Consider the following 57671-nt stretch of genomic DNA (forward strand, 5'->3'; position numbering starts at 1 on the left):
GCCATGCGCCGTCCTCGCGGCGGATCACGGCGTACATGCCAAAGCCATTGAGGGTGTAGCTGCCGAGCACGCGCTCGGCGGTGTAGTCGCGCGCCTGCGCCAAGGTGCGTACGCCGCGGTCGGCGATGTTGCGGATGAAGCCCGGCTCGTTGAGCAGGGCCAGCATGTCGGCCGCGTCATGATCGGGATCGATCAGGCGCAGGTGCAGGCGGTCGGTCTGGATCACGGCGGACATGCGGGTACCGGTGGAAAGCGATACACCGATTGTGCAATGCGCGCCCCGAACACGGTAGAGCCGACCGTTGGTCGGCTGCGGGAACACGGTAGGGCCGACCGTTGGTCGGCTGCTCTTCGAGCCGGGATACGGCAGCCGACGCGCTTTGGGCAGCCGACCAACGGTCGGCTCTACCCGTGCGGTGGGTCAGTCGAACAGGGCCTGGATCGCGGCCAGGCCCGCGCTGGCGCGCTCTTTCTTGCGCGCAGCGTCGGCGACGGGGTCGGCACCGTCGCGCTGCATTTCCTCGGCGGGTATCTCGTCGAAGAACCGACTCGGCTTGAGCCGCACGTGCTCGCCGAACTTGCGGGTGAGCTTGCTGTAACTCATCCACAGCTGCACCTTGGCGCGGGTGATACCCACGTACAACAGACGCCGCTCTTCCTGCAGGTTGCCTTCGTCCAGGCTGACCTGGTGTGGCAGTACGCCGTCCTCGCAGCCGATGATGAACACGTACGGGAATTCCAGGCCCTTGGAGGCGTGCATGGTCATCATCCGCACCTGGTTGCCGCCGTCGTCCTTGTCGTTGCGCGAGAGCAAGGCCAGCTGCGCGGCCAGATCCGCCGTGGAGGCACCCCGCGGGCCGCCTTCGAACCACTGCGCCAGTTCTTCCAGGTTGCCGAGGCGGCGCTGGTAGACCGACTCTTCCTTGCACGCACTGCGCAGGTCCGAGACCAGCCCGGAATCCTTCACCAGCTTGCGCACCAGATCGCCGGAGCTGAGCTTGGGCATTTCCGCGCGCAGATCGCGAAGGATATCGGTGAAGCGGCTCAGCCCGTTGGCCGCGCGCGGTGGCAGCTGCGAGAGCGCCCCGATCGCTTCGGCGGCATGCGCCATCGGCAGGTCTTTTTCCGAGGCCAGCTCGGCCAGCTTGGCCAGCGTGCCGGCACCCACTTCGCGCTTGGGTGACTGCACCGCACGCATGAACGCCGTATCGTCATCCGGGTTCACCAGCAGACGCAGCCAGGACAGCGTGTCCTTGACCTCCTGCCGTTCCAGGAACGCGGTGCCGCCGGTGATGTGGTACGGCGCACGCACCAGCTGCAGCGCTTTTTCCAGCGGCCGCGACTGGAAATTGCCGCGGAACAGGATGCAGAAATCGCTCCACGGAATCTTCTTGGAGGTGGCCAGGAAGGAGATTTCCGCCGCGACCTTTTCCGCTTCGTGCTCGCTGTTGCGGCACTCCCACACACGGATGCGCTCGCCGTCGGCCTGGTCGCTCCACAGCTTCTTGAGGTGTTCGTGCGGGTTGTTGGCGATCAGCGCGTTGGCCGCGCGCAGCACGCGGTTGGAGCAGCGGTAGTTCTGCTCCAGCTTGATGATTTCCAGCGCAGGATAATCGCGCGCCATCTGCTGCAGGTTTTCCGGGTTCGCACCGCGCCAGGCGTAGATCGACTGATCGTCATCGCCCACGCAGGTGAAGTTGCCCTTGCTGCCGGCCAGCTGCTTGAGCAGCCGGTACTGCGCATCGTTGGTGTCCTGGCATTCGTCGACCAGCAGGTAGCCGATGCGTTCGCGCCAGGCGATGGCGATCTCCGGATTCTCTTCCAGCACCTGCACCGGCAGGCGGATCAGATCATCGAAATCGACCGCGTTGAACGCAGTCAGGCGCAGCTGGTAGCGCTCGTAGACGCTGGCCGCTTCCTTCTCGCGCGTGCTGCGCGCCGCGGCCATAGCCTGCTCGGGTGAGAGGCCGGCGTTCTTGGCGCGCGAGATCAGGTTCTTCACGTCCTCGATGTCGTCCGGCTTGGCCCCGTACATCAGGTCCTTGACCTGCGCGGTCGAATCGTCGGCATCGAAGATCGAAAAGCCGCGCTTGAGCCCGACGGCCGCATGTTCAATCTGCAGGAACTTCAGCCCCAGCGCGTGGAACGTACAGATCGTCACTTCATCGGCGTCGTCACCGCGCAGGCGCTTGGCCACGCGCTCGCGCATTTCCTTGGCCGATTTGTTGGTGAAGGTGATCGCCGCGATCCGCCGCGCCGGGTAGCGCTTGCTGGCGATCAGCTGGCCGATCTTCTCCACGATCACGCGCGTCTTGCCGCTGCCCGCGCCCGCAAGCACCAGCAGAGGACCTTCGCAGTGCATCACTGCCGCGTGTTGGGGAGGATTGAGACCGTGCATGCCATCTCCAGGGGAGGGGCATTGTACCGGGCCTTGGTCAGCCCGCATCGACGTGCCACCAGCCGGATTGACGCCTTCACGGGGCTGGGGTATCCATTGTCCCGATCAACGCAGAGGACGCGACGCATGGCAATCGTCAGGAAGGCAAGCCGGGTATGCACCATGATCGCCGCCCTGGCCGCGCTGCCAGCGTGGGGGCAGTCGAGTCAGCCGGACCTGCGCGCGCAGGATGCGCAGGACACCCACACCTTTCTGGCCAGCCATCCTGACCTGCGCTACCGCAAACTCGGCAAGGAGGCGCAGGCGCGTGGCCGCCTCGAAGAGGCGCGGCGCTTTTACCGGCTCGGCGCGCGCCATGCCGACAAGTTGTCCCAGGCCGCGCTTGCCGAGATGTGGTGGAACGGCCAGGGCGGCGATCAGGATCGGGCCCTGGCCTATGCCTGGATGGACCTGGCGGCCGAGCGCGGGACCGAATTCCTCCTGGTGCTGCGTGAGCGGTACTGGGCCGCGCTGACCCCGGACGAACAGACCCGCGCAGTGCAGCAAGGCCAAGCCCTGTACGCGGAGTTCGGAGACACGGTCGCCCAGCCCCGACAGGAGCGTGAGCTGCGTCGTGGCCTGCTTGAGGTCACTGGCAGCCGCACCGGCTGGGTCGGAGGCATGCGCATGCTGGTCCGCGATGATCGTGGCAAGCGTTACGTGGAACCGGACGTGTTCTATCGGGACGAATACTGGCAGCCTGACCAGTACTGGCACTGGCAGGCACAGCAACTGGAGGCCGCCGGGCGTACCATCGGCACCGGCAGCGTCGAGGTCGGCATCCCCACCGCCGTACCCGGTTCCCAGGACTGAATGAACACGGCACCATGCCCGGGCGCCCGAGCGGATAAAATCCCGGCATGGCCAAGCTCTATTTCTATTATTCGGCGATGAACGCCGGCAAGACCACCACCCTGCTGCAGTCGGCGCACAACTACCGCGAGCGGGGCATGCGCGTGGCCATCCTGACCCCACGGCTGGATGATCGCGCCGGGCGCGGCGTAGTGGCCTCGCGGATCGGCCTGAAGGCCGACGGGATCGCGTTCCAGCAGGACACCGACCTGCAGCAGCTGATCGCCGAGGACATAGCCACGCACGGCCTGCTGGGCTGCGTCCTCGTCGATGAGGCGCAGTTCCTGACCCGCAGCCAGGTCTGGCAGCTCAGCGAGGTGGTCGACCAGATGCGCATCCCGGTGCTGTGCTACGGCCTGCGCACCGATTTCCGCGGCGAGCTGTTCGAAGGCAGCCAGTACCTGCTGGCCTGGGCCGACGAGATGCAGGAGATCAAGACGATCTGCCACAGCGGCAAGAAGGCCACGATGACCGTGCGCGTGGACGAGCACGGCCACGCGGTGCAGGACGGGCCGCAGGTGGAGATCGGCGGCAACGAGCGCTATGTGTCGGTGAGCCGCGCGGAGTTCAAGAAGATCACGCGCGGCGAGGGAAGAATCGACCCGGCACAGGCCCCACTGCCGCTTTGATCAGTACAACGTGCGCTCCGGCGCACCCTTCGGCGGCGGGCTGTACTGGTACAGCCAGGTTTCGGTCAGCGTCTTGCCGCCACTGCGCAGGTACAGGCGGATGTCGATCTGCTCGGTGGAATCGTCTGGCGGCACCAGATCGAACATGGCGCGGTAGCCCTTGATCTCGCGCAGCGGGCGGGCCGAAACGATCTCGGTGCGGCCACGGCTGACCTGGACCACGGCTTCCACCTCACCCTTGTCGATCAACGCGGCCAGTTCGCCGCCTTCGAAATCGACCGCGAAGCGCCAGGAGAAGTACTCGCGCCGCTTGCCGATCACCCCGCCCAGGCCGGTGCGGCTGGCCACGCAGTGTGCCAGCGGCGTACGCGCCGGCGGCTCGGCGCCCCAGTACAGGCGGTAGCCGAGCAGCAGCTCCTGGCCCGGCTGCGGCTTGGCCTCGGGATTCCAGAACGCCACGATGTTGTCGAAGGTTTCATCCACGGTCGGGATTTCGACCAGCTGCACCGAGCCCTTGCCCCACTGCCCCTTCGGTTCCACCCACAGGCACGGGCGCTTCTCGTAGAAGACGCCGTCGTCCTGGTAGTGATCGAAATTGCGGTCGCGCTGGAGCAGGCCGAAGCCGCGCGGGTTGTTGTCCACGAACATGTTGAAGCGCAGGTGGTACGGGTTGCACAGCGGCCGCCAGATCCATTCACCGGCCCCGGTCCACATCGACAGGCCGTCGGTATCGTGGATCTCCGGGCGCCAGTCCCAGGCCATGCGGCGGTCGTTCTCGCCCACCTGGTACATGCTGGTGCACGGGGCGATGCCGAGCCGCTCGATCGCCTTGCGCGGGTACAGCGCGCAGTCGATGTCCATCAGCAGCACATCGCCGTTGGTGATCGCAAAGCGGTAGGCGCCGGTGGTGCTCGGCGAATCCAGCAGGGCGTACACCACCAGCGTGTTGGAGTCGGCCGCCGGCTGCTCGAGGTAATAGGCGATGAAATCCGGGAACTCCTCGGGCTTGCCCGTGCCGGTATCGATCGCCAGACCGCGCGCGGACTGGCCGTACTGGCCCTCTTTGCCGACTGCGCGGAAATAGCTGGCCCCCAGGAATGCGGCGAAGTCGCGGTCGGTGTCCTTGCGGGTGTTGAGACGGAAACCGGCAAAGCCCAGGTCGGCCGGCAGATGGCTGCCCTTCAGGCCACTCTTGCCGTAGTCGAACGCGGCGCCGTCGTAGGCCAGCTCCTGCGCCTTGCCGTCGGTCACGTCGAACATCCGCACCGGCGAGTGGAAGTACAGGCCGAGGTGGAAGAACTTGGCCTGGTAGCGACCGGGCTGGTCGGCCCACAGCGCGTGATCCTGGCGGTACTGGATCGACTGGTACTGATCCCAGTCCAGCGCTTCGACCGGACCCGGCAGGGTGCGCTTATGGCTCTGGTAGGCAGCCTGGGACAGCGCGCGGGCCTGCCCCTTCAGCGAGGCGAAATCGAACGGCTGCGGCTCGCCCAGCCGGCGCAGGCCGACCTGGTTGCCCTGCGCGGCACACGCCGGCAGTGCAGGCAGGCCGAAAGCGGCCAGGGCCACGGAGGCATTGCGGAGGAAGTCGCGTCGTTGCATGCAGGCAGCGATGGCAAGGGAGGGCCGGCCATCATAGGCACGCAGACGTTAATTCGCCGAGGTGAATGCGCGGCGGCGTTCAGCCAGCGTGCTCAGGGGCGGCCGCGACCTGCGCCGGTGCGCATGCCTGCCGCATCTGGTTCACCTCCTGCAGCAGCTGCCCGCCCTGCGGCCACTGTGCCTGCAGCTCCTGCTGCAGCTGCCCCAGCGCCTCACGCGCACGCGCCGGTGCGCTCGTGCAGTCCAGCTCCGCCATCGCGGCGCGGGCGCGCCAGCGCAGGACGCGGCTGCCCTGATCGGCGGCGTCGCCCACCAGCAACGGGGCCAGCGCGCGGCGTGCTTCCACGGCCTGGCCCATGCGGCCCAGATTGCGGCCCCAGGCCAGTTGCAGCGCGCGCTGCAGCGCCGGGCTGGACGGACCCGCCCGGTCCACCCGGCGCATCAGCGCCGCCAGTTGCTCGCCGGCCTGATGCGGGTCGCCGTAGGCGCTGACCAGTTCGGCCATGCGCCGATCCGCCTGCTGCACGGACGCATCGTCGTCGCCCCGTTGCGCCGCCTGCCACTGCCGGCCCTCATGCAGGGCAGCCAGCGCCGCCTGCCAGCGCCCCGCCTGGGCCAAGGCTTCGCCCAGGTCATACAGGCCCTGCGGCAGCAGCCCCACGCAGTCGGGTTGCCGCCAGATCGCCACCGCCCGGGCGAAGTCATCGATCGCCACGGTGCTGTCACCGCGCTCCAGTGCCAACCGGCCCAGCGCGTGCCAGGTCAGCCCGGTGTCGCGGTGTTGCTCGCCCAGGGCCTGCCGGGTCAGGTGATGGACCTGCTGCAGCTGGGTCTGGGCCTGCTCAAGATCACCGCGCTGCATCGCCAGCAGGGCACGCAAGCGACGGATCGACAGGGTTTCCGGGTGATCCGGCCCATACATGCCCACCGCATCGGCACTGGCGATCTTCAGGGCCCGCTCGGCCGCGTCCAGATCGCCCTGCGCAGCCAGCGTCTCGCCCATGTGCCGGCGCAGCGCGATCAACTGGGGATACCGCACGGTGTCACCGGCCTGCAGCAGCTGCAGCGCTTGCCGGTAGCCGGCCAGTGCCGCCGGGGCGCGGCCATCGTCGCTGTCCAGTGCGGCCAGGTCGGCCAGGCTCTCGGAGGTGCCGGGGGTATCGCGCAGTACATCGCGCCGCAGCACCCGTGCCTGTTCGAAGGCGGCGCGGGCGTTGTCGCGGTACCCCAGAAGTTGTTGGCAGCGCCCGAGTTGGGTGTGGTACTCGGCCACGGCCGCCGGCAGCCGCAGGCGGTACTCGGCGGCCAGCGCCTGCATCGGAGTGAGGTGGGTCACGCACTCGCGCGAGCGGCCCAGCATGCGCAGCGCACGGCCGCGCTGGGTCACCGCTTCCAGCTGCAGGGTGGGCGGCACCTCGCCGGCCTCCTCCAGCAGCGCGCGTTGTCGGTCCAGCGTCTGCAGCGCCAGCTGGTAGTCGCCCATGCCGATCCGCAGCCGGCCGATCACGCCCTCCAGCTCGGCCAGCGACAGCGGTTGATCGCGCAGTTCCGCCTCACCGCGTTGCTGACCGGTGGCCAGCAGCTGGCGCAGATCGAAGCTGCCATGGCGCACGCCGGCGGCGCGGTCGAACAGGCCGACCGTGAAATCCTGCATGGCCTGGGCACGCGCGATCTCCCGCCGCGCCTGCTGCATCTGCCACAACGCAGTCAATGCCAATGCGAGCAGCGCCAGCACGGCCATGCTGCCCAACGCTACGCCCCAGCGATGCCGCCCCAGATATTTGCGCAGCCGGTAGCCCACATGCTGCGGGCGCGCGTGGATCGGACGGCCTTCGAGGAAGCGGCGCAGGTCCTGGGCCAGGGCTTCCACCGAGGCGTAGCGCTGCGCAGGTTCCTTCTGCAGGGCCTTGAGCAGGATGGTGTCCAGATCGCCGCGCAGGCGCCGCGACAGGCGCCGGGCTGCCCCGGCCTGTTCGCCACCGGCGGCGGCCACGCGCGCCATGACGGCCGAGGCGCGCGGTGCCTGCACCTCCAGGATCGAGCGCTCCCACTCGGCATCGCTGTGCCGGCGCAGGCGATAGGGCTTCTGCCCGGTGATCACCTCGAACAGCACCACGCCCAGCGAGTACACATCGGTCAGCGTGGACACCGGCTCGCCGCGGACCTGTTCCGGCGCGGCGTAGTGCAGGGTGAACGCCCGCGCTTCGGTGGGGGGATGCACGGGTGGTTTGCCTTCGTCATCGTCGAGCAGCTTGGCGATGCCGAAATCCAGCAGCTTCACGTCGCCCTCGGCCGTGACCAGGATGTTGGAGGGCTTGAGGTCGCGGTGCACGATCAGGTTGGCATGCGCATGGCTGACCACCGCGCAGACCTGCAACATCAGCTGCAGCCGCCGCTCCAGCGGGAGCGCCAGGCGCTGGCAGTGCTCGGTGATCGGCTCGCCTTCCACGTAGGCCAGCGCAAGGTAAGGCTGCCCCTGCAGATCCACGCCGGCATCCAGCAGATGGGCCAGGTTCGGGTGCTGCAGCCGCGCCAGAATCTCGCGTTCGCGGCTGAAGCGCTGACGCAGGCCGGGATCGGCGTAGCCGCTGCGCAGCAGCTTCAGCGCGACCTGGCGCTCATACAGGCCATCGGCGCGCTCGGCCAGCCAGACCTCGCCCATCCCGCCCTCGCCGAGGGGCCGGAGCAAGCGGTAGGGGCCGACGCGCGTCCCCACCCGGCTGTCCTCCGGCGCGGCGGTCCACAGCGGCTGGGCCAGGAACTCGTGGCTGTCGCGCTCATGCGCGAGCAGGCGCTCCACATCGTCGGCCAGGCCCGGATCCTCCACACGCAGGCGCGCGAGCCGCTGCTCACGCGCCGGTTCGGGCAGTTCCAGCAATTGATCCAGCAGGCAGGACAACTGCCGCCAGCGTGACGCCTCCATCGGTCCTCTCCCCGGACGATGCGTGGCCTTTCAGGGCTCCCCGACCGAAGCCAGCAGGAACATGCGCGCCTTCTGCCAGTCGCGGCGGATGCTGCGCTCCGAGCGTTGGCACAGATCCGCAATCTCCTGCTCGGACAGGCCGGCGAAGTAACGCAGTTCCACCACCTTGGCCAGGTGTGCATCCACCGCATGCAGCTGGGCCAGCGCCACATCCAGCGCCAGCAGATCTTCATCCAGACGCACGCCGCTGCTGCTGTTCTCCGGCAGCTCCACCCGCTTGAGATCACCGCCGCGCTTGCGCGCGAGCCGGTTGCGTGCGTAATCCACCACCACGCTGCGCATCGCCGAGGCGGCGTAGGCGAAGAAATGCGCGCGATCCTCGAAGCGGGCCGCGCCGCGGGAGCCGAGCAGCTTGAGGTAGGACTCGTGCACCAGCGAGGTGGCATCCAGGGTGCGTCCCTGCTGCCCGGCCAGCTGCCGGCGGGCCATGCTGTGCAGCTCGTGATAGAGCAGGGTCAGGACCCGGTCGAGCGCGGCGCGGTCGCCCGCCCGGGCCGAATCCAGCCATACGGTGATATCCGGTGCTTCGTCCATCGCACACCCCCGCCGGTGACGTTGGGCGGACTATACCGCCCGGTGGGCGACAGCCGCGCGACGATTCAGCGCTGGCAGTGCCCGCACCAGACGCTGGCGCGCTGGCCGATGGTGGCGTGGCGGAGCAGCCGGCCGCACTGGCGGCAGGGCTCGCCTTCACGCCCGTACACCAGCAGCTCCTGCTCGAAGTACCCCGGCGCCCCGTCCGGATTGATGAAATCGCGCAGGGTGGTGCCGCCGCGGGTGATGGCGTAGGCCAGGATCTGTTTCACCGCATCGGCCAGGCGCTGATAGCGCGCGCGGGAGATCTTGCCGGCCTCGCGCAGCGGGTTGATCCCGGCCATGAACAGGCTTTCGGCGGCATAGATGTTGCCCACCCCGACCACGATGCCCTGGTCCATCAGGAAGGTCTTCACCGAGGCGCTGCGGCCACGGCTGCGGGCGAACAGGTAGTCGCCATCGAACGCGTCATCCAGCGGCTCGGGCCCCAGCGCTGCCAGCAGCTCATGGGTCTCCCCGGCCGGCTGCCAGAGCAGGCTGCCGAACCGGCGCGGGTCGTTGAAGCGCAGCAGGCGGCCGTTGTCCAGGCTGATGTCGACGTGGTCGTGTGCGCGCACCGGGGTGTCGCCGGGCAGTACGCGCAGGCTGCCGGACATGCCCAGGTGCAGCAGTGCGCTGCCAATGGCGGTATCGAGCAGCAGGTACTTGGCGCGGCGGCGCACGCCCTGGATGGCCTGCCCGGGGAGCAGCGTACTGATCTCCGGCGGGATCGGCCAGCGCAGGTCGGGCCGGCGCAGGATCACGCCGTGGACGTTGCGGCCTTCCAGGTGCGGGGCCAGGCCGCGACGGGTGGTTTCTACTTCGGGAAGCTCGGGCATGGGGGGATTCTAAGGCGTCCCCCGATGAACCGCGGTAGAGCGGGCGCTGCCTCGCGGCGGTCCGGGCGCGACGTTCAGCGCGGCGGCGCAGCCAACTCGCGCGCACTCAGATACCCGTCGCCATTCGCATCCTGTTTGTGGAACCGCTGGATCAGCGCCTGCCGCTGCTGCTCCCGCGTGATCGACGGGCCTTTGCCACCGGGCAGCTCATCGGCGCTGAGCACGCCATCGCCGTTGCGGTCCATGCGGTCAAAGGCGTACAGCAGCCACTGCACGTATTCCTCCACGCTGACCCGGCCGTCGCCGTCGGTGTCCATGCGCTGCAGGTAGCTGCCGGTATCCGTGACCTGCGCCTGTGCCGTCGCGCCGAGCAGGCCCACGGCCAGGCCCACACACGCGAAACGCCGCACAAGGCGGCGTTTCGCGGAGACGTTCCCGGTTGGGAAGCGCATCGATCAGTGCGCCGTCAGTGCGTAGCCTTTCAGGCGCGCGGCGTAGTTCTGCAGCGCGGCGATGCCACTGGCTTCGGCTTCATGGCACCAGGCCTGCAGCAGCTTCAAGCGCTCAGCGGCGTCATTACCGCGCGCTTCCAGCAGGGCCGCCAGACGCGCGCGGTGTTCGACCAGCACGCGGATCCGCGGGCGCTGCTCGACCCACGTGCTGAGCTGGGCGCGGCAATCCGGCTTGAGCCAGCGGCCGTCGTTGACCAGGCCACGGCGCATGCGGCGCGGCAGCAGCTTGCGCAGCTTGGCGCCGGCCATCGCGGCCTCTTCGCGCAGGGCTGGCACGAATACGTTGCGCTGGTAATCGGTCATCGCCTGGAAGCGATGCGACAGCAGGGCCTTGAGGGTTTCCGCATCCGGCACGGCGATGTTCGGGCGCACGTCCATGCTCGGCGCCACGCGCAGCACCTTGGCCAGACGCACCGCCTGCAGGCCGCGGATCACCGCCCAGCCGATGTCGAACTCCCAGCGGCGCATCGAGAAGCGCGCCGAGCTCGGGAAGGCATGGTGGTTGTTGTGCAGCTCTTCACCACCCACCCAGAACGCCCACGGCGTCAGATTGGTGGAGGTGTCGGCCGATTCGAAGTTGCGGTAGCCCCACCAGTGGCCCAGGCCATTGATGACGCCGGCGGCCCAGAACGGGATCCAGGCCATCTGGATCGCCCACAGGGCCACGCCAGGCAGGCCGAACAGCACGCTGTTGATCACCAGCAGCGCGACCGGGCCGAGATTGGCGTGCGGGGTGTACAGGTGACGCTCGATCCAGTCATCCGGAGCACCGCGGCCGTACTGCTCGATGTCCGCGCGCATCGCGCGGGCCTCGCGGTACAGCTCCACGCCCCGCCAGAACACCATGCCGATGCCCTTGGTCACCGGGCTGTGCGGGTCTTCATCGGTTTCCACCTTGGCGTGGTGCTTGCGATGGATCGCCACCCACTCCTTGGTGATCATGGAGGTGGTGAGCCAGGTCCAGAAGCGGAAGAAGTGCGCGATCACCGGGTGGAAATCCACCCCCCGGTGCGCCTGGCTGCGGTGCAGATACAGCGTCACGGCAAAGATGGTCAGCTGGGTGAACACCAGCAGCACCAGACCCATGCCCCACCAGCCGAGGCCGACGACACCGCCGGTCAGGAAGTTGAGGAGCGTATCGAACATCGCAGGACTCCGGGCCGCAGTCGGCCGTCAAGGAAACAGGGATACCTTCGGACATGATGGGGCCAGACGTTGCAAACTTCATCCCTTCGATGCCATTTTTGCGCAGTCATTCAGTTCTCCCCTTACCTTCGTGAGCATGCCCCCGCATTCATGACAGTCGCAGCCTCACCGGCGGTGCCGGCCTCCCCCGTCCCCCTGATCGAGCTCGACCGCGCCTGTGTCATCCGCGGCCAGGTCCGGGTCCTGCACGATCTCAGCCTGCGCATCGAACAGGGCCAGCACACCGCGCTGCTCGGCCCCAATGGCTGCGGCAAGTCGTCCTTCATCAAGCTGATCACCCGCGAGCTGTACCCGCTGGCGCACGGTGATGGCACGGTGGCGGTGCGCGTGCTCGGCCAGAACCGCTGGCAGGTGGACCGGCTGCGCTCGCAGCTGGGCATCGTCACCGGCGACCTGAGCAGCAACCTTTCCGACATGCCCGGGCTGACCGTGGAAGAGGCGGTGCTGACCGGCTTCTTCGCCAGCTTCGTGGTGCCGGCCTTCCGCGAGGTGAGCCCGGAGATGCGCGAGCGCGCCCGTGAAACCCTGGCCATGACCGGTGCCCTGCCGCTGCTGCAGCGCGGCTATGCCGAACTCTCGGCCGGGGAAACCCGGCGCGTGCTGATCGCCCGGGCGCTGGTGAACCGCCCGCAGGCCCTGCTGCTGGATGAACCCTCCACCGGGCTGGACCTGATCGCGCGCGAGCAGCTGATCGCCACCATGCGCGAGCTCGCCCGCCAGGGCATCACCCTGGTGCTGGTCACTCATCACATCGAGGAGATCATCCCTGAGATCGAGCGGGTGGTGATGCTGCGCGGCGGCAAGATTCTCGCTGACGGCCCGCGCGCGGAGCTGCTGCGCGATGCACCGTTGTCCGAGCTGTTCGGCGGCCCGATCCGGGTGGTGGATCAGGCCGGCCGATTGAGTGCGTTCGCGGGTTAGGTCACGCAGCCTAGAACCTCACCGCCACCGCACGCGATTCGATCGGTGCCATCCGGCTCTGGTCCTGCAACTGCAGGTCGCGCACTTCGAACGGGGCGGCATAGCCACTCGGCAACGCCACGCTGGCGAACGGCAGGCGCAGCTCACCCGCCCCTGCCGTCGCGAACCACGCCGCACTGTGTGCCTGCGCGACGGGCCGCAGCGTCCCGTCCGGGCCGGTGGCATACAGCGTACCGCGCGCCTCGTAGCGGCCGGGCGCACCGATCTGCAACGGCAGGCGCACCTCGCGGCGGCTGGCATCCGCCTCGACCTGGCCCTGGAAGCGCGCCGTCGGCTGCGCCACCGCAAACGCCACCTTGGCATCGCGCTGCACGTCGTCGGCACTGACGAACGCCTGCAGCTCCCACAGCCCCTGCGCCGTGCCGATGTCCTGCGGCACCGTCACCTGGGCACGTAGACCGTCTTTGGCGGCGACCAGCGGCACCGGCCAGCTGCGGCCATCCGGCGCCACCAGCAGGGCCTCGCCCACGGCCGGCAGCGGCCGCGTACTGGCACGGGCGGGCCGTGCCGCAGCCGCGCCACCGTCGTTGACCAGACGCGCGCTCAGCGCCAGCGTGCCCCCGGCGAGCACCCGTTCGCTGCTCGCCTGCAGCTGCAGGGCGATCGGGCTGTTGGGTTCCAGCACCTGCACCACGTAGCGGCCCTGGGCCTGTGTGCTCTGCAGCCGGTAGCTGCCGACCGCCGATGTGGTGCCCGTGCGGACCATGGCCGTGCCCGTGCCGACCGACATCCCGGCCGCGCGCAGTTGCTGCTCATCGACCACCTGGGCCACCGCCAGCGCACCGGCCGGGTCACGCACCTGCCATTGGGTGGTATCCAGCGCACGCGCGCCCTGCACCGGACTGAGCTGGATCACCGCGTCGGGCGCGGTCAGCGGCAAGGCCAGGCCCTGCTGCAGCGCCGGCGCGTCCACCATCTCCCAGTAGCTGCGGCTGCTGGCCATGAAGGCCGGCGCAGCGGCCAGTGCCTGGGCGGGATCCAGCGCCCACGCAAAGCTCAGCGGTGCCTGCTCCACCGGTCCGGCCGGCAGGGGCGCACGCTCTACCGCACGCGGGACCTGGTCGCTGGCGCGGGCGGCCAGCAACGGTTGTGCCGCCTGCAGTGGCAAGGCTGCCAGGGCGGCGAGCAGGGCCACCGCGATCGTCGTCTGTCGCATCATCGGGAGGCTCCTCACAGGGTCAGGTCGTTGCGCAGGATCGTGCCCAGGCCGAAGCATTCGCGCCGGCTCTGGTTGTGGCTGAGCGGCTCGGCGCCCCGGGTGCGCTGCGTGTCGGTGAACCAGGTCGTACCGGCCGCCTTCTGGCTGCTGCACTCCAGGAAGCCGTCCGAGCAGCTGTTCAACCAGTTCTGGGTGAACTCCAGGCCCACGTTCTGCGCATAGCCACCGCAGTAGCTGTTGCTGTCCCACACCGCCGATTCCACATCCGAGCCGACCACGGCGCGGAACGGCTTGGGCAACGCAGGGCGGCCGGCGGTGCCGTACAGGTTCTGCGCGTTGTAGGTGGCCATGTGGCCCACCTGCTGCTGCCGCACGGCATCGCTCTTGTAGCCCAGCAGCCAGCCCACCGAAGTTTCGAACACGTTGCCGTTGAGCACCGCGTCGGCGAGTGGCGTGCCGGCCGAGGACGGCGCCAGCGCAGTGACCTTGCTGACCGTCTGGATGATCTTCGGATAGCGGCTGTCATACGTGGGGTTGGAGAGGATCCAGCGCACCACGTTGCCGCCGTTGGAATGGGTGATCACCACCAGTTTGGTGATGCCCTTGCTGTTGATGAAGGTGGTCAGCTGCCCGGCCAGGCAACCCGCCGCCTCGGGCGTCCACATGTACTGTTCGAAATCACAGTTGATGACCGTGTAGTTGCTGCTGTTGGGCAGCCCCTGGCGCACGGTGTCGATGATGCCCGGCTGCCAGTAGTCCGCGCGCGCATCGGTCTGTTTGCCGGTGCCATGCACGAACACCACGCCCACTACATCGGCCGCGTGCGTGGTGCCGCACGCCAGCATCAGACCCAGGGCGAGACCGCCACCCCACCTTCCCGCGTTGCTTCGCATCCGCTGTCTCCTTGCAGGTGATCCCCCTGATGACCGGCGCTGCCGCGTTGCCATGGGGTGCATATATCCATGGAGATATGACGATCGATGGCGCCTGCGATGACGCTATGTCGTGCGACCCATGAAATCCGTGAACCAGTCGCGGGTTTCCGTCATCCGGGGCACGGCCATGCCGGATCTGGCCGGATGACGAACGGCCGCTGTCGTTGCCAGAGGAAGCTGCGATCATGCGGCTCCCCCTCTTCGAGACCTGCCGATGTCGTCGTCCCTGCGCTCTGCTGCCGTTCGCCCGCTGCTGGTGACCGCCCTGCTCGCCGCCCTCGCCGGCTGTTCGTCAACGGCCGCGCCGCGCACCACGGCGGTGGAAGCCTCGGTCACCACCAAGGCGGTCGGCTACCTGCAGAGCACGGCCGTGCCGGACAGCCTGGCACTGGTACCGGCACCGCCGGCCGCCGGTTCGGCCGGCTTCGCACTGGACGAACAGGTCAGCCGTGAAGCCCGTGGCCTGCGCGGCAGCCCGCGCTTCGAACAGGCCCATCGCGACGCCGAACTCGCCTTCCCGGCCGGTGCCAACCAGTTCTCGTGTGCGATCGATGTCGAGGTGGATGCGGTGAAGACGCCGGCCCTGTACCGCCTGCTCGAACGCAGCCGGATCGATGCCAGCGCGGCCACCCGCACGGCGAAGAAGCACTACCAGCGCGCGCGGCCGTTCATGGTCAACAACGAACCGACCTGTTCGCCGGAAGACGAGCAGGACCTGCGCGGCAACGGCTCCTATCCGTCCGGCCACACCTCGATCGGCTGGGCCTGGGCCCTGATCCTCTCGGAGATCGCCCCGGACCGCGCCGATGCGATCCAGGCACGCGGCCGCAACTACGGCGAGAGCCGCCTGGTCTGCAACGTGCATTGGCAGAGCGACATCCTGGAGGGCCGTTTCATGGGCGCTGCTGCTGTGGCACGCCTGCATGACAATGCCGCCTTCAACAGCGACCTGCTGGCTGCACGCAAGGAAATCGTGGCGGCACGCAAGGCGGGGCTGCATTCGGCACGGGATTGCGCGACTGAAGAAGCGGTGTTGAAGGTGCGGCCGGCGAGCGCGTTGTAAGACACCGCGTGTCGGTGGAGTTGCGTTGCTGGTAGTGCCGGCCGCTGGCCGGCTCCTCACGGCGCCGATCGACAGACAGCAGAGCTGTAACGCGATTGGGGCAGCCGACCAACGGTCGGCTCTACCTCGCAGGACGAAAAACGGCGCGGATTTCTCCGCGCCGTTTTCGTTTCAGGGGCGTGCCCACCAATGGTGGGCACCTACCGCATGACGTGGATCAGAACTTCGCGGTGAACTCCAGACCGAACGTACGCGGCTCGTTGAGGAAGCCGGTCAGGTTGTTGAAGTCGATTGCGCCGACCACCCGGACCTGGTCGGTCAGGTTGCGGCCGTACACGGCCACGTCGTACTGGCCGTAATCCCAGTTGTAGCCCAGGCGCAGGCCACCTTCCAGCGAGGAGCGGCTGCGGAACTCCGGCGACTCGTACAGGAAGAAGTTCACTTCGCTGCGGTAGGCCCAGTCGGTGTAGACGTAGAACTCGCTGGCATCGTTGACCGGGAAGCCGGCGCGCAACGTCAGGTTGTGGATCCACTTCGGCGCCTGCGGCAGCGGGTTGCCGTTGACCAGCGCATAGGTGCCGCCATCGATGACCGTGGTCGGGTCGGTGATGGTGCAGCCGCCGCCACAGATCGCCACCGCCAGATCCTTGTCCTTGATCTCGGTGTCGTTGTAACTGCTGCCCAGGGTCAGCAGCACGTGGTCGGTCAGGTAGGCTTCGAAGTCGAGCTCGGCGCCCTGGCCGAGGGTCTTGTCGGCATTGAGCAGGGTCGCGGTGTTGTTGGTGCCACCCACGGCGATCAGCTGCTGGCCATCAACGTTGTAGCGGAACACGTTGAAGCCCAGGCGCGCGCGACGATCGAACAGGTCGGCCTTGATGCCGGCCTCGTACGAGATCACCTTCTCCGAATCGGCCTGCGAGACGCCACCGAAAGCCAGGCGGCCCTGGATCGACGGCGCGCGGAAGCCCTTGGCCACGCGGGCATACGCGTTGAGGTTGTCGGTGATCTGGTAGACGCCGCTCAGGTCCCAGCTGACGTCGTTGACGTCGGTCCTGGCGATGTACGGGCCACTGACCGGGGTGCCGAACGGCACGGCCTGCAGCACGCTGGCGCTGAAGTCCTTCTTGTCCTGCGTGTAGCGCACGCCACCGCGCAGCTTGAAGCGCTCGGTCACGTCGAAATCGCCGGAGGCGAACGCGGCCCACGCCTTGTTGCGCTGCTGCTGCACGGCGTGACCGGTCTGCGGATTGCCCGGGGTCAGCGAGTCGTAGTTGAAGCTGTCGATGGTGACATCTTCATCGAAGTAGAACACGCCGGCCTGCCAGTCGAAGCGGCCCCACTCATTGGATTCCACGCGGAATTCCTGGGTCCACTGGCGGTGGTGCGGCAGGCCATCGGCCGATTCGGAGGCGAACGGGATGTTGCCCGGGCCGTAGTTGCCGGCGCCCAGGAAGCTGGCACCGTAGCCGCCGTCGATGTCGCCGTGGTTCAGCGATTCGGCGGTCTCGTAACCGGTGATCGAGTGCAGCGTCACGCGGCCCAGATCCCACTTCAGGCGCGCGCTGCCGCCCCAGGTTTCCAGGTCGGAGAAGTTCTGGCCATCGGTGGAGACTTCATCGCGGTCGAAGTTCTCGACCAGCTGGTTGGTGCCCGGCTTGAGGATGTTGGCGCGGAACAGGCGCGCGGTGCCGTTGAGCTTGCGCTTGTGCAGGTTGAACAGCGCTTCGACATCGTCGCCTTCGTACAGGAACTGCACGCGGGCGGCGGCTTCGTCATAGCCCTCGAAGCCCTGCGCCGGGGCGCCCTGGCGGGTGTTGGTGACCCAGTCGTCGCGGCGCTGGTACAGCGCGGACACGCGCGCCGACCAGCGGTCGGTCAACGGGCCGCCGTAGGCGCCCTGCGTGTTCCAGGTGTTGTAGCTGCCGTAGGCGACCTTGATGTAGCCGTCGGCATCCTGCGAGGGACGCGCCGAATCGAATTTCACCACGCCGGCCGGGGTGTTGCGGCCGAACAGCGTGCCCTGCGGGCCGCGCAGCACTTCCACACCGGCCAGATCGAACAGCGGGAAGCCCTTCAGCAGCGGGCTTTCCTGCACCACATCGTCATACACCAGCGAGACCGGCTGCGAGGCATTGAGGTCGAAATCGGTGTTGCCCAGGCCGCGGATGTAGAACCGCGGGAAGGCACGACCGTAGGACGATTCAATGTTCAGGCTCGGCACACGCGCCGACAGGAAGCGGATGTCATCGCCGGCCGAACCGAGCACGTCGAGCTTTTCACCCTGGATGGCCGAGATCGAGACCGGCACGTCCTTGGCGTTTTCGACGCGGCGTTGCGCCGTGACCTGCAGCGTATCGAGGGCGACCGGATCCTTGGCGGCGGGGGCGTCCTGGGCTGCGGCCGTCAATGGCAGCAGGGCGGCAAGGGCGACAACGAGCGGGTGCACGGACGGGAAACGGCCGTGGGCAGTGCGGTTCGGGAACATGGCGTTTAGGCTGTGTTGGGAGGGGTGGTGGACCGGCGCTACCAGACAATTGTTGCAGTACAGCAACAGAGCCGCAAACAACCGCTATTCATTACGCCCTCCCGGGCACGCGCGTTGTGACGGCCGTCGCGGCCTGACCTCCCCGGTCATGGCCTGAATGCCCTGCCCGGCTGTTCTGCCGGGCGCGCCATCGCTTCGGTATGCTGGCGCCCCTTGATGCCCATTCAGTTGCCACGCCGATGACTTCACTGCGCCGTACCCGCCTGACGCTGTCCGTTGCCCTGCTCGGCCTGCTGGCCGGTTGCGGCGGTGACCCCGTGCGCCCGACCCCGCCGCCGGCGGCTGTGCCGGTGACCCCGGCCAAGCCGGTCAAGATCGGCATCGCGCTGGGCGGCGGCGCGGCCAAGGGCTTTGCGCATATCGGCGTGATCAAGATGCTGGAGGCCAACGGCTTCGAACCGGTGGTGGTGTCCGGCACCAGCGCCGGCAGCGTGGTCGGCGCGCTGTATGCCAGCGGCATGGACGCGTTCCAGATGCAGTCCAAGGCGGTGGCCCTGGATGAAGCCAGCATCCGCGACGTGCGCCTGTTCTCCGGCGGCCTGGTCCAAGGCCAGAAGCTGCAGGACTACGTCAACGCACAGGTCGACAACCGTCCCGCCGAAAAGCTGAGCAAGCCCTTCGCCGCGGTCGCCACCCAGTTGGAAACCGGCGAGCGCACCGTGTTCGTGCGGGGCAACGTCGGCCAGGCCGTGCGCGCCTCCAGCAGCATCCCCGGTGTGTTCGAGCCGGTGAAGATCGGCAAGTACAACTACATCGACGGCGGCGTAGTCAGCCCGGTGCCGGTGGATGCGGCGCGCCAGCTCGGCGCGGACATCGTGATCGCCGTGGACATCTCCAGCAAGGCCAGCGGCAAGGCGCCGACCGGCATGCTCGGCATCGTCAACCAGTCGATCTCGATCATGGGCCAGCGCCTGGGCGAGCAGGAACTGGCGCGCGCGGACGTGATCATCCGGCCGAAGGTGCTGGACATCGGCGCCGCCGATTTCGGCCAGCGCAACAACGCGATCCTGGAAGGCGAGAAGGCCGCGATGGCGGCGATGCCGCAGATCCGCGCCAAGGTCCAGCAACTGCAGAAGGCGCGTGCGGCCGCGCTGGCCCCGCCCCCGCCGCCCAAGTGCGATGAGCCCTCGCGCGTGGGCAAGCTGATGGGGCGCAAGGAAAAGTGCGAGGGCTGAAGCCCTGCCACCGGTAGAGCCGACCGTTGGTCGGCTGCTCCTGGCTCTGGTCTCCACGAACCCGACCAATGGTCGGCTCTACCGTGCGGTCACGAGGGCGATCCGCGTCATTCCAACTGCGACAACGGCAGCGCGCGGAAATCCTTCACCGTGCGCAGCACGAAGCTGGAATTGACGTCGGCCACGCCGGCGGCATTGAGCAGCTTGTCGAGCAGGAAGCTGGAAAAGTGCTCCAGGTCGCGCACGTAGATGTGCAGCAGGTAATCCATGTCGCCGGTGAGCGCATGGCAGGCCACCACCTCATCCCAGTTCAGCACGCTGTCGGCGAACACGCCGATGGCGTGCTGGTCGTGCTTCTCCAGCTGCACCCGGACGAAGGCCTGCAGGCCCAGGCCAATCTGGCGCGGCTCCAGGCGGGCGCCATAGCCGGCGATCACGCCCTCGCTTTCCAGCCGCTGGACGCGCCGCAGGCAGGCCGACGGAGACAGATTCACCCGTGCGGCCAACTCGGCGTTGGTCGCGCGGCCGTGTTGCTGGATTTCGGCCAGCAAGCGCAGATCCGTGCGGTCGAACTGGGTATCTCCGGCCATTGCTGCCCCGCAACATGAGGTGGACGCAATGATCTTGCGCCAGAAGCCCATATCCGCGCAACTTTGCAAACCTCTTGCGCGTGCCCTGCCCTAGCATCGACAGATGACTTCCCAGGAGACCACCACGATGGAAACCGCCACCGCCCCCCGCCGCGTCGAACACCAGCAGACCGACAAGGGATACGTGCCGGTCTATACCACCGCCATCGTGGAACAGCCCTGGGACAGCTACACCGCCGACGACCACGCCACCTGGAGCACGCTGTACCAGCGCCAGCGTGCGCTGCTGGAGGGCCGCGCCAGCAAGGAGTTCCTGCACGCGCAGGACGAGATGGGCATGAGCGCGCACATGATCCCGCGCTTCGACCAGCTCAATGAGGTGCTCGGCGCCGCCACCGGCTGGACCCTGGTGGGTGTGGAGGGGCTGCTGCCGGAACTGGATTTCTTCGACCATCTGGCCAACCGCCGTTTCCCGGTCACCTGGTGGATCCGCCGCCCGGACCAGATCGACTACATCGCCGAGCCGGACATGTTCCATGACCTGTTCGGGCATGTGCCGCTGCTGATGAACCCGGTGTTCGCCGACTACATGGCCGCCTACGGCCGCGGCGGCGTCAAGGCGCATGCGACCGGCCCGGAAGCGCTGCAGCACCTGACCCGCCTGTACTGGTACACGGTGGAGTTCGGCCTGATCAACACCGAGGAAGGCCTGCGCATCTATGGCGCCGGCATCGTCTCCTCGAAGGGCGAATCGCTGTACTCGCTGGAGTCGGCGGCGCCGAACCGGATCGGCTTCGATCTGGAGCGGATCATGCGCACCCGCTACCGCATCGACACCTTCCAGAAAACCTACTTCGTCATCGACAGCTTCGAGCAGTTGATGGCCGCGACCGCGCCGGACTTCACCCCGATCTATGCCGCGCTGGAAGCCAAGGACCATCTGCCCGCCGGTGAGGTGCAGGCCAGCGACACGGTGTTCCAGAAGGGCACCGGCGAAGGCTGGGAAGACGGCGGCGACGTGTGATCGGTAGAGCCGACCGTTGGTCGATCGGTAGAGCCGACCGTTGGTCGGCTGCCGTTCGAGCCACGATGCGGCGGATGCCGTGGAGCTGGAGCAGCCGACCAACGGTCGGCTCTACCGGGGATACGCCAGCAGCACCACCAGATCCATCTCCCCCACCTGCTGCAGCGCATGCGAACTGCCCGTTCGCGTCAGCAGCGCATCCCCCGCCGCCACGTCGTACTGCTTCCCATCCAGCACGTAGCTGCCCTGCCCGCTGACGATGTAGTAGATCTCGTCTTTGTGCTGGGGGTGCAGGCCGATGCCGGCCCCCTTGTGCAGCACGCGCTTGCGAAGCACGAACGGCAGGTCGGTGTCTTCGGCGAAAAACGGATACGCCGTGGTCGGCCCCGCTCCACCATGCGGGCCGGGCTGGGTCACCGCGATGTCACGCTCGTGGACCACGCGCGAGGGTTTGGCGGTCTCACCGCCCTGCCCCGCACTGCGCACCTCGCAGTCGATATCGCGCTTCAGCGCCGACGTGAGGTCAGGCTGCAACGCCACCCAGTCGCGCATCACCAGGCACGCCACCGCCGTCGCACCGGCCACGCTGAAGTGCGTGCCATCGGCCTTGTTCTGCTCGGGCACGAACATGAAATACGGCTTGGCGCCCTGTTCGCCCAGCCCGCGGATCCAGCGCGTGGAACTGTCGTTGAGATCGATCAGCGCGACCTGCTCGCGGGTCGCCAGCGCTTTCACCGCCTGGGTGTACACACCGTGCGTGTCCAGCAGCGAACCGAAGTCGTACAGCAGCCGCGCCACCGGGGTGATCAGCACCGGCGTGGCGCCCTTGTCGCGGGCCAGCTGCACGTAGCGCATCAGGAACTGCGGGTACGCCGTAGCGGGATCGGTATAGCGGGTGGGATCTTCGAACTTGGCATCGTTGTGGCCGAACTGGATCAGCAGCACGTCCCCGCGCTGGAGCTCGGCGGCGATCGCATCCAGGCGCTTCTCATCGATGAAGCTGCGCGTGCTGCGGCCGCCCTTGGCGTGGTTGCGGACCTCCCACACAGCGGGATCGAGATAGCTCTGCAGGGCCTGGCCCCAGCCGGCCTGTGGCGCGCGCTCCGGGCCGTACGCGGCGGCGGTGGAATCCCCGGCAATGAAGATGCGGTGTGGGGCACACAGCGCGCTGGGGGCCGCGAGGAGGAACGACAGGGACAACAGCAAACGCAGCATGGTCATGCTCCTGGGTGGAGAGCTGCCGGCCAGCGGCCGGCACTACCGGAGCCCACGATCTGCAGCGCAGATCGTGGGCACGCCAGCGCGTAGCGATGGTGTTACCGGGCGAGCCAGCCGCCATCAACCGGCAGCACCGCGCCGTTGACGTAGTCCGAGGCGCTGGAGGCCAGGAACACGGCGGTGCCGCCGAGGTCTTCCGGGGTGCCCCAGCGCGCGGCCGGGATGCGATCGAGGATGGATTTGTTGCGGTCCTCGTCGGCGCGCAGCGCGGCGGTGTTGTCGGTCGCCATGTAGCCCGGGGCGATCGCGTTGACGTTGATGCCCTTGCTGGCCCATTCGTTGGCGAGCAGACGGGTGATGCCGGCGATGCCGCTCTTGCTGGCCGTGTACGACGGCACGCGGATACCGCCCTGGAAGGACAGCATCGAGGCGATGTTGATGATCTTGCCGCGGCCCTGGGCGATGAAATGCTTGCCGGCGGCCTGCGAGATGAAGAACGCGGACTTGATGTTGACGTTCATCACGTCGTCCCAGTCCTGCTCGCTGAACTCCACGGCATCGGCGCGGCGGATCAGGCCGGCGTTGTTGACCAGGATATCCAGGCCGCCCAGGCCTTCGATGGTTTCGCGGATGACGCGCTCGACCGGCTCGATGCTGATCAGGTTTGCTTCGATCGCCAGGCAGCGGCGGCCCAGCGCGGTGATCTTGGCGATGGTCTCGGTGGGCGGCGCGATGCCGGCCACGGCGACGTCGGCACCGGCCTGCGCCAATGCGACCGCGATGCCCTGGCCCAAGCCAGTGTTGCCACCGGTGACGAGGGCGACCTTGCCTTCCAGACTGAACGGATTAGCCATTGCGTATGTAGTCCTTGTCCAATGCGTAACAGACGCCGCCGGCGCGATGCCGGCGGCGCGTCGGGGTCACTTGAGCTGGCAGATGTCCAGCACGTGCATGTCGGTGTAATCCAGGTTCTCGCCGCCCATCGCCCAGATGAAGGCGTAATTGCTGGTGCCGGCGCCCATGTGGATGGACCACGGCGGCGACACGACGGCTTCGTTGTTCTGGATGACGATGTGGCGCTGCGCGTCCGGCTCGCCCATGAAGTGGTACACGCGGTCGTTCTGACCCAGATCGAAGTAGAAATACACTTCGCTGCGGCGGTCATGCAGGTGCGGCGGCATGGTGTTCCAGACGCTGCCCGGCTTGAGCACGGTCAGGCCCAGCAGCAGCTGCGAGGACTGGCAGGTGGCCGGCACGATGTACTGGTAGATGGTGCGCTCGTTGCTGGTTTCCAGCGCGCCACGGTCCAGGGCCACGGCGTCCTTGATCGACAGCGCCTTGGTCTCGAAGCGCGCGTGCGCCGGGGTCGAGGCCAGGTAGAACTGCGCCGGGTTGGCGGCGTCATCGGAAGCGAACACCACGTCTTCGCTGCCCATGGCCACGTACAGGCCATCCTTCGGGCCCAGCGTGAACACGGTGCCGTCCACGGTGATGGTACCGCTGCCGGCGCCGACGTTGATCACGCCCAGTTCGCGGCGTTCCAGGAAGGCATGGCCGGCGGCCGAGGCCGGTTCGGTCTGCTTGGGCAGCGAGACCGGGCCGGTGACCGGGGCCGCACCGCCGAGCACGAAGCGCTCGTAGTGGGTGTACTTCAGGGTCACCGCATCGGCGTTGAACAGACCGTCGAGCAGGTACAGGTCGCGCAGGTCGTCATTGCTGGCGCCCTTGATGGCGTCGGGATGGGTGGCGTAATGGGTCTTGCAGTACATGGCGTCTCCAGAGCAGGGGTGGGGCGATGCGTCGGCCCCGGCACGATTTCAGGTGATTGTAGCCAGTTGGTAAACCGGTGTCATTTTGCAGCGCACGATAGGTCGGGTGGCCCGCAGACGGGGTCGGGACGGGAGGCGACAGGACAGGGGGAGGCGCCGAGGATTGACGCCCGGGGCTTCAATCCTCGGGGGGCTGACAGGAGTCGCGCACGATCAGGTGCGGGCGCACGCTGGCGTGCTGCATCACCGCCTGGCCGTCGGGCTGGATCAGCATCGCGGCCGCTGTGCGGCCGGTGTCGCGGGTGTGGCGCCGCACCGAGGTCAGCGACGGCCACAGGCGCGAGGCCAGCGGGCTGTCGTCGTAGCCGATGATCGAGAGCTGGCGTGGGATGTTGATGCCCGCGCGCAGCGCGACCTTGTAGATACCGGCGGCCATTTCATCGTTACCGGTGAAGATGGCGGTCGGGCGCTGCTTGCCCAGCAGCAGCTTTTCGGCGGCGGCCACGCCCGATTCGAAGGTATAGCCGGCCTCGACGATGCGCGCCGGGGGCAGCTCGATGCCGCGCTTGGCGAGGGCATCGATGAAGCCGGCGGTGCGTTCGTGCGCCGAGCGGTAGGCACTCGGGCCGGTGACCAGGGCGATATCGCGGTGGCCCAGCGAGAGCAGGTAATCGGCCGCTTCGGCGGCACCGTCGCGGTCGTGGGTGACCACCATCTGCGAGGTTTCGTCCAGCGGCAGCGAGGCGATCCGGGTGAAGCGGCAGCCGATCTCATCGAGCATGTCCACCAGCGCCTGGTCTTCGGAGGCACGTGGCACCAGGATCACGCCGTGCAGCTTCTGCTGCTGGACGAAGCGGCGCACGCCGTCGATGTAGCCGGGGCTGCGCGAATCGCAGGGATGCACGACCAGTTCGAAACTGGAGCCGCGCAGCGCATCCAGCGCGCCGTACTGCATGTCCACGATGTACTGGGCGGTCGGGTTGTCGTAGACCATGCCGATCAGGAACGAGCGGCGGAATGCCAGCCCGCGGGCCAGCGGGTCCGGCGTGTAACCGACCTCGCGCATCAGTGCCTCAACCTTCTCGCGCGTGTCCTTACGCACCAGCGGCGAGTTGTTGATGATGCGCGAGACGGTCTTCTTCGATACCCCGGAAAGACGCGCGATGTCGTTGATCGTGGCGGCCTTGCCTTTGGTCAATCCGTGCGGCGACGGATCGGTTTTGCTGCGCAATGACATGTCGTTCAAACCGGGGATGAGTCAAGGGATTCTAGCGGGGAGCTCAATCGAGGGCGCGGTAGCGGAAATTCCGGAACTCGACCTTGCCGTCGCCGGCAGCATAGATCGCCGGCTTCAGGGCCAGGAACTTGCCCGCCACATTGTGATGGTAGCCGGAGACTTCCATCTGAACCGGGTACTTCTGCCAGGTTTTGCCGTCGGTGCTGGAGTGGATGGTGACGATATGGCGGTTGTTGGTCACCCGCAGCCACAGCGTGCCGCCGGTGGCGCTGGGGGCCAGCCGGGTGGGGCGCTCCTCGCCGTAGCGGTGCATGATGAACTTCTCGCCGTTGCTGCCCACGCCCACATACAGGCGGTCGCTGTAGTAGAGCAGGGCCCCGCCCACCGCGCCCGGGGCGATCTCCATCTCGACCTCGAACTGGTAGGCCTTGTCGCCGGCGATGGCGGTCAGCGGCGAGCTGTCGCGCGGGGTGCTGCCCTTGCCCTGCAGCACCATGCCCTTGCCGGTGAAGGCCAGGCGCTTGTACTCGTCCTGGGCCGGGTTGAAGAACGACCACTGCGCACCGAGCGTGCTGCCGCGGAAATCGTCGGACAACGCCATGCCGTGCTGGCCGACCGAGGTACCCGACGGCTTGGCGAGCGGCTGGCCGAGGTCGCCGCCCTTGGCCACGAACCAGCCATCGGCGGTCCATTCGATCGGCTCCAGCAGGGCCTGGCGGCCCAGCGTCCAGTACCCGTTCTCGTAGCCGTGATACATCATCCACCAGCGCCCGTCGGTGCCTTCGATCACCGTGGCATGGCCGCGCGACCACCACGGCTCGGCGGCCGACTGGGTACGCATGATCGGGTTGTTCGGCGCATTCACCCACGGGCCGTGGATCGAGCGCGAGCGCGCGGTGATCACCATGTGCCCGGTCGGCGGGCCGGCGGTGCCACCCACGGCGGTGGTCATGTAGTACCAGCCATCGCGGAAGTTGATCTTCGGGCCTTCCTGCGCATAGGCCTCCACGTCCCAGCTTTCCGGGTACTTCCAGCCGTCGTAGACGTGCTTGGGCGTGCCGACCACGCTCAGGCCGTCATCGGCCAGCTGCACGTAGTCGCCACCGCTGAGGAACAGGTAGCGCTTGCCGTCTTCGCCCACCGCATGGCCGGGATCGATGTAGCTGCCCAGGCCGATATCGATGGGCTCGCTCCACGGGCCCTTGATGCTGTCGGCCCAGACCACGAAGTTGCTGCGGGTCTCGCCGGTGCGGGCCGGGAAATAGATGTAATAGCGGCTGCCGTGCTTGACGATGTCCGGCGCCCAGATCGCACCGACGTTCTTGGTGATCGCGTGGCCCAGCGGCTGCCAGTTGACCAGATCGCGCGAGTGCCAGATCGGCAGGCCGGGGTAGGCATCGAACGAGGACAAGGTGAGGTAGTAGTCCTCCCCATCCTTGAGCACGGAAGGATCCGGGCGATCACCGGCGAACACCGGGTTGAGGAAGGTGCCGTTGCCCAGATCGGCCTGGCGCTGGTTCTCGATCCCGCGCGTCCAGTGGGTGGCCGGCTCGGCGGCGTGGCCGGCGCCGGCCAGCAGCAGGCAGGCAGTGGCGAAGCTCGCCAGGGTCTTCCTCAGGTGCATCGTCTTTCTCCCTTGAACGTATCGTGGGCCGGCCGCGCTCAGCGCGCCCCGGGCCCGGCAAGACGCTGTTGCCAGCGTGGGTACTCGGTGGTGATCAGGGCCTGCGGCCAGGTGCCGTACCAGTGATAGCCGGTGCGGCGCTCGCGCGGGATGTCGTTGAACGTGGCGACGCGTTCGCCCTCGCGGTTGGCCAGCAGCACGCCACTGTCGTGCAGGTCGTGGAAGCGGCCCCACAGCAGCGGCGCGCCCGCATCGGCGACCAGGCGGCGGTCGACCGTGGTGCGATGGAACTGGAACTGCGCGGGGGTGGTTTCGAAGGTCTCCAGCCGCCACCCGGTCAACGCATGCGCCTGGAACCACGCCATCGCGGCGTTGACCGAGGCGACCACCTCCGGCGCGGGATCCGGGATCGACATCAGGTAGCGGACCACGCCGACACTCTCGTCGGTGACCAGCGCCGGCAGCTCGAACTTCCGGCCCTGCGCGGGCTGCAGCGTGGTGCGGTCGTACTGACCGGCCCAGATCGTCGGCACGCCGTCCTGGCGCACCTGCAGGCGCAGCAGGCAGGCATCGCCGGCGGTCACGGCCGCGTCCACGCGGGCACGCTGATCGGCCGTGATGAACCCGAACACCGCCTCGCGCTGGATGCGCCGCAGCGTGGTCAACACACCGCTGGTGACATCGTCGGCGAAGGTGATGTGGCCGTGGTACGACGTGCGCGAGGGCACCGAATGCGGCCAGCCACCACAGCCGGGGATCTGCTCGGCGAGAATGAAATCCAGCCCGCGTACGGCCGCGTCGCGGTAGCGGGCATCGCCGCTGCGCGCGAAGGCGTCGGCCAGGTAGCTGACCTGGGTGTAGATGTTGCGGTTGTCGAAGCTGCCGCCGGGGGTGGCCTGGTCGGCCAGCACCTGTGCCCTGGCGGCATCATCGAGGATCCGCTGCGGATCCTGGTTGACCGCCCAGCCCCCACCACGCCGCTGCAGCACGACCAGGTTGTCGGCGATCTGTCGGTACTGATCAGGGGCATAGCGCGGGTAGTCCGTGCCATGCCCGCTCTGCCAATGGTGGATGCCGTCCTGGAAGCCGCGCAGCGGGATGTCCTGGCCCTGCGCCATGACGGCGCAGGGCAGGGCGATCCACAGCAGGGCTGCCAGCCGCCGCACGCTTACGCGCGCAGCAGGGCGGGCAGCCACAGCGACATTTCCGGGAAGAAGGTCACGATCAACAGCACGCCCAGCGCGGCGAACCAGAACGGCCAGATCGAGCGCATGCTCTCGCCGACACTGATCTTGCCGATTGCCGTACCGATGAACAGCACCGAGCCCACCGGCGGCGTCACCAGGCCCAGGCCACCGGTCAGCACCAGCACCAGGCCGAAGTGGATCGGATCGATGCCGTAGGCCTTGGCCACCGGCAGGAAGATCGGCGTGCAGATCAGGATCATCGGCGCCAGGTCCATGAAGGTGCCCAGCAGCAACAGCATGATCACGATCATCAGCAGCACCATGAACTGGCTGTGCGCGAACGACTGCAGGAAGTTGACAGCGGCCGAGGGCACTTCGAGATAGGCCAGCAGCCAGCCGAACACGGCCGCCGTGGCGATCACGAACAGGATCACACCGGTGCTGCGCGCGGCATGGGTGACCGTGCCGAGGAACTCGCGCCAGTCGAGCTGGCGGTACAGCACGGTGGTCACCAGCAGCGCGTAGACCACGGCGATCGCCGCGCTCTCCACCGCGGTGAAGATGCCGGCCCGGATACCGATGAAGATCAGCGCGACCAGGCCCAGGCCAGGCAGCGCCGAGACCAGGCGCAGCAGCACCGCACGCCAGCCCGGGAAGATCTCCACGCCGTAACCGCGGCGGCGTGCCACCAGATAACCGGTGATCATCAGGACGACGGTCATCAGCAGCGCCGGCACGATACCGGCCGCGAACAAATCGGCGATCGACAGGCCACCACCGGCCGCGGCCGAGAACAGGATCAGGTTGTGCGACGGCGGCACCAGCAGCGCGACCAGCGCGGCGGTGATGCTGACGTTGACCGCGAAGTCACGGTCGTAACCGCGCTTGACCATCTGCGGAATCATCGTGCCGCCGACCGCCGAGACATCGGCGATGGCCGAGCCGGACACACCGCCGAAGAACAGCGAGGACAGGATCGAGACCTGGCCCAGGCCACCGCGCATGCGACCGACCAGCGACGAGGCCAGCGAGATCAGACGCTCGGAGATGCCGCCGCGCATCATGATTTCACCGGCGAAGATGAACAAGGGAATGGCGATCAGCGAGGCCGACCCGGTACCGGCGGAGATCTGCTGGACCAGCACCAGCGTCGGCAGATCCAGGTACCACAGCGTGGCCAGGGCGGCAGCGGCAAGCGCGAACGCAACCGGCACACCGAGCAGCAACAGCACCGCGAACACGGTGAAAAGAATGGTAATACCCATGACTCAGCGATCTCCCTCGGCAACGGCATCGGCCGGCCGTACAGCCAGCGCCATCTGGTTCACGGCGAAGATCGCCATCAAGGCGCCACCGATCGACAGGGGCAGGTAGTTGATGCTCTGCGGCAGGTGGGCGCCGGCGGCCTTGATATCCAGGCCGTCCATCAGCAGCACGGCCGCCCACCAGGCGATGACCACGCCCAGCACGGCCACCACCAGCGCGGCGAACACATCCACCGCGCGGCGCAGGCCCGGGCCCATGTGCGCGGCCAGCAGGAAGAAACCGAAGTGGCGGCGGGTATGCACACCGGTGGCCGCACCCAGGCTCATCGCCGTGGCCAGCAGCAGCAGCGTGACCGGCTCGGTCCAGCTGGGCGAATCATTGATCACATAGCGGGCGAACACCTGCCAGCCCTGCACCACCACCAGGCCCAGCAGGGCGATGACGGCAATGTAGATCGCCACATCGGCGATGACGTTGAGCAGGCGCTGCGGCGCGGTGGGGGTGATGACGGTTTCGGAAGTCGAGTCGGACATCGCGTCGGGGCCTCAGGCGAAGTCGCGGATGCGACGGGTGAGGGCGGCCAGCTCCGGCTGCTGCAGGTAACGCTGCAGGAGCGGATCGGCGGCCTTGCGGAAGGCCGGCATGTCGACCTCGTTGAACTTGATGCCGAAGTCGGCCACGGCCTGGCGGGCGGTGTTTTCCGAGGCATCCCACTGCTCGCGCATCACCTGCACCGATTCACGCGCGGTCTCGATCACCAGGGTACGGTCGGCCGGACTCAGCGCATCGAAGCTCTGGCGCGACATCAGCAGCACGTCCGGTGCATAGGAGTGATCGCTCTGCGACCAGTAGTGCGCGGCCTCGAAATGACGGCTGGAATGGAAGCTGCGCATGTTGTTTTCCGCACCGTCGATCATGTGCGTTTCCATGCCCGAGAAGGTGTCGCCCAGCGACATCGGGGTCGGGTTGGCACCGAGCAGGCGCATCAGCTGGATGAAGATGTCCGAGGACGCCACGCGCAGCTTGAGGCCGTGCAGGTCCTTGGGCTCCACGATCGGGTGCTTGGTGTTGTAGAAGCAGCGCGCGCCGGAATCGTAGATGGCCAGGCCGACCAGATCGCGCGTTTCAAAGCCCTGCAGGACCGTATCGGCGACGCCGCCGTCGAGCGCGCGGCGCATATGCGCCACCGACTCGAACACATACGGCAGGCACAGGCCCTGGGTCAGCGGAAACGCGTTGTTGAGCGCGCCGGAGTAGACGCGGGTGATATCGATGGCGCCGAAGCGGGCCATGTCGATCGCCTCGGACTCACGGCCCAGCTGGCCGGAGTGATACTGGCGCAGCCGCAGCCGGCCGCCGGTTTTTTCTTCCAGCGTCTTCCCGATCCATTTCACCGCGGTGACGGTGGGGTAGTCGGCGACGTGGACGTCGGTGGCGGTCAACAGCTGCGCACCGGCCGGTGCGGCGTTGGATGACCGCGAACAGGCTGTCAGCGCGGGCGCGGCAAGCGCGCCCAGACTGGTAGCCAGGAAACTTCTGCGAGTGAACATCTGCGCCCTCCCAAGCGTGCTCGCCATGTCCGCGCGGTCAACCGGCGGCGATGGCCTTGCAGGTAATGTCGCCGTAACCGACGAAACGGATCAATGCTTCCTGGCCCACGGCGATGTCGTGGATGCCGGTCGCGTTCCCACTGGCGATCAGATCGCCGGCCTTCAACGGGCGGCCACGCTGCGCCGAGCGGCCCAGGGCGAACGCATAGGCGGTGCGCAGGCCGCCGGGCAGCAGGGTCGCGCCACCGGTGCCGACCACCTGGCCTTCGATGCGGGTTTCCGCACGCAGGTCGGCGTCGTCCAGGCGGGTCCAGTCCGGGATTTCCGGGCCGAGCACCAGGCCGTTGTTGTTGCCGAAGTCCGACACCACCACGCGCGGGCCAAGCTTGTTGATCGTCGCCAGCGGGCTGCTGGCCACCTCAACGCCGATGAACAGCTTGGCGGCCAGCGCCTCGGCTTCTTCCGGGGTCCAGTGCAGCTTGTCCGCCGGGGCGTCTTCCTGCAGCTGGATCACGTACTCGGCCTCGACCGCGCCGAAGCCACCGACGAACACCGGAATCTCGACTGTTCCACCGGTAGCATTCCAGAGCTGACGCGAGAAAATCGGCCCCAGCAGACGGTCGTCGCCGGAGACATCGCGGCGCTCGGCAGCGATGTAGCCGACCTTCCAGCCGACCACCTGGTCGTCCCACAGCGCGATGGCCTGGTCCTGTACCTGATAGGCCGTGACCAGGTCTTCCGGGATGGTTCCCGGGAAATCGGGCAGGGATTGGCCGTGTTGGCGGGCGCTGACGAAGTGCCGGGCGATCTCGCCCAACCCCTGGTCGGGCAGGTCCTGTTTGCCGTGGTCGTTGCTCAAGCGGGTCTCCCGGAAAAATTGTTGCACTGCCAATCGACAGTGGCTGGATGAGCTGTATATGGTAAACCGGTGTCATTGGCAATGTGCAGCGCATCAGAACGGCTGCCGGTCAGGCACGATGCCTGTTCCCCTTGCCCCAAGGACGTACCCGGATGCGCCGCTTCCTCGCGTTGCCCATGCTCACTCTCCTGCTGCTGGTCGGCGGTCTGGCCCACGCGTCCGAGCGTGCCGTACCGGAGACCGAACCGGCCCTCGGCGACCCGGACCGCATCGCGCTCTGGCCGGACGGCCGGGTGCCGGGTGAATCCGGCCCGGCCGCCGTGCCCAACGTGATCGAGCGCAGCCGCGATCCGGCGCTGCCGGACCGTTACATCGACAACGTCAGTGCGCCTTACCTGGTGGTGTACCGACCGGCGCGCCCGAATGGCACCGCCCTGCTGGTGGTGCCGGGCGGCGGCTATCAGCGCATCGTGCTCGACAAGGAAGGCACCGCGCTGGTGCCGGCGTTCGTCGAGCAGGGTGGGGTGACCCTGTTCGTGCTGCGTTACCGGCTGCCGGCCGGCCGCAGTGATCGCCAGGCCGCACTGGCCGATGCCCAGCGTGCGATGCGGGTGATCCGCGCCGATGCTGCGCGATGGCAGATTGATCCGCAGCGCATCGGGGTGATGGGCTTCTCGGCCGGCGGGCACGTTGCCGCGCGGTTGAGCAACGGCTTCGATGCACCGGTGTATCCGCACCGCGACGCCATCGATGCGCTCAGCGCACGCCCGGATGTCGCGTTGCTGATCTACCCGGTGATCGACATGGGCACGCATGCGCATACCGGCTCGCGTTCGCGCCTGCTCGGGCCGCATCCGGACAGCACGCTGCAGCAGCAGTTCTCGATGCAGGACCAGGTCCGCGCCGATACCCCGCCGACCTTCCTGGTGCATGCGCAGGACGACAACGTGGTCTCGGTCCACAACAGCCTGGTGTATTACCAGGCGCTGCTGCGCGCCGGCGTCACCACCGAAATGCACCTGTTCCCGTTCGGTGGCCACGGCTTCGGCGTGCGCATCCCGGCCGGTCTGACCGTTGCGCAGTGGCCCGAGCTGGCCCTGCGCTGGATCCCTTCGCGCCACACGGAGCCCGCGCGCCATGAGTGAGTCCCCCGCCGACCTGCAGCGTCGACGCTTTCTGCGCGACAGCGCGCGCTACGCCCTGATGCTGGGTGCCACCAGCCTGCCGCTGATGCCGGCGTTCGCCGGCGTGCCCGGGCCGCGCGATGACGCCGCACCGCTGGCCCGGGTACGCAGTGGCCGGGTGCGCGGACAACGGGAGCAGGGGGTGAATGTGTTCCGCGGCATCCCCTATGGGGCCGACACCGCGCCCCGGCGGTTCCAGCCGGCGCTGCCCGAGATGGCCTGGCGTGGCGTGCGCGATGCGCTGGACTATGGCAACGCCGCCCCGCAGACCGGCAAGGAAGGGCCGGGCAGCGAAGACTGCCTCTACCTCAACGTGTGGACCCCGGCGCTGCGCGACGGCGGCAAGCGGCCGATCGTGTTCTACATCCACGGCGGCGCGTACAACAACGGCTCCGGCAGCGACCCGCTGTACGACGGCAGCGCGTTGTGCCGGCGCGGCGACGTGGTCGTGGTCACGGTCAACCATCGTCTCAACGTGTTCGGCTACCTGTACCTGGCGCAGCTGGGCGATGCGCGCTTCGCCGACTCGGGCAATGTCGGCCAGCTCGACCTGGTGCAGGCGCTGCACTGGGTGCGCCAGCATGCCGCCGAATTCGGGGGCGATGCCGACAACATCACCGTGGTCGGGCAATCCGGCGGCGGCGCCAAGATCGCCACGCTGATGGCCATGCCGGCCGCGCGCGGTTTGTTCCAGCGCGCGTGGACCATGAGCGGGCAGCAGGTCACCGCGGCCGGCCCGCGTGCGGCCACCCAGCGCGCGCAGATCGCGATGCAGGCGGTCGGGGCGGCCGATGCCGAGGCGCTGCGCACGATGCCGATGGAGGCACTGCTGGCCGCCACCCGTGCGCGCGACCCGTCGCGCGTGGAGAACAGCAGCCTGTATGTCGGGCCGGTGCTCGACGGGCGTGCGTTGCCGGTGCATCCGTTCTGGCCGGAGGCGCCCGCGCAGTCCGCCGGGATTCCGATGGTGATCGGCAACACCCACGATGAAACCCGCGCCTTCCTCGGCAACGACCCGGCCAACTTCGCGCTGACCTGGGAGACGCTGCCGTCCAAGCTGGAAAAAGAGCAGTACGTGGACCTGCTGCCCTCGGTGGTGATCGCCGAGTACCGCCGCCTGTATCCGCACTACACGCCTTCGGAGGTGTTCTTCGCCGCCACCACCGCCGGCCGCTCCTGGCGGGGTGCAGTGGAGGAACTGGAGGCGCGTGCGCGCCAGGGCGCCCCCACCTGGGCCTATCAACTCGATTGGGGCTCGCCGCTGGACGGCGGCAGGTTCGGCGCGTTCCACACGCTGGATATCCCGCTGGTGTTCGATACCACCGATCGCCCCGGCTCACGCACCGGTGACGGCGAAGCGGCGACCCGTGTCGCAGCGACCATGAGCGAGGCGTTGATCGCCTTTGCGCGCCATGGCGATCCGAATCATGGCGCACTGCCCCGCTGGCAGACCTATTCGCTGGCCCGCCGCGAAACGATGCTGTTCGATACCCCCTCGCAGCAGGCCGACGACCCGCGCGGTGGCGAGCGCCGCCTCTATCAGCAGGCCCCCTTCATTCAACGAGGTACGTTCTGATGCGCGCGTCGACCTGGCTGCTGGGCAGCGTGCTGCTCGGCCTGATGAGCGTTGCGCACGCCGCCGTGGATCCGGCGGTGCTGGATCGTCCGGCACCGACCCCGATCCGGGCCAGCAAGATCGTGCTGGTCGGCGATTCCACCACGGCCGTGCAGGGCGGCTGGGGCCCGGCGTTCTGCGCACGGCACGTGACCTCGTTCCTGACCTGCACCAACCTGGCCCGTGGCGGTCGCAGCACGTACAACTACCGCGCCGAAGGCTCGTGGGCGTTGGCCGACGCGGAGATGCGCACGCCCGGCTATGCCACCACCTGGGTGCTGGTCCAGTTCGGCCATAACGACCAGCCCGGCAAGCCGGGCCGCTCCACCGATCTGCAGCGCGAATTCCCGGACAACCTGCGCCGCTACGTGCGTGAGATCCGTGCCGCCGGTGCGCAGCCGGTGCTGCTGACCCCGTTGACCCGCCGCCAGTTCGCCGATGGCGTGCTGATCGATGACCTGGCGCCGTGGGCCGAGGCGGTGCGGACCGTGGCGCGCGAGATGAAGGTCCCGCTGGTCGATCTGCACGCGCGCAGCCGCGCGGTGGTCCAGGCGCTGGGGCCGGTGGCGGCCATGCCGCTGGCACAGGCGGCCGCCACGCCCGCACAGGTCAGCGCGGCGCTGGGCGGGACCACCGTGGGCGCCGCGCCCACTGCCGGCGCACCGGCCGCGCAGAACAACGCCCTCACCGAGCCCATGGGACAGGCCAAGGTCGCCTTCGATTACACCCATCTGGGCCCGGACGGCGCAGCGTTGTTCGCCACGCTGGTCACCGAGGAACTGGCCCGGCAAGTGCCATCGTTGCGACCGCTGCTGATTCCCTGATCGATAGGCAGACCCTTCGAGTTCTTTCGAATGGATCGCTACGTCGGGGATCGTGAGTCGATTGGATGTGATTCAGGTCAAACACGCTGTTCACCGGGATCGCCTAGACTCGGGGTATGCAAGACCAATGCAACCCGTTTCCTCCGTTCCATGGCCGTGATCGATTGATCGCCGCCGTCGACCATGCCGTCCAGCACGAGCACGCGCACCAGATCGCCGCAACGCTGCGCGCGGCGTTGCGCGAGGCGATCGCCGACAGCCGCATCCAGCTGCCCGCCTGCGTGCACCGCCCGATCGAGGATCACTACGCCCGCCGCGAGCTGTATCGCAGCCCGGTGCACGGCTACAGCATCGTCGCGATGAGCTGGGGCCCGGGACAGGGCACGCCGCTGCACGACCACAGCGGGCTGTGGTGCGTGGAAGGGGTGTGGCTGGGCCAGCTGGAGATCACCCAGTACCAGCTGCTGGAGCGCGACGGCGAGCGCTTCCGCTTCCGTGCCGAACCGGCGGTGCTGGGCGACTGCGGCAGTGCCGGCAGTCTGATCCCGCCGCATGAGTACCACACCCTCCGCAACACCAGCGATGACGACCTGGCGATCTCCGTGCACGTCTATCAGGGCGAGATGACCCGCAGCGCCGTCTTCGAACCCGAGGCCGACGGCTGGTACCAGCGCCGCGTGCAGGTGATGGAAACCGACGCGGCCTAGGGCCGCGCTCGACCTGCGGCCTGCGCCGCGCGCATCATCCGGTTCCCACCTTTCGAAGCGCCGCCATGCGTACGTTTCCGTTCCAGCAGGTCAACGTCTTCAGCCAGGACCCGCTGCGCGGCAATCCGCTGGCCGTAGTGCTTGATGCAGAAGGCATCGACGACGCACGCATGGCCGCGTTCGCCCACTGGACCAACCTGAGCGAGACCACCTTCCTGCTGCCGCCGACCGATCCGCAGGCGGACTATCGCGTGCGCATCTTCACCACGCTGGAAGAGCTGCCGTTCGCCGGGCATCCCACCTTGGGCAGCTGCCATGCGTGGTTGGCCCATGGCGGCGTGCCGAAGGGCGCGGAGATCGTGCAGGAGTGCGGGATCGGGCGGGTGCGGATACGGCGCAGCGCGTCCGGCCTGGCGTTCCTGGCGCCGCCGCTGCTGCGGGGCGAGGCGTTGCCGCCGGACCTGCGTGAGCGCGTCCGACGCGGCCTGGGCGTGGCGGCAGAGGACGTGGTGGACGCCCGCTGGGCCGACAACGGCACCGGCTGGCTGGCACTGCGGCTGCGTGATCGTGCGGCCGTACTTGCGATCCAGCCGGACTACGCGCAGCTGGAGGGCATGAAGGTCGGCGTGTTCGGGCCTTGGCTGCCCAGTGATGGCGACGAGGCCCAGTACGAAAGCCGTGCCTTCATTGCCGGCGACGGCGCCCCGGAAGACCCGGCCACCGGCAGCCTAAATGCCGGCATCGCGCGCTGGCTGCTGGCCACCGGCGAGGCGCCGGATCGCTATGTGATCAGCCAGGGCACGGCGATCGGGCGCGCCGGCCGATTGCGGGTGGAGCGGCTGGGCGATGCGCTGTGGATCGGCGGCGACTGCGTGACCTGCATCGAGGGCCAGGTCACGCTGTGAGCCAGACAGGGGCAGGGCGCCGGCAGCGCCATGCACCGCATGGCGTTATGGGTCCAGCGCCACCACGTTGTTGCGCTGGGTCACTTCCGCCGCACCGTCGGCCTGCATCACGCGCACGCGCAGGCCAGCGCGCTCCCCGGCCGGCAGCGGCAGGCTGACGGTCGTGGTCTTCGGCAGCAGGTCGCTCGGCGCCGCCAGACTCGGAATCTCGGCCCGGGCCAGCTCGCGGCCCTTCGCATCTTCCAGCACTGCCACGCCCACCCCGGTGGCGACGTGGCCCAGGCTGTGCACGGTCACCTGCACCTGACGCCCGTCCACGCGCACATCGCCCCGCCCGATGCCGAGGTCGGCACGCTGTTCGACCGGCGTGCCGGCCTGCACCAGCTCGAACTCGAACACCTGGCTCTGGCCCGGCACGAACCGCAGCGTGGTCGAGGCACTGCGCTCCAGCGTGAGATCGCGCGTGATGGCCTTGCCATCGATGGTGTCATCGCCGTCGCGGTCCACGCCGCTGGTCATCCGCCATTGCCCGGCGGTGACGTTCCAGGTGCTCATCTCCGCATCCACTGCGTGCTTGCCCAGGTTGTAGGCGATCACCTTGAAGCGGTCCGGCGAGGGTGCATGCACCAGCAGCGCGACCTGCTCGGCGGCCTGCGGCTGGGCGAAGCGCCAGCTCACGGTGTGGCCCGGCCAGCTCTGGTTGCGCTTGAGCGCGATGCCACCCAGGCGTGCACGCTGCAGGAATTCGCTTGGCGCTTCGACACGGTCGGACCACCAGTGGCCTTCGGTGTTCATGTATTCGCGCTGCGCCTTGGCCTGGATGCCGTCGGCATGCAGCGCCTCCAGGTACTTCTTGTCGCCGGTGGCCTGCCACGCCATCAGGCTGGCGAAGCCGGTGCTGCCACCGTCGGCATCGCTGATGAAGCGCGGGTTCCACTCGGCACCGCGGCCCAGCGCTTCCACGTAGTTCTCGCCCAGGTTGGACAAGGCGCCCGGGCCACCCCGCTCGACGCGGTAGTCCAGCGCCTTGAGGTATTTGTCATCGCCGGTCCAGCGCCATGCCGCCCAGAAGGTGTGCATGATGTCGCCGCTGCCCGAGCCGTTGTTGAGCTCGCCGCCACGGGTCTTGCCGGTCGCCCAGTTGATCTCGTTCGGCAGCGCCCAGCGTCCCTTGTCGTCGGTGTAGGCGTGGGCCAGGTAGCCATCGGCCAGCCCGGTGACCAGCTTGCGACCGGTCGGATCGGCGTTGTACTGGCCGATCAGGAACGCCGGGTGCAGCACCGGGAAGGAATACGGCTTCTGCCATTGCCAGTTCGGTTCGCGGTACACCTTGTTGCCGCCGAACCAGTTGCTGGAGAACAGCAGATGGCCCTGCGGGTTGGGCAGGATGATGCGTTCGTCGAACGCCTTCACCGTTTCCATCAGACGCTCGACGGTGAGCGGATCGCCCCAGTTGAGGTAGAGCATCGCGCTGTTGGTGTTGATGCCTTCCTCGTAGGCATGCAGCTCGTCGGTCTCGATGGTGCTCAAGCCGTTGCTGAACATGCCATTGCGGTACACCGCATCGGACAGCGCGGTCAGCGAGGCATTGAGCTTGTCCGGCTGCACGCCCATCAGCGCCAGGCCGGGCCACTGCTGGGTCAGGTCGGAATCGTCGGAGATGCCACCGCCGAAATCGCCGTAGGCGATCTGCCGATGGTCGATCCACCACTCGATGAAGCGGCGCACGTAGGTGAGGTCTTCGGTCTGCCGGAACGCCCACAGCGGCACGCCCTTGGGCGGCTCGGGCTGGGTGAATGGCGGCTTGCCCTGGCTGTTGTAGCTGATGTAGTTCCAGTACAGGCGCCCGAGTTCGTGGTCCGGGTCCACCCGCAGCAGATCACTGAGATCGGCATACACGCGCGCGTACAGGCGCTGGCGCTTGGAGGTAGTGTGCTCTTCGACCAGGAAGCCCCAGTTGTCACGCACCTGGTTGAAACGATCGGCGATGTGCTCCTTCTTCGCCTCCTCGCGGTCCTTGTAGACCATGCGGATTTCCGCACCGTCCAGCGAGGTGGCGTTGAACTCCGGTGCGGCCGAGGCGATGGAGATCCACAGGCTGTCGGCGGTGAGGATGCGGTCGCGCAGGTCCAGCCACAGGGTGCGCTTCTGGCCCGGTTTGACCGAGACCGACACGTCGATCATGTCGCGCGCCGGCCAGAGCGGGTCCTTGATGCGGATGTTGAGTGGGATCAGGCCGTCATGGGTCGCCGGCAGGTCCAGCGTGGGCAGATCGATCGCGACGCCGTCCAGGCCGTCATGCATGTTCTCCCAGCTGTGCGCCCAGCTGCGGATCAGCGGTTGTGCCGCCGGGGCATCACTGACGCCGGAGGGAATCAGTATGTGCACGATCGGCAGCGGTTGCGCGGGCAGCGTGTCGGCCGTGCGCTTGCGTGAGCCGGCGCCCTTGGGCAGCGCCATCACCGTGCTGCGTTCGGCCGCCGGGTAGCGGCCGTCGATGTACTCCCGAAGTGCCGCGATGTTGGTGTAGTCCGGCAGCGCCTGGCTGTCGACCAGGTAGCGCTGCTTGACCGTGCCCTCCGGCTCGGCCGCGTCGCTGACCTGGTAGGCCCAGATTTCCTGGATCGGCGTTTCCTGTTCGGTATTGCGGAAGTGCAGGACGCCGCCGGTCTGTGCGGCAATGGCATTCACGCTGCGCACCACGCCCTGCGGGCGCTGGAACAGGGTCTGCGACGGCTGGCCGTCGGTGCTGTGGCTGAGCCCGCCGAACGCGGCGCCACGCACTTCGATGCGGTTGACGCTTTCACCGGCCGGCAGGGTCAGGTCCAGCTGCTGGCCGCCCTCGACGTAGGTGTTCCAGTCGGGCAGCTGGAAGTAGTCGTTGCGGCCCGGCAGGCGCGAGCGGTTGTATACGCCCGGCCAGGTGGTTTCGGCAATGCCGTCGGTCGCCTTCCACATCCACTGCTTGTGGTCCTTGGTATCGGCGAACTCGACCTTGCGGATCGTGGTGGTCGGCGCGGTCAGCGCCGGCGGTGGCGCAGCGTCCCAGCCATGGCGGTGGCGCCAGGCGCGCATCGGCTCCGGCACGGCCACCGCGGTGGCGGGCGTGGCATTGCGCGCCAGGGCGGCCATGCCGGCCGGATCGAGCAGGCGGTCGTAGACGCGGATCTCGTCGAAGTCGCTGCCGCGCAGGAAGTTGTAGCGGCTCTGCACCTGGTAGGGCGCCATCACGCGCGCGGCCAGGCCGAGCTGATCGAGTGCGGCGTCGTAGTCGGCGGTGGTCTCCTGGCGGGCCACTTCCTTGCCGTCCACGTACAGGCGCACGCCGTGGTTTTCGTCCCAGCCGAAGGCGATGTGCTGCCACTGCTGCGGCGAGGGAGTCTGGTCGAGCTTGAACGACACGCGCGTGCGCGCCAGGTTGGCATCGGTGACGAACGCATCGAAGCCGTGGCCGTTCCAGTCGATGCGCAGCCAGGCCATGTCCCAGCTGCTGTGGTCGGCGTAGCCGACCCGGAAGATCACGAACGGTGCTTCGCCCACCGCGTAGCGCGCGCGCCAGAAGAAGCCCAGCGTGCCGCGCTGGGCCTGGATGTTGCCCGGCGCGTTCCACGACAACACGCCATCATCCGCCCACTCAATGGCGCTGCCGTGCGCCCCGTTCGGCACCCGCTTCACCTTGTCCACGAAGTTGGGGACCGGGTCGCCAGCGGCGGTGTCGGCCTGCAGGCCCTGGTCGGCCGAGACGTGGAAGAGCAGCTGCGGCGCGGTCTGCGCCCAGGCGGTGCCACTGCCCGCAAGCAGCAGCGCCAGCAGGCTGGCGGACAGGCGGGAGAGGCGGATCGAGGGGGCGACAACGCGATGCATGAGACCTTCCTTTCGACAGCAGAAACAGTACAGCGGAACCAGCAGCGGGGGTCAGCCGCTTACGGTGGCCTCCCGCCCCGGCACCGCGCCCGCCATCCCGGAGAGAAGGACGGGGACGGGCGCGATAGCGGTGGCGGAAGACGCAGCACGGTCAGAACTTGTAGCGCAGGCCGAGGTAGTACTGGCGGCCAGTGTGGGTGTAGCGGTCCGGCAGCGACAGCGCCGAATCGACATAGCGCTCATCGGCGGTATCGAGCAGGTTGATCGCCTCGAAGGTCAGCGAGAGATTCTTGTTGACCTTGTAGGACATGTTGAAATCCACGTTCTCCACGCTGTACTTGCCCTGCACATCGGCGGTGGCGAACTGGTTGCCGTCCAGGTCCCAGACGTTTTCCTGCGAGAGGATGGTGCTGATGTACGCGTCGCGGTAGCTGGTGGAGACGCGCGCGCTGAAGCGGCCGTCGTCGTAGTACAGCGTGGCGTTGTACGAGTTCGGCGAGAGGTTCAGCAGGTCGTTTTCGGTGTACGTGGTGACGATCGTGCTGCCGGTTCCCGAGCTGAACATGTATTTGATCTTGGATTCGACGTGCGTGTAGTTGAGCTGCACGCCGAAGTTGCGCCAGAAGCCGGGCAGGAAGCTGAAAGGCTGCTGGTAGGAGACTTCATAGCCCTTGAGCGGGCCGCCCGGGGTATTGAAGTAGCTCTGCACGTTGAACACCGTGTCCGGGCTGAAGCCGGTCGGCAGCAGATCCAGCGAGTAGCCCATGTCCGCCCAGGTGGTGAGCAGGCGGGTGCGCTGCACGTAGCTCTCGATGTCCTTGTAGAACACCGCGGCCGACAGCAGCGCGCCTTCGTCGAAGTACCACTCCGCGCTCAGGTCGTAGTTGGTCGAGCGGAACGGATCCAGCTTGGGGTTGCCCAGGTTGATCGAGTAGCTGCGATCGTCATCGAAGTACGCGGTGGGGCCACCACTGACGCTCGGCGACAGGTTGGACAGGGTCGGGCGGGCCATGGTCTTGGCCGCGCCGAAGCGCAGCACGAAGGTATCGCTCAGGTCCCACGCCAGGTTCAACGAAGGCAGCCAGTCGTCGTACTTGTGGCCGACCCGGGTGCCGACCTGCAGGCGCTCGCCGGGATCGGCGGTGGCGCTGGCCACCCCGAAGAACGGTTCGCAGGCCGAGGACAGATCGTTCGCGTTGGCGGCAGTGCACGGCGCATAGCCATCGGCGGTGATGCGGGTCTGCACGTAGCGCACGCCCAGGTTGCCGCGGAACGCGCGGCCCAGCAGGTCGGTGTTGAAGTCCAGCTGCAGGTAGCTGCCGTAGCTTTTTTCGTTGACGTCGAAGTTGTTGTTCGATGCGCCGAAGTGACCGACGCTGGCCAGGCGGTAGTCACCGCCGAGCGTGCCGGTGTTGCAGTTGCAGTAGATGTCCAGCAGCTTGGCGATCTGGTTGAAGTCCGGCACCAGCCAGGCGTTGGGCAGGTTGCCGTCCATGCCCTTGCCGAAGCCGCTCAGGGTGTTGCTCAGGTCACCCACGCCCACACCGGCCGGCAGCGCCTGGGAGAGGCGCCCGTAGCTGATGTTGCGGTACTCCTGCGTGCTCATGTCGTAGTCCTTGTAGGCCAGACCGCCGCGCAGGGTGAAGGTGGGGTTGATGTTGAACGTGAGGTCGACCTTGGCCGTATCGAAGGCATTGTCGACGTACTGCGGGTTCAAGCGCACTTCGCTGATGTTGCCGCCGCGCGCGGTACCGTTGGCATTGACCGGCGTGCTGCCGTAGCCCAGCCACTTCCAGTTGTCCACGGCGTTGAGATCGAACGGGAAGGACATCGCCGGCACCTTGCCGTTGCGCATGTCCAGCACGAAGCCATCCAGGTTGCTGTTGTCGAAGCTGACCATCGAGAAGACCGGCCGCTCATAGTTCGACTCGGAGTGGCCGATCACCGCATCCAGGCGCACCGCGTCGTTGAAGCGATGTTCCAGGTTCAGGCTGAACTGCTTGAATTCGGTGCTCTCTTCGATCGCGGTGGATTCGGTGCGGAAGTCGACGTTGTCGAACACGCCGTAGGTCAGGCGGTTCTGTTCATCGGCCTGCGCCTCGCGGACCACGATCTGGGTCTTGCCGCCGTACTGCGCGGTGCGGTGCAGGTTGGCACCGATCGAATCTTCGCGCACGTTCTTGTCGAGCTTGGAGTACAGCATGTCCAGGTTCAACTGCGTGTCGTCGCTGACCTTGAACTGCAGCGCGCCGGTGACACCCAGGCGCTCGATCTCATGTTCGGTGCGGATGTAACGCGGGTAACGCGGGATCCAGGCATTGGTCGCGGTCTCGTACGCGGCGATGCTCTCGGCGGTCGCGGCCGGGCGATCCAGGCCGGGGCCGCAGTGGGTCGCATCGATGCCGTAGCTGCCCCAGCCGTTGCTGCGCGCCTGGTTGGCGGCGCTGCCGACACCGGCGGCGGTTTCATTGGCCAGCGGATTGCGCGGGGTCTGCGGGTCGTAACCAGCCGGGCTGCAGAAGCCGTAGGTGCCGTTGTTGGCCGCGGTGCTCTGGTTGGAGTTGCGGTAGTTGCCGTGCTCCCAGCGGACCGGGTTGTAGCCTTCTTCGAAGATGGTGCGCTTGCTGTAGGCCACCGACATCAGCGCGCCGACCCGGCCGTCGGCCCAGGTGTTGCTGATCAGCCCGGAGATGCGCGGGTCCTTGTTCCTGGACAGCTCGTTGAAGCCGTACTGGCCGCCGAGCGAGGCCTGGAAGCCCTCGAAATCGAACGGGCGCGAGCCGCGAAGATCGACGGTGGCGCCGAGCGAGCCCTCATCGGTCTGCGCCGACTGGGTCTTGTTGATCTTGACCCGGCTGAACAGCTCCGAGGCGAAGGTATTGAAGTCGAAGCCGCGGCTGCGGTTGACGCCGGTGGTACCGCTGCCGGCGGTGGACAGCGCTTCCAGACCGTTGATGCGCACGCGGGTGAAATCCGAGCCCAGGCCGCGCACGGAGATCTGCTGGCCTTCACCGCCTTCGCGATCGATCGAGACGCCGGCGATGCGCTGCATCGACTCGGCCAGGTTCAGATCGGGGAACTTGCCGATGTCTTCGGCGTAGATCGCATCGACCTGCTCGACGCTGTAGCGCTTTTCATCCAGGGATTGCTGCAGGCTTTCGCGGTAGGTCGCCTTGACCTCCACTTTGTCCAGATCCACTGCATTGAGCGAGGCGGCCGCTTCGGGCGTCTGCTGTGCCGCGGCGATGCCGGCCACGCCCTGCAGCGCGAACGCGATTGAGACCGCAAGCAGGGTAACCGGTGTCTTTTTACGGGTGTCGAGTCGATCCATCGTGTGTAACCCCCTCCCAGGGTGCGCCGCCATGCGACTTTGATGTTGATGAGTCATGACGTCCGGCCTCCCCCGGAGCGTCTGTCGCGCCTTGCCGCGTGACACCGCTGGTCATCCGAAACGTAACAAACCCTTCACGGGGCGGCATCTTGCGCCGCAGCAGCGTGCATGTGCTGGCGAGGGTCGGGGATGGCAACGATGGCGGCGTGCGCGCAGCCGGCGGCGTGATCGCTCACGCCGCCGGTGGGTACTGCCGTTGAATCAGAACTTGTAGCGCACGCCCAGCAGGAACTGGCGGCCGGTTTCGGTGTACTGCAGCGGCAGGCGACCCGTGGCCGGCGAGTAGACCCACTCGTCGGAGGCTTCGTTGGTCAGGTTGATGCCTTCCAGGCTCAGTTCGAGCTGGTCGCTGATGGTGTAGCGGATCGAGGCATCAAGGACCGTGGTGCCGGTCATGCCGTGGTAACCGTCGAGGTTGAAGCCGGTTTCCGTACCCGGTGCCTGGGTCAGGTAGTCATCGCGGTTGGTCGCCGAGACGCGGCCGGAGAAGACCTTGCCTTCGTAGAACAGCGTGGCGTTCCAGGACGACTTGGACAGACCGGTCAGGTCGGTCTTCATCACCGGCTGGCCCGCGGCGTTGAGGTACTGGATCTGCGACTCCACCCAGGTGTAGTTCAACTGCACGCCGAGGTTGGACCACTTGCCCGGCAGGAAGGTGAACGGCTGGGTGTAGTTCGCTTCCACGCCGTGCAGTTCACCACCGGGGGTGTTGACCGGGCGGCTGTAGGTGAAGTCGTCGGCAGGCGAGGCACCGGTGCCGATCAGCAGCGAGGCAGGCAGGCCGCTGTCGGAGTACGGACGCACTTCGCGGGTGGTCTGCACGAAGCTCTCGATGTCCTTGTAGAACAGACCGATACCGGCCATCGCGCCTTCGGCGAAGTACCACTCGAAGCCGAGGTCGACGTTGGTCGCGCGGATCGGCTCCAGGTCCGGGTTGCCGCTGGAGATGGTGCGTGCACCACCGGCCACGGCCACCGTTGCGCCCGGCGTCAGGCTGCCCAGACCCGGGCGGCTCATCACCTTGGCCGCGCCGAGGCGGATCAGGAAGTCCGGGGTGACTTCGGCCACCAGGTTGAACGAGGGCAGGGTGTCGTTGTAGGTGCGGTTCTCCGTGGTGGAGACCGTACCGGTGGCCAGCGTGGACAGGCCGGTGGAGCTCTGCTTGGTGCGCACGTAGCGCACACCCACGTTACCCGACAACGGCAGGCTGCCCAGTTCGGTGGAGAACTCGCCCATCAGGTAGGCACCACGGTCCTTCTCTTCGACGCTGCGCACGTTGTTGGCGCGCGGGGCGACGGCGAAGATGCCGCTGTTGCTGTAGATATCGAACTGATCGGCAATCGCGTTCAGATCCGGCACCACCCAGTTGGACGGGCTGCCGTTGATGCCCTTCAGGCCGGCCTGCGCGGTCATGTCCACCGGCACGATCTTGGTGCCATCGGCGAAGTTGGGCACGGCCAGTTCGCTGGCACGGCGCAGTTCGGTGGTCTTGAAGGTGTAGTCCTTGGCGAGCACGCCGCCCTTCAGGCGGAAGCCAGGGCTGATGTTCCAGTTGAAGTCGAGCTGGCCGGTATCGAAGTCGTTGTCCACGTACTGCGGACGCAGGCGGATTTCGGCCAGTTCCCAGCCTGCGGGGTTGGTCGGGTCGATGCCGTAGTTCAGCGTCGGGAACCGGCTGTTGCCCCGGTAGTCGTAGCTGTAATTGTCGACGTCGTACTTGTCCATGATGATCGTGGTCTGCACCGGATTCTCGTGCTTGGAGCGCGAGATGCCGACCTTGCCGGACAAGGTGAAGTCATCGCCGAAGCGGTGCTGGCCGTTGAGGCTGAGCTGCTTGAACTCGGTGCTCCACTCGTCATGGCGGTTTTCGGTGCGGATGTCGACATTGTCGAACTCGCCGTAGACCAGCGCGTTGTTCTCGATCACGCCGTTCTTGACGATCATCGCCGGCTTGCCGACCAGGCGCGGCGTGGTGCTGGTGCCACGGCTGAAGGAGATCGCCTCGATGTAATGCTCGTCGCGGGTGGCGTCGATCTTGGAGTACAGCGCATCCAGCGAGAACTCGGTGGCGTCGCTCGGCTTCCACTGCAGGGTACCGGTCACGCCCAGGCGCTTCTGCTCATGCTCCATCTGCACGTAGCGCGGGAAGCGCGGGTGGTAGACGTTGGCCGAACGCGCCGCGGCGAACGGCGAGGCCGCATTGAAGTTGCCGTTGCTCGGGCCGTTGGCCCAGCGGCCGGTGTTGGAGCCCTCTTCCAGCGCCTGGCGCTCGGAATAGGCCACCGACAACAAGGCACCGAAGGTGCCATCGGCAAAGGTGTTGGAGATCAGCGCGGCCATGCGCGGGTCGGCCTTTTCGGCCATCGCGTTGTAGCCGGCCTGGCCGCTGGCGGCGAAGGTGAAGCCGTCATAGTCGAACGGGCGCGCGGTGCGCAGGTCGACCGTGGCCCCCAGCGAGCCTTCCTCGACGTCCGCCGAGGCGGTCTTGCGCACCATCAACTGCGAGAACAGGTCCGAGGCGAACACGTTGAAATCGAAGCCACGGCCACGGTTGGTGCCGCCGCTCTGGTCGCCGGCGCCGACGGTGGTCAGCGCTTCCATGCCGTTGATGCGCACGCGGGTGAAGTCCGGGCCCAGGCCGCGCACCGAGATGTTGCGGCCTTCGCCGGCCTCACGGGTGATGACCACGCCGGGAATGCGCTGCAGCGACTCGGCCAGGTTCAGATCCGGGAACTTGCCGATATCCTCGGCGACGATGGCATCGACCACGCCGGCTTCGCCGCGCTTGATGTCCAGCGCCTTCTCGACACTGGCGCGGTAGCCGGTGACGGTGACGGTATCCAGGTCGGTGGGGTTGGTGCCCGCATCCTGGGCCAGCGCGGTACCACTCAGCGCCAGGCCGATCGACAATGCGAGCAAGGTAACCGGTGTCTTTTTCTGCGTGTTCTGGACTTGCATGTTTTCCCTCTCCCAAGGTGCTACATGAAACAGCTATCCAACGACATGTCAGTGCAATGACACCGCTGGTCAGGGCGGACGTTAACAGCCCGTTACTGATCCGGCATCTTGCACCGCAGCAGACTTTTAATGTCCCGCAGACGCTTGCAGGACAATGGTTCCGACATTCGGGACAGGTGGACGGGGCGGCGTCCATCGCTAGAATGACACCGCTAGCCATTGCTGCTGGGCGTCCTTGCGTCGTCCGCGGCCCTCACAAGGATCCAGGACCATGAGTCGTGTTGTCTGTTTCGGAGAGTTGTTGCTGCGCATGAGCGCCCCCGGCCGCGAGCTGTTGCTGCAGCGCGGCCAGTTGGCGGTTCACGCGGGCGGCGCGGAGGCAAACGTTGGTGTCTCGCTCGCCCATCTTGGGCATGCAGTGGCGGCGGTCAGCACGGTGCCGTCCAACCCGCTGGGCGAGTTCGCGCTGGGCGAGCTGCGCCGCCACGGCGTGGACACCACCGCCGTGCGGCGCACCGACGGCCGGATGGGCCTGTACTTCCTGACCACCGGCGCCGTGCAGCGTGCCAGTGAAGTGGTCTACGACCGCGCCGATTCGGCCTTCGCCAACAGCAGTCCCGCCGACTATGACTGGGACACGCTGCTGGCCGGCGCCGACTGGCTACACCTGTCCGGGGTCAGCCCGGCGCTCAACCCGGCGATGGCCCAGGCCACGCTGGCCGCAGCCCGTGCGGCGTGCGCGCGCGGCGTGAAGGTGTCCTTCGACGGCAACTTCCGCCCGTCGCTGTGGGCACGCTGGCAGGGCGATGCGCCTGGCATCCTGCGCGAATTGTTCGCCTGCGCCGATCTCGTCTTCGCTGACTACCGCGATATCGGCGTGGTGCTCGGGGGTGCGTTCGAGCAGGCCGATGTGCGTGAGCGCGTCGATGCGGCCGCGGCGCAGGCCTTCGCCGCGTTCCCGCGGTTGCAGTGGATGGCCTGCACCCAACGCACCCCGCACAGCGTGGACAACCATGCACTCGGGGCGATGCTGATCGGCCGTGATGGCACCCGCGCGGTGGCGCCAACCCGCGAAATGATCGGCATCGTGGACCGCATCGGCGGTGGCGACGCCTTCGCCGCCGGCATCCTGCATGGCATGATGCGCGGCTTCGCGCCAGACGCGATCGTGCGTTTCGGCCTCGCCGCAGGCTGCCTGAAGCACTCGATCCCCGGCGACTTCAACCCTGTCAGCGAGGCTGACATCATGGCCCTCACGGGCGAGGAGCGATTCGATGTCCGGCGCTGATCCACGCGTACGCGCAGTCCTGAAACTGGCCCCGGTGATTCCGGTGTTCACCCCGGAAAACGTCGACGATGCCGTCGAGGTCGCGCGCGCACTGTTCAACGGCGGCCTGCCGGTGATCGAAGTGACGCTGCGCACCCCGATGGCGATGGACGCGATCCAGGCCATGGTGGAGGCGGTGCCTGATGCCGTGGTCGGCGCCGGCACCGTGCTGACCGCCGCGCAGATGGAGAAGGTCAAGCAGGTGGGCGGGCGCTTTGCGGTATCGCCGGGTGCGACCCCGCGCCTGTACGCCGCCGCGCGCGATACCGATCTGCCGTTCCTGCCGGGCGTGGCGACCTCGTCGGAGCTGATGCTCGGCCTGGAGCACGGCCTGGATACCTTCAAGTTCTTCCCGGCCGTGCAGGCCGGCGGCGCGGCCATGCTCTCGGCATGGAACGGCCCGTTCGGCGATGTGCGCTTCTGCCCGACCGGCGGCATCAGCGCGCAGACCGCGCGCGATTTCCTCCACCTGCCCAACGTGCTGTGCGTGGGCGGGTCCTGGCTGACCACCCGGGCCCTGCTGCAGGCCAAGGACTGGACCGGCATCGAGCAGCTGGCACGCGATTCGGCCGCGCTGGTCGGCTGAGCCTGCAGGGCCTGCCGCCTCAGTGGCGGCGGGCCGTTGCGCCGACGCGGCGATACAGCGTGCTGCGGCTGATGCCCAGCGCGCGCGCCGCCTCGGCGACATTGCCGTTGCTCGCGCGCAGCGCGTCGCGCATGGCGGTTTCGGTCATCGCCTCCAGCCCCTCTGCCGTGGATGGCATCACCGCTGCGTGCACCCTGTGCAGATAGGCCGGCAGCATCCCATGCAGGATCACCTCGCCCGGATCGCTCAGCGCCACCAGCGTGCGCAGGCACGAGCACAACTGCCGCACATTGCCTGGCCAGGCATACCCGGCCAGCGCCTCCAGCGCGGCGGACTCCAGTTGCCGGCCCTGGCCAAGGCGTTGCCACAGGCCCTGCACCAGCGCCGCACGGTCGGCATGCTCGCGAAGGGCGGGCAGACGCACGCTGTGATCGGCGATGCGGTAGTAGAGATCGCTGCGGAAGTCACCGGATGTCATCGCCACATCGAGATCGCGGTGGGTGGCGCAGATCAGGGCGAAATCCAGTTGCACCGGCTTGCCGCCGCCCAGCGGTGACAGCGTGCGCTCCTGCAACACCCGCAGCAGGCGCGGCTGCAGCGCCAGCGGCATGTCGCCGATCTCATCGAGGAACAGCACGCCGCCCTGGGCCTGGCGCAGCAGGCCGGTATTGCCGCTCTTGCGCGCACCGGTGAAGGCCCCTTCCTCGTAGCCGAACAGCTCGGCTTCGATCAGCCCTTCCGGCAGCGCCGCGCAGTTGACCGCCACGAACGGTTTGTCGGCACGCGTGCTGCGCCGATGCAGTTCGCGTGCGAACACCTCCTTGCCGGTGCCGGTCTCGCCCTGCAGCAGCACCGGCAACTGCGCGTCCAGCACGCGGCAGGCGCGCTCGAGCACCTGCTGCTGGGCGGCGTCGAACAGGGGGCTGGCATCCACCCGCACCGCTGCCCCGGCGGCACGCGCGGGTGCGGCGGCGGCCGGACGCGCGGGCAGCGGCGAGCGGACCGTGGCGCCGCCGGCAGGGCTCACGTGGCCGTAGAGCGCGCGTCCCTGGCGATCAACCAGCGCGCCATCATCGTGCAGCCGCGAGAGCGGACCATCGAACAGCGCCGCGTAGGGCGCCCTGCCGATGTCGCCGTGGTCCAGACCGAACAGGGCCAGCCCGGCGCGGTTGGCGGCCACCAGGCGGCCATTGCGGAAGCCCAGCACGCCTTCGCGCGCGGTACCGAGCAGGCCGGCGTCGTGATGCAGGCGGACCACCTCGCAATCGCCCAGTCCCGCCTCGAAGTAGCGGTGCTCGATATGCGCCACCGCCTGCCGTGCCAGCACACGGGCGTGCAGGTGCTGCTGGCGCGCATCGCCGGAGATGTCGAGCACGCCCACACGCTGCCCGTACGGGTCGAAGATCGGCGTCGCCGAACAGGTCAGGATCGCGTGCGGGGCGAAGTAGTGCTCACCGCCACGCACCTCCACCGAGCGACCTTCGACGATGGCGGTGCCGATCGCATTGGTGCCCACCGTGGTTTCATCCCAGCGCACGCCTGGCATCAACGCCACCCGCCCGGCCTTGTCGAGGAAACCCGGGTTGCCCTCCGCATCCAGGATCCAGCCGTCTTCGTCGGTGAGCAGCGCGATGCTGCCGGTCGCGGCGATGTCGGCGGCCAGGCCATCCAGCTCCGGCCGCGCCAACCGCCACAATGTTTCCTGGCGCTGACGCAGCTCGCGCAGGCGGGCGTCCGGCAGCGGTTCGACCTCCGGCAGTGCATCCACCGAGAGCCCGCCGCGCTGGCAGCGCTGCCACGACTGCAGGATGGTGTCGGGCACGATGCCGACCGGCGCCGCGCCGCGCTCGAAAAAGGAGCGTCGCGCATTGCCGACACGGTGCTGGAGCGGGAGCTGGGACACCTGGATTCTCCAGTGTCGCAATCTGCGACAGTTGTAGCGGGCCTGTTCCGATAAACACCACACCCGGCGTTACCGTGCAATGACCGGCGGTGGTGCACCGCACCAGTTTCCGCGGGCCTCCCCAATCGGTGCGCCGGGTGAGGCCATGTCGCACCGCACCACGTCGAACCTGGCATCGTCCTTGCGCCATGAAACAGACCCTTACCGGGCCTGTCCACCGCCATCCGGAGATGCACCCATGAATGCCGTCACGTCCGCCAAGCCGCACGCCACCGACCCGCAGTCCATCTTCAAGCCGCGCTACGGCAATTACATCGGCGGGGAGTGGGTGGCGCCGCGCAGCGGTCAGTATTTCGACAACACCACGCCGGTGACCGGCAAGGTGTTCACCGAGGTCGCCCGCTCCAACGCCGAGGACATCGAAGCGGCGCTGGACGCCGCCCACGCGGCCAAGACCGCCTGGGGCCAGACCTCGACCACCGAGCGCGCCAACATCCTCAACCGGATCGCCGACCGCATCGAAGAAAATCTCGAGCTGCTCGCCCATGCCGAGACCTGGGACAACGGCAAGCCGATCCGCGAAACGCTCAACGCCGACATCCCGCTGATGGCCGACCACTTCCGCTACTTCGCCGGGGCGGTGCGCGCGCAGGAAGGCAGCCTGTCGGAGATCGACAAGGACACCATCGCCTACCACTTCCACGAGCCGCTCGGCGTGGTCGGGCAGATCATCCCGTGGAATTTCCCGATGCTGATGGCCGCCTGGAAGCTGGCGCCGGCGCTGGCCGCCGGCAACTGCGTGGTGCTCAAGCCGGCCGAGCAGACCCCGGCCTCGATCCTGGTGCTGATGGAGGTGATCGGCGACCTGCTGCCGGCCGGCGTGCTCAACGTGGTCAACGGCTTCGGCGTGGAGGCGGGCAAGCCGCTGGCGTCCAACCCGCGCATCGCCAAGATCGCCTTCACCGGTGAAACCACCACCGGCCGGCTGATCATGCAGTACGCCAGCCAGAACCTGATTCCGGTGACGCTGGAACTGGGTGGCAAGTCGCCGAACATCTTCTTCGCCGATGTCATGGCCGAGGACGATGATTTCCTGGACAAGGCCATCGAAGGCTTCGTGCTGTTCGCCTTCAACCAGGGCGAGGTGTGCACCTGCCCGTCGCGTGCGCTGATCCAGGAATCGATCTACGACAGATTCATGGAGCGCGCGCTCAAGCGCGTGGCCGCGATCAAGCAGGGCAACCCGCTGGACCCCAACACGATGGTCGGTGCGCAGGCCTCCTCCGAGCAGCTGGAGAAGATTCTGTCCTACTTCGACATCGGCCGGCAGGAAGGCGCGGAGGTGCTGATCGGCGGCGAGCAGGCCACCCTCGACGGCGACCTGGCCGGCGGCTTCTACGTGAAGCCGACCGTGTTCAAGGGCCACAACAAGATGCGCGTGTTCCAGGAAGAAATCTTCGGGCCGGTGGTCTCGGTGACCACCTTCAAGACCGAGGAAGAAGCACTGGAGCTGGCCAACGACACCTTGTACGGCCTCGGTGCCGGCGTGTGGAGCCGCGATGCCTCGCGCCTGTACCGCATGGGCCGCGGCATCCAGGCCGGGCGGGTGTGGACCAACTGCTACCACGCCTATCCGGCGCATGCCGCCTTCGGTGGCTACAAGCAGTCGGGCATCGGCCGCGAGAACCACAAGATGATGCTCGACCACTACCAGCAGACCAAGAACCTGCTGGTCAGCTATTCGCCCAAGAAGCTGGGCTTCTTCTGAGCCCCCGGGCTTGATCCCGATCAAGGCGCCGGCATGCGGCCGGCGCCACAGTGCAGTGATTGGCAATCCACGGAGATCCACGCATGAACAAGACCATGAAGGCCGCTGTCGTCCGCGAATTCGGAAAGCCGTTGCGTATCGAGGAAGTCGAGGTGCCGCGTCCGGGGCCCGGCGACATCCTGGTGAAGATCGAAGCCTGTGGCGTGTGCCATACCGACCTCCATGCGGTGGACGGTGACTGGCCGGTCAAGCCCAATCCGCCCTTCATTCCCGGCCACGAGGGCGTTGGCCACGTGGTGGCGGTAGGCGCCGGGGTCAGCCATATCCGCGAAGGCGACCGCGTCGGCATCCCGTGGCTGTACTCGGCCTGTGGCTATTGCGAGCACTGCCTGGGGGGTTGGGAAACGCTGTGCGAGGCGCAGCAGAACACCGGTTACTCGGTGAACGGTGGTTTCGCCGAGTACGCGTTGGCCAACGCGGCGTATGTCGGTCTGCTGCCCAAGGGCGTGGGCTTCATCGAGGTCGCGCCGATCCTGTGCGCCGGGGTCACCGTCTACAAGGGCCTCAAAGTCACCGATACCAAGCCGGGCCAGTGGGTGGTGATCTCCGGCATCGGCGGGCTGGGCCACATGGCCGTGCAGTACGCCAAGGCGATGGGCCTGAACGTGGCCGCAGTGGATATCGACGACGGCAAGCTCGCCCTGGCCGAGCGGCTGGGCGCGACGATCACCGTCAATGCGCGCAACACCGATCCGGCCGCGTTCCTGAAGAAGGAGATCGGCGGGGCACACGGGGCGCTGGTCACCGCGGTCTCGCCGAAGGCCTTCGAGCAGGCACTGGGCATGGTCCGCCGTGGTGGCACGGTCTCGTTGAACGGCCTGCCGCCGGGCAACTTCCCGCTGGACATCTTCGGCATGGTGCTCAACGGCATCACCGTGCGTGGTTCGATCGTCGGCACCCGCCTGGACCTGCAGGAATCGCTGGAATTCGCCGAGCAGGGCAAGGTCGCCGCGACGGTCACCAGCGATTCGCTGGAGAACATCAACGACATCTTCGCGCGCATGCAGGCCGGCAAGATCGAAGGCCGCGTGGTACTGGACATGAGCGCGTAAGCACACGGCGCGCTGCCGACCCATCGGCAGCGCCTGTTTCACGGTAGTGCCGGCCGCTGGCCGGCTCGGAGAGCCCCGATCATGCCCGACCTCCCGCTCCAGGTAATGGCCACGCTCCCGGCCCTCCAGCTGATCGAGACATTGCAGGCCCGCCACGGCGACCTGCTGTTCCACCAGTCCGGTGGCTGCTGCGACGGCTCCTCGCCGATGTGTTTCGCCCAGGGCGATTTCATCGTGGGCGACCGGGACGTGCGCATGGGCGAGATCGGCGGGGCGCCGTTCTACATCAGCCCCGCGCAGTTCGAGTACTGGAAGCACACCCAGCTGATCATCGACGTGGTGCCTGGCCGGGGCGGCATGTTCTCGCTGGAGAACGGCGAGGGCGTGCGCTTCCTGGTCCGCTCACGGCTGTTCAGTGATGACGAGTTCGCCCAGCTCAAGGCAGCCGGCCGGGTCTGAAACACGCCGCGGCAACCCGTCCATAATGGCGGCTCCCCCGCCGTGACGCCCCTGCCATGCCTGTGTGGTCCGCCCTGAAGAATCCACTGCTGTCCGTACTGGCTGTCGTGTTCGCGTTCGCGGTGATGGTGCTGGTCAACAGCCTCGGTTCGTGGCTGGTGCCGTTGCTGCGCATTCCGCCGGGCGGCGAGCCGCAGCTGGCCTGGGACCTGGCCTGGACGATCCTCAGCGGCATCGCCGCGATCGCCTTTGCCAGCCGTTATGCGCCCACCTGGCCGCGTGTGCACGGCGGCGTGGTGTGGGCGGTGATCGCGGCCGCATCGCTCTACACCGCGTGGGATTTCGGCAGCGATTTCCCGTTCTGGTTCGTGGTGATCCTGCTGGTGTCGCTGCCGGTGCAGGCATTCGTGGGCCTGTGGGTAGGCACGCGGTTCCGGCCAGCGCGCGCCTGATCAGCTGCCCGGCAGCACCTGCTTCACCTGCTTCATGCCTTCCCACGGGTCCTGCTTCAGCCGCTCCGCGCGCTGCAGCGCCTTCGCCATCGGGAAGGCGTCCGGCGCCGCGATGCGACCCAGTTCTTCCCAACGCAGTGGCACCGCCACGCCGGCACCCGGCCGCGCCCGCAGCGACCACGAGCTCACGCTGGTGGCGCCGCGCGCATTGCGCAGCCAGTCGATGAAGATCACCCCGTCGCGCTTTGCCTTGCTCATCGTCGCCACATAGCGCTCCGGTGCCTGGGTGGCCATGGCCTGCGCAAACGCCTCGCAGAAGTCCTTGGCCTGCGCCCAGTCGGCCTTGGGCTGCAAGGGCACCACCACGTGCACGCCCTTGCCGCCGGAGAGCCGGACGAAACTCTCCAGCCCGGCTTCCTGCAGACGCGCGCGCACATCGCGTGCGGCGGCCTTGATCTGCGTCCAGTTCACGCCTTCGCCCGGATCCAGATCGAACACCAGCCGGTCCGGATGTTCGGGATCCTCGACGGTGGCGCCCCAGGGATGCAGCTCCAGGGTGTTCATCTGCACCAGCTGCAGCAGACCCTCCACGTCCTCGATGTAGAGGTAGTCTTCGCGCCCGCTCTTCTGCTCCAGCGGGATCGCCTTGACCGCGCCACCCAGGCCGGTGCCATGGTGTTTCTGGAAGAAGCAGGGCTTGTCCACCCCGTCCGGGCAGCGCAGCACCGACAGCGGGCGGTGCGCCACCTCGGGCAGGATCCAGCGCGCCATGCGGCGGTAGTAGTCGGCCACCTCGCCCTTGGTGATCTTCGCCTTGGCGAACACCACGCGCTCGGGATGGCTGATCGTCACGGTGCTCTCGTCCTGCGCGGCCGTAGCTGCCTTCTTTCGCCCGCGCGTTCCGGCCGGGGTGGCGGAGGCCGCGGTAGTGGAGACGGTAGGGGAGACGGCAGTAGCTGTGGCGCCCAGATCCTTCGGCTGTTTATCCTCGCGCAGGCGCTTGAAACTGGCCTGGCGCAGCAGCCCTTCCTTGGCCCACCCACGGAAAGCGACTTCCGCCACCAACACCGGCGTCACCCAGTGCACGCTGCGCGCGGTGAACGGCACATGCGTGGGCAGCTCGACCACTGCGTCCTTCACCGTCAGCGGGGTCAGCTGCCTGGTCAGCGCGCGCAGCGCGGCATCGTCGAAGCCCGTGCCGACGCGGCCGACATAACGCAATCCGCGCTTGTCCGGGGTGGCCATCAGCAGCGAGCCGAAGCCACTGCGCGATCCCTTCGGTTCGGTATAGCCGACGATGAGGAACTCATCGGTGTTCTCGTGCTTGATCTTGATCCAGTCGCGTGAGCGTGCGTTGACGTAGGGCGCATCGATCCGCTTGCTGATGATGCCTTCGAACCCGGCCTCGCCACTGGCGGCGAACACCGCCGGGCCGTGGTCGCGCACATGGTCGCTGTAGGCCAGGGTGTCCGGCTTGCTGCCCAGCAGGTCCTTGAGCAGCGCCTTGCGCGCCAGCAGCGGCACCCGGCTGACATCCACCCCGGCGAGGCCGGGCATGTCGAACACCACATAGCGCAGCGGCTGTTTGGCGGTGCCATCGATGACCTTCTGCAATGCAGTGAAGTCGCTGCGGCCCTGCGCATCCAGCACCACCAGCTCACCGTCCAGGCGCAGATCGCGCACCGGCAGCCGCTCGATCGCCTGCACCACCTCGGGGAAATCGTCGGTCCAGTTCAACCCGCCGCGTGAGCGCAGCGACACCACGCCATCGCGCACATCGGCCAGCAGGCGATAGCCGTCCCATTTGATCTCGTGCAGCCACTGCTCGCCGTCCGGTGCGGTGGCACGGTGATCGGTCAGCTGGGGCTTGAAGTCATGTGGGTAGGGCGTTGTGCGAGCGCCCTGCAGGGCCAGCGCGCGCTTGGACCAGCGCGCATCGGCCTTGCGTTCGGCCTTGCGTGCGGGGCTACCTGTCGCGGCCTTGGCCGGCGCGGTCTTCCTTGCCGGGGCAGCTTTGCTGGCGTTGGCAGCGGCAACCTTCGTCGCGCTTGCGCGCTTGCCTGCCTTGGGCGGTGCCTCCAACAGATCATCAGCCTCCATATCCCTGGCTTCCTCGTCATCGCGTTTGATCAGCAGCCACTGGTGCTGCTTGCCCTTCATCGCGGTGCGCACCAGTTTCCAGCCACCCTTGAGCCGCTCACCGTGCAGGACGAAGTCCACCTTGCCGGCCGCGATCGCCTCCAGCGGATCGCCATCGCAGGCCCAGGTGCCGTGGTCGTAGACGTCCACATGCCCGGCGCCGTAGTGGCCACTGGGGATGTCGCCGGCAAAGGTCGCGTAGGACAGCGGGTGATCCTCGACCTCCACCGCAAGCCGTTTTTCGCCGACGCGCAGCGAGGGGCCTTTGGGTACCGCCCAGCTCTTGAGCACGCCATCGGCTTCCAGCCGGAAATCATAATGGCGCGAACTGGCGTGGTGCAGCTGCACGACGAAGATCGGCCGGCGCGCCGGCGCACCGCGGCGCTCGGCGTCCGGCTCGGGGGTGCCGTCGAAACGACGTTTGCGGCGGTATTCCTGCAAGGACACGTGGGCTTACCCGGCTTTGCGCGCGGGTGCACGCTTGGTGGTTTTCTTGGTCGCCTTGCCTGCTGTCTTGGTCGCCTTTTTGGCCGCCGTGGGTTTGGCGACCTTGGCCGTGGCCTTCTTCGCCGCTGTCTTTTTGGCAGCCGGCGTGCGCTTCTTGGCATCCAGGCTCTTCTGCAGCAGCGACATGAAGTCGACCACGTTGGTCGCATCATCCT

At 67.6% G+C, this 57671-nt stretch carries 45 protein-coding genes (2 of these 45 running past the window's edge); 17 read left to right on the top strand and 28 right to left on the bottom strand.

The window, feature by feature from the left end; translation table 11 throughout:
* Both ABE483_RS03890 and ABE483_RS03895 read right to left on the bottom strand, forming a co-directional pair.
* Positions 1-235 carry the 5' end (the start) of a GNAT family N-acetyltransferase gene (locus ABE483_RS03890; protein ID WP_346462762.1) on the bottom strand. Its footprint begins 302 nt before the window's first position, so 235 of the gene's 537 nt are visible here — the first part of the coding sequence; the start codon lies at positions 233-235; the stop codon falls past the left edge of the window.
* 186 nt (positions 236-421) lie between these two features.
* Complete coding sequence (locus ABE483_RS03895) at positions 422-2398, bottom strand: UvrD-helicase domain-containing protein (protein ID WP_176990295.1); 1977 nt, start codon at positions 2396-2398, stop codon at positions 422-424.
* A gap of 162 nt (positions 2399-2560) precedes the next feature.
* On the opposite strand from ABE483_RS03895, the gene ABE483_RS03900 reads away from it, so the two are divergent.
* Positions 2561-3250: a hypothetical protein gene (locus tag ABE483_RS03900; RefSeq protein WP_313219821.1), complete on the top strand. Its 690-nt coding sequence runs from the start codon at positions 2561-2563 to the stop codon at positions 3248-3250.
* 47 nt (positions 3251-3297) lie between these two features.
* A complete protein-coding gene (locus tag ABE483_RS03905; RefSeq protein WP_313210619.1) occupies positions 3298-3918 on the top strand; it encodes a thymidine kinase in 621 nt (206 codons plus the stop codon).
* Here the strand turns inward: ABE483_RS03905 and ABE483_RS03910 are convergent, their stop codons facing one another.
* From ABE483_RS03910 to ABE483_RS03935, 6 genes are all read right to left on the bottom strand, one after another.
* Positions 3919-5520, bottom strand: a complete 1602-nt coding sequence (locus ABE483_RS03910; protein ID WP_313210617.1) for a glucan biosynthesis protein D — start codon at positions 5518-5520, stop codon at positions 3919-3921.
* Between the two features lie 79 nt (positions 5521-5599).
* On the bottom strand, positions 5600-8443 hold the full coding sequence (locus ABE483_RS03915) for a protein kinase (protein WP_346481145.1): 2844 nt from the start codon (positions 8441-8443) through the stop codon (positions 5600-5602).
* A gap of 30 nt (positions 8444-8473) precedes the next feature.
* Entirely contained in the window at positions 8474-9037 is a 564-nt protein-coding gene (locus ABE483_RS03920) for an ECF-type sigma factor (RefSeq protein ID WP_313210613.1), read from the bottom strand.
* 65 nt (positions 9038-9102) lie between these two features.
* Positions 9103-9915 (bottom strand): bifunctional DNA-formamidopyrimidine glycosylase/DNA-(apurinic or apyrimidinic site) lyase, encoded by an 813-nt coding sequence (gene mutM, locus ABE483_RS03925; protein WP_313210611.1) that lies wholly within the window; start codon positions 9913-9915, stop codon positions 9103-9105.
* A gap of 74 nt (positions 9916-9989) precedes the next feature.
* A complete protein-coding gene (locus ABE483_RS03930) occupies positions 9990-10367 on the bottom strand; it encodes a hypothetical protein (RefSeq protein ID WP_346481146.1) in 378 nt (125 codons plus the stop codon).
* 3 nt (positions 10368-10370) lie between these two features.
* Complete coding sequence (locus ABE483_RS03935; RefSeq protein WP_123730986.1) at positions 10371-11573, bottom strand: fatty acid desaturase; 1203 nt, start codon at positions 11571-11573, stop codon at positions 10371-10373.
* A gap of 150 nt (positions 11574-11723) precedes the next feature.
* On the opposite strand from ABE483_RS03935, the gene ABE483_RS03940 reads away from it, so the two are divergent.
* Positions 11724-12554: an ATP-binding cassette domain-containing protein gene (locus ABE483_RS03940; protein WP_313210605.1), complete on the top strand. Its 831-nt coding sequence runs from the start codon at positions 11724-11726 to the stop codon at positions 12552-12554.
* A 10-nt stretch (positions 12555-12564) separates the two neighbouring features.
* Here ABE483_RS03940 and ABE483_RS03945 read toward each other — a convergent pair whose 3' ends face one another.
* Together ABE483_RS03945 and ABE483_RS03950 are read right to left on the bottom strand one after the other, a co-directional pair.
* A complete protein-coding gene (locus ABE483_RS03945) occupies positions 12565-13773 on the bottom strand; it encodes a DUF4785 domain-containing protein (protein ID WP_346481147.1) in 1209 nt (402 codons plus the stop codon).
* Positions 13774-13784: 11 nt separating this feature from the next.
* The gene (locus ABE483_RS03950) at positions 13785-14618 is read right to left on the bottom strand and encodes a hypothetical protein (RefSeq protein ID WP_346481180.1); all 834 of its coding nucleotides are present in this window, start codon (positions 14616-14618) and stop codon (positions 13785-13787) included.
* A gap of 304 nt (positions 14619-14922) precedes the next feature.
* On the opposite strand from ABE483_RS03950, the gene ABE483_RS03955 reads away from it, so the two are divergent.
* Positions 14923-15771, top strand: a complete 849-nt coding sequence (locus tag ABE483_RS03955; RefSeq protein ID WP_346481148.1) for a phosphatase PAP2 family protein — start codon at positions 14923-14925, stop codon at positions 15769-15771.
* A 217-nt stretch (positions 15772-15988) separates the two neighbouring features.
* On the opposite strand, the gene ABE483_RS03960 is transcribed toward ABE483_RS03955, so the two are convergent.
* Complete coding sequence (locus ABE483_RS03960; protein WP_313210599.1) at positions 15989-18256, bottom strand: TonB-dependent receptor; 2268 nt, start codon at positions 18254-18256, stop codon at positions 15989-15991.
* Between the two features lie 239 nt (positions 18257-18495).
* Here ABE483_RS03960 and ABE483_RS03965 point away from each other — a divergent pair, with 239 nt between their 5' ends.
* Entirely contained in the window at positions 18496-19491 is a 996-nt protein-coding gene (locus tag ABE483_RS03965; RefSeq protein WP_313219817.1) for a patatin-like phospholipase family protein, read from the top strand.
* Positions 19492-19598: 107 nt separating this feature from the next.
* On the opposite strand, the gene ABE483_RS03970 is transcribed toward ABE483_RS03965, so the two are convergent.
* The gene (locus ABE483_RS03970; protein ID WP_313210595.1) at positions 19599-20081 is read right to left on the bottom strand and encodes an Lrp/AsnC family transcriptional regulator; all 483 of its coding nucleotides are present in this window, start codon (positions 20079-20081) and stop codon (positions 19599-19601) included.
* 127 nt (positions 20082-20208) lie between these two features.
* On the opposite strand from ABE483_RS03970, the gene phhA reads away from it, so the two are divergent.
* Positions 20209-21105, top strand: a complete 897-nt coding sequence (gene phhA, locus ABE483_RS03975; RefSeq protein WP_313219946.1) for a phenylalanine 4-monooxygenase — start codon at positions 20209-20211, stop codon at positions 21103-21105.
* A 111-nt stretch (positions 21106-21216) separates the two neighbouring features.
* On the opposite strand, the gene ABE483_RS03980 is transcribed toward phhA, so the two are convergent.
* From ABE483_RS03980 to ABE483_RS04025, 10 genes are all read right to left on the bottom strand, one after another.
* Positions 21217-22320 carry a GDSL-type esterase/lipase family protein gene (locus tag ABE483_RS03980; RefSeq protein WP_346481149.1) on the bottom strand — a complete coding sequence of 368 codons (1104 nt, stop codon included), beginning with the start codon at positions 22318-22320 and terminating at the stop codon, positions 21217-21219.
* 101 nt (positions 22321-22421) lie between these two features.
* On the bottom strand, positions 22422-23177 hold the full coding sequence (gene kduD, locus ABE483_RS03985) for a 2-dehydro-3-deoxy-D-gluconate 5-dehydrogenase KduD (protein WP_019184096.1): 756 nt from the start codon (positions 23175-23177) through the stop codon (positions 22422-22424).
* Positions 23178-23243: 66 nt separating this feature from the next.
* The gene (gene kduI, locus ABE483_RS03990; protein ID WP_346465305.1) at positions 23244-24092 is read right to left on the bottom strand and encodes a 5-dehydro-4-deoxy-D-glucuronate isomerase; all 849 of its coding nucleotides are present in this window, start codon (positions 24090-24092) and stop codon (positions 23244-23246) included.
* 178 nt (positions 24093-24270) lie between these two features.
* Entirely contained in the window at positions 24271-25329 is a 1059-nt protein-coding gene (locus ABE483_RS03995) for a LacI family DNA-binding transcriptional regulator (RefSeq protein WP_123731196.1), read from the bottom strand.
* Between the two features lie 43 nt (positions 25330-25372).
* Positions 25373-26953, bottom strand: a complete 1581-nt coding sequence (locus ABE483_RS04000; RefSeq protein ID WP_346481150.1) for a family 43 glycosylhydrolase — start codon at positions 26951-26953, stop codon at positions 25373-25375.
* A gap of 38 nt (positions 26954-26991) precedes the next feature.
* Positions 26992-28149 (bottom strand): pectate lyase, encoded by a 1158-nt coding sequence (gene pelA, locus ABE483_RS04005; protein ID WP_346481151.1) that lies wholly within the window; start codon positions 28147-28149, stop codon positions 26992-26994.
* The gene (locus tag ABE483_RS04010) at positions 28122-29405 is read right to left on the bottom strand and encodes a TRAP transporter large permease (RefSeq protein ID WP_123730975.1); all 1284 of its coding nucleotides are present in this window, start codon (positions 29403-29405) and stop codon (positions 28122-28124) included. Before ABE483_RS04010 ends, pelA begins: the two co-directional genes overlap by 28 nt.
* 3 nt (positions 29406-29408) lie before the next feature.
* Complete coding sequence (locus ABE483_RS04015) at positions 29409-29939, bottom strand: TRAP transporter small permease (RefSeq protein ID WP_313219814.1); 531 nt, start codon at positions 29937-29939, stop codon at positions 29409-29411.
* Positions 29940-29951: 12 nt separating this feature from the next.
* Positions 29952-30956, bottom strand: coding sequence for a TRAP transporter substrate-binding protein (locus ABE483_RS04020; protein ID WP_026069922.1), 1005 nt, complete (start codon positions 30954-30956; stop codon positions 29952-29954).
* A gap of 37 nt (positions 30957-30993) precedes the next feature.
* The gene (locus tag ABE483_RS04025) at positions 30994-31815 is read right to left on the bottom strand and encodes a 2-keto-4-pentenoate hydratase (RefSeq protein WP_313210576.1); all 822 of its coding nucleotides are present in this window, start codon (positions 31813-31815) and stop codon (positions 30994-30996) included.
* A gap of 176 nt (positions 31816-31991) precedes the next feature.
* Between ABE483_RS04025 and ABE483_RS04030 the strand changes: the two genes are divergently transcribed.
* The 5 genes from ABE483_RS04030 to ABE483_RS04050 all read left to right on the top strand — a co-directional run bounded on the left by ABE483_RS04030 (position 31992) and on the right by ABE483_RS04050 (position 37050).
* Positions 31992-32960: an alpha/beta hydrolase gene (locus ABE483_RS04030; protein WP_346481181.1), complete on the top strand. Its 969-nt coding sequence runs from the start codon at positions 31992-31994 to the stop codon at positions 32958-32960.
* Positions 32953-34575 carry a carboxylesterase/lipase family protein gene (locus tag ABE483_RS04035; protein ID WP_346481152.1) on the top strand — a complete coding sequence of 541 codons (1623 nt, stop codon included), beginning with the start codon at positions 32953-32955 and terminating at the stop codon, positions 34573-34575. The genes ABE483_RS04030 and ABE483_RS04035 overlap by 8 nt, the downstream gene beginning before the upstream one ends.
* Positions 34576-34619: 44 nt before the next feature.
* On the top strand, positions 34620-35438 hold the full coding sequence (locus ABE483_RS04040) for a rhamnogalacturonan acetylesterase (RefSeq protein WP_313219944.1): 819 nt from the start codon (positions 34620-34622) through the stop codon (positions 35436-35438).
* Positions 35439-35554: 116 nt separating this feature from the next.
* Positions 35555-36145 carry a cysteine dioxygenase family protein gene (locus tag ABE483_RS04045; RefSeq protein ID WP_313210570.1) on the top strand — a complete coding sequence of 197 codons (591 nt, stop codon included), beginning with the start codon at positions 35555-35557 and terminating at the stop codon, positions 36143-36145.
* Between the two features lie 65 nt (positions 36146-36210).
* Positions 36211-37050 carry a PhzF family phenazine biosynthesis protein gene (locus ABE483_RS04050; RefSeq protein ID WP_346481153.1) on the top strand — a complete coding sequence of 280 codons (840 nt, stop codon included), beginning with the start codon at positions 36211-36213 and terminating at the stop codon, positions 37048-37050.
* Between the two features lie 45 nt (positions 37051-37095).
* Here ABE483_RS04050 and ABE483_RS04055 read toward each other — a convergent pair whose 3' ends face one another.
* The 3 genes from ABE483_RS04055 to ABE483_RS04065 form a co-directional block, all read right to left on the bottom strand.
* Entirely contained in the window at positions 37096-40914 is a 3819-nt protein-coding gene (locus ABE483_RS04055; protein WP_346481154.1) for a LamG-like jellyroll fold domain-containing protein, read from the bottom strand.
* A gap of 151 nt (positions 40915-41065) precedes the next feature.
* Positions 41066-44245, bottom strand: a complete 3180-nt coding sequence (locus tag ABE483_RS04060; RefSeq protein ID WP_346481155.1) for a TonB-dependent receptor — start codon at positions 44243-44245, stop codon at positions 41066-41068.
* Between the two features lie 261 nt (positions 44246-44506).
* On the bottom strand, positions 44507-47263 hold the full coding sequence (locus tag ABE483_RS04065) for a TonB-dependent receptor (RefSeq protein ID WP_346481156.1): 2757 nt from the start codon (positions 47261-47263) through the stop codon (positions 44507-44509).
* 271 nt (positions 47264-47534) lie between these two features.
* Between ABE483_RS04065 and ABE483_RS04070 the strand changes: the two genes are divergently transcribed.
* Both ABE483_RS04070 and eda read left to right on the top strand, forming a co-directional pair.
* Entirely contained in the window at positions 47535-48551 is a 1017-nt protein-coding gene (locus tag ABE483_RS04070) for a sugar kinase (RefSeq protein WP_313210560.1), read from the top strand.
* Entirely contained in the window at positions 48538-49176 is a 639-nt protein-coding gene (eda, locus tag ABE483_RS04075) for a bifunctional 4-hydroxy-2-oxoglutarate aldolase/2-dehydro-3-deoxy-phosphogluconate aldolase (RefSeq protein ID WP_346462781.1), read from the top strand. The genes ABE483_RS04070 and eda overlap by 14 nt, the downstream gene beginning before the upstream one ends.
* Positions 49177-49195: 19 nt before the next feature.
* Here the strand turns inward: eda and ABE483_RS04080 are convergent, their stop codons facing one another.
* Entirely contained in the window at positions 49196-51079 is a 1884-nt protein-coding gene (locus ABE483_RS04080; protein ID WP_346481157.1) for a sigma-54-dependent Fis family transcriptional regulator, read from the bottom strand.
* Between the two features lie 238 nt (positions 51080-51317).
* On the opposite strand from ABE483_RS04080, the gene adh reads away from it, so the two are divergent.
* The 4 genes from adh to ABE483_RS04100 all read left to right on the top strand — a co-directional run bounded on the left by adh (position 51318) and on the right by ABE483_RS04100 (position 54870).
* Entirely contained in the window at positions 51318-52847 is a 1530-nt protein-coding gene (gene adh, locus ABE483_RS04085) for an aldehyde dehydrogenase (protein ID WP_313210554.1), read from the top strand.
* Positions 52848-52930: 83 nt separating this feature from the next.
* On the top strand, positions 52931-53959 hold the full coding sequence (adhP, locus tag ABE483_RS04090; protein ID WP_046272245.1) for an alcohol dehydrogenase AdhP: 1029 nt from the start codon (positions 52931-52933) through the stop codon (positions 53957-53959).
* Positions 53960-54040: 81 nt separating this feature from the next.
* Positions 54041-54418: a DUF779 domain-containing protein gene (locus ABE483_RS04095; RefSeq protein ID WP_070474214.1), complete on the top strand. Its 378-nt coding sequence runs from the start codon at positions 54041-54043 to the stop codon at positions 54416-54418.
* Positions 54419-54474: 56 nt separating this feature from the next.
* Positions 54475-54870: a hypothetical protein gene (locus ABE483_RS04100; protein ID WP_346481158.1), complete on the top strand. Its 396-nt coding sequence runs from the start codon at positions 54475-54477 to the stop codon at positions 54868-54870.
* Here ABE483_RS04100 and ligD read toward each other — a convergent pair whose 3' ends face one another.
* Positions 54871-57456 (bottom strand): DNA ligase D, encoded by a 2586-nt coding sequence (gene ligD, locus ABE483_RS04105; RefSeq protein WP_346481159.1) that lies wholly within the window; start codon positions 57454-57456, stop codon positions 54871-54873.
* A 6-nt stretch (positions 57457-57462) separates the two neighbouring features.
* Positions 57463-57671, bottom strand: the final stretch of a protein-coding gene (locus tag ABE483_RS04110) for a Ku protein (protein ID WP_070474208.1). Its footprint extends 733 nt past the window's final position; 209 of the gene's 942 nt are visible here — the last part of the coding sequence; its start codon lies off the right edge, out of view; it ends in the stop codon at positions 57463-57465.

It is taken from the genome of Stenotrophomonas sp. TWI602, from assembly GCF_039674045.1.
Taxonomy (GTDB): Bacteria; Pseudomonadota; Gammaproteobacteria; order Xanthomonadales; family Xanthomonadaceae; genus Stenotrophomonas.

Excerpts from the sequence above, each read along its gene's own strand:
- ABE483_RS03920 (WP_313210613.1), bottom strand. The coding sequence starts at position 9,037 with ATGGACGAAGCACCGGATATCACCGTATGGCTGGATTCGGCCCGGGCG.
- ABE483_RS03965 (WP_313219817.1), top strand. The coding sequence starts at position 18,496 with ATGACTTCACTGCGCCGTACCCGCCTGACGCTGTCCGTTGCCCTGCTC.
- ABE483_RS04000 (WP_346481150.1), bottom strand. The coding sequence starts at position 26,953 with ATGCACCTGAGGAAGACCCTGGCGAGCTTCGCCACTGCCTGCCTGCTG.
- ABE483_RS04050 (WP_346481153.1), top strand. The coding sequence starts at position 36,211 with ATGCGTACGTTTCCGTTCCAGCAGGTCAACGTCTTCAGCCAGGACCCG.
- ABE483_RS04095 (WP_070474214.1), top strand. The coding sequence starts at position 54,041 with ATGCCCGACCTCCCGCTCCAGGTAATGGCCACGCTCCCGGCCCTCCAG.
- ABE483_RS04100 (WP_346481158.1), top strand. The coding sequence starts at position 54,475 with ATGCCTGTGTGGTCCGCCCTGAAGAATCCACTGCTGTCCGTACTGGCT.
- ABE483_RS03900 (WP_313219821.1), top strand. The coding sequence starts at position 2,561 with ATGATCGCCGCCCTGGCCGCGCTGCCAGCGTGGGGGCAGTCGAGTCAG.
- ABE483_RS03905 (WP_313210619.1), top strand. The coding sequence starts at position 3,298 with ATGGCCAAGCTCTATTTCTATTATTCGGCGATGAACGCCGGCAAGACC.
- mutM (WP_313210611.1), bottom strand. The coding sequence starts at position 9,915 with ATGCCCGAGCTTCCCGAAGTAGAAACCACCCGTCGCGGCCTGGCCCCG.
- ABE483_RS04045 (WP_313210570.1), top strand. The coding sequence starts at position 35,555 with ATGCAAGACCAATGCAACCCGTTTCCTCCGTTCCATGGCCGTGATCGA.
- eda (WP_346462781.1), top strand. The coding sequence starts at position 48,538 with ATGTCCGGCGCTGATCCACGCGTACGCGCAGTCCTGAAACTGGCCCCG.
- ABE483_RS04040 (WP_313219944.1), top strand. The coding sequence starts at position 34,620 with ATGAGCGTTGCGCACGCCGCCGTGGATCCGGCGGTGCTGGATCGTCCG.
- ABE483_RS04060 (WP_346481155.1), bottom strand. The coding sequence starts at position 44,245 with ATGGATCGACTCGACACCCGTAAAAAGACACCGGTTACCCTGCTTGCG.
- phhA (WP_313219946.1), top strand. The coding sequence starts at position 20,209 with ATGGAAACCGCCACCGCCCCCCGCCGCGTCGAACACCAGCAGACCGAC.
- ABE483_RS03915 (WP_346481145.1), bottom strand. The coding sequence starts at position 8,443 with ATGGAGGCGTCACGCTGGCGGCAGTTGTCCTGCCTGCTGGATCAATTG.
- ABE483_RS04030 (WP_346481181.1), top strand. The coding sequence starts at position 31,992 with ATGCTCACTCTCCTGCTGCTGGTCGGCGGTCTGGCCCACGCGTCCGAG.
- ABE483_RS03945 (WP_346481147.1), bottom strand. The coding sequence starts at position 13,773 with ATGATGCGACAGACGACGATCGCGGTGGCCCTGCTCGCCGCCCTGGCA.
- kduD (WP_019184096.1), bottom strand. The coding sequence starts at position 23,177 with ATGGCTAATCCGTTCAGTCTGGAAGGCAAGGTCGCCCTCGTCACCGGT.
- ABE483_RS03950 (WP_346481180.1), bottom strand. The coding sequence starts at position 14,618 with ATGCTGGCGTGCGGCACCACGCACGCGGCCGATGTAGTGGGCGTGGTG.
- ABE483_RS04035 (WP_346481152.1), top strand. The coding sequence starts at position 32,953 with ATGAGTGAGTCCCCCGCCGACCTGCAGCGTCGACGCTTTCTGCGCGAC.
- ABE483_RS03930 (WP_346481146.1), bottom strand. The coding sequence starts at position 10,367 with ATGCGCTTCCCAACCGGGAACGTCTCCGCGAAACGCCGCCTTGTGCGG.
- ABE483_RS04020 (WP_026069922.1), bottom strand. The coding sequence starts at position 30,956 with ATGTTCACTCGCAGAAGTTTCCTGGCTACCAGTCTGGGCGCGCTTGCC.
- ABE483_RS04070 (WP_313210560.1), top strand. The coding sequence starts at position 47,535 with ATGAGTCGTGTTGTCTGTTTCGGAGAGTTGTTGCTGCGCATGAGCGCC.
- ABE483_RS04015 (WP_313219814.1), bottom strand. The coding sequence starts at position 29,939 with ATGTCCGACTCGACTTCCGAAACCGTCATCACCCCCACCGCGCCGCAG.
- adh (WP_313210554.1), top strand. The coding sequence starts at position 51,318 with ATGAATGCCGTCACGTCCGCCAAGCCGCACGCCACCGACCCGCAGTCC.
- ABE483_RS03955 (WP_346481148.1), top strand. The coding sequence starts at position 14,923 with ATGTCGTCGTCCCTGCGCTCTGCTGCCGTTCGCCCGCTGCTGGTGACC.
- ABE483_RS03980 (WP_346481149.1), bottom strand. The coding sequence starts at position 22,320 with ATGCTGCGTTTGCTGTTGTCCCTGTCGTTCCTCCTCGCGGCCCCCAGC.
- ABE483_RS04065 (WP_346481156.1), bottom strand. The coding sequence starts at position 47,263 with ATGCAAGTCCAGAACACGCAGAAAAAGACACCGGTTACCTTGCTCGCA.
- ABE483_RS03960 (WP_313210599.1), bottom strand. The coding sequence starts at position 18,256 with ATGTTCCCGAACCGCACTGCCCACGGCCGTTTCCCGTCCGTGCACCCG.
- ABE483_RS03910 (WP_313210617.1), bottom strand. The coding sequence starts at position 5,520 with ATGCAACGACGCGACTTCCTCCGCAATGCCTCCGTGGCCCTGGCCGCT.
- adhP (WP_046272245.1), top strand. The coding sequence starts at position 52,931 with ATGAACAAGACCATGAAGGCCGCTGTCGTCCGCGAATTCGGAAAGCCG.
- ABE483_RS03940 (WP_313210605.1), top strand. The coding sequence starts at position 11,724 with ATGACAGTCGCAGCCTCACCGGCGGTGCCGGCCTCCCCCGTCCCCCTG.
- ABE483_RS03935 (WP_123730986.1), bottom strand. The coding sequence starts at position 11,573 with ATGTTCGATACGCTCCTCAACTTCCTGACCGGCGGTGTCGTCGGCCTC.
- ABE483_RS04055 (WP_346481154.1), bottom strand. The coding sequence starts at position 40,914 with ATGCATCGCGTTGTCGCCCCCTCGATCCGCCTCTCCCGCCTGTCCGCC.
- ABE483_RS04010 (WP_123730975.1), bottom strand. The coding sequence starts at position 29,405 with ATGGGTATTACCATTCTTTTCACCGTGTTCGCGGTGCTGTTGCTGCTC.
- ABE483_RS03995 (WP_123731196.1), bottom strand. The coding sequence starts at position 25,329 with ATGTCATTGCGCAGCAAAACCGATCCGTCGCCGCACGGATTGACCAAA.
- kduI (WP_346465305.1), bottom strand. The coding sequence starts at position 24,092 with ATGTACTGCAAGACCCATTACGCCACCCATCCCGACGCCATCAAGGGC.
- ABE483_RS03895 (WP_176990295.1), bottom strand. The coding sequence starts at position 2,398 with ATGCACGGTCTCAATCCTCCCCAACACGCGGCAGTGATGCACTGCGAA.
- ABE483_RS03970 (WP_313210595.1), bottom strand. The coding sequence starts at position 20,081 with ATGGCCGGAGATACCCAGTTCGACCGCACGGATCTGCGCTTGCTGGCC.